Origin of the sequence: Pseudoalteromonas rubra, from assembly GCF_005887095.1 — a bacterium.
GTDB lineage: Bacteria > Pseudomonadota > Gammaproteobacteria > Enterobacterales > Alteromonadaceae > Pseudoalteromonas > Pseudoalteromonas rubra_E.
The window spans coordinates 57,672-115,342 of record NZ_PNCI01000004.1 but is presented as its reverse complement, the minus strand read 5'-3'; the positions used below and the strand labels follow the sequence as shown (position 1 = coordinate 115,342).

The following is a 57,671-nucleotide window of genomic DNA, read 5'->3' as shown; positions in this document are numbered from 1 at the left end:
ACCGGTAATGCGTATGTCCTTCAATTACGCGACCAGCATGGTGCTCCATTGCCAGATGCAGTAGTCGAGGTTATCGCTCCTCTGCGTGCAGGCTCTGTGCAGCAGGTGGCGGTAATGGATCAGATTGATAAACAGTTTCAGCCTCGGCTGCTCACCATTATGCAAGGCCAGGCGGTCAGCTTTCCAAACAGCGATGATATTCGCCATCATGTATATTCCTTCTCTGATACTAAACGGTTTGAACTCAAATTATATGCCGGCACCCCCATTCAACCGATACGATTTGAACAATCAGGTGTCGTTGTTTTAGGATGTAATATCCATGATTCAATGGTGGGCTATATCTATGTTTCTAAATCAAAAGATGTGCTTACAACAGATCAGCAGGGGACTGTGCAAATACCAGCTTACGCCCAGCAAGTGGCCATCTGGCACGCACTGCAAATACAGGATATCGACACTCGCAGGATAGTGGCGGTGACAGAATTACAACAATCCGGGTCTGTTATTGTAGAGACACAGGCACCGGCACCCAGAAACACATTCTCGGAGATGTTTAAGGAGCATCATGGGCACTAGTTTTAAAAATCGCATTATCGCACTGTGCGTCGGGTTGGTGCTGTTAACAGCCATAGCCAGTTTAGCCAGCTTTTGGTGGTCTACCAGCCAGTTTAATGAACGCAAAGTGCAGCAGGATATTCAGGTAGCACAAAATGTCTATCAGCAGTATCTGAGTGCAAAAGAACGCTTACTGGTCACAGCCGCGACTGTGCTGACGCAGGATTTCGGCTTTAAACAGGCCGTTGCAACCCGGGATGCACCCACCATAGAAAGTGTGCTGTTTAATCACAGTCAGCGAATTGATGCTGACTTGATGCTGTTGCTGGATGTCAGAGGGCAGCTGATTTCCGCTAATCAGGCAGAAATCGAGTTGGCCGAAGACTTGCGCCCGCTGCTCAGAGAGCTGCTGAATCACACCGAACAGTCGGCCTTTGTGAGCCTCGACAAACAGTTGTATCAAGCCATTATTCTCCCAGTTAAGGCGCCCAGGACCATTGCCTTCGCCATCGTTGGCTTTGCGGTAGATACAGAGGTCGCAAGACAGCTGCGCGAACTGACCGGCATGGAGATGAGTTTTATCGGCCATGGTGAGCAGATCAAGGCCAGTTCTTTGAGTTTACCGGACTCTCAGGATCTGTTTGCGTATTTACATGAGCAAAAAATAACACGATGGTTGAGTGAGTTCCCGATTTATATCAATGCCGAAGTGGCCTTGCCAGCGCTCAGCTCTTCGCCGGTGAGCCTGGTACTGAGTGCCGATATGACCAAAGACTATCAGGAATTTGATCAACTTGTGCTGACCATCATACTGTCGTCGTGTGTGACTATGCTGTTTGGCTTTGTTGCCAGTGGCTTTTTGGCCCGTAACCTGGCAACCCCCTTGCAGCAGTTAACTGTGATGGCGCGCCGTTTTGCCCTGGGAGATTATGAAGCGACTGTACACGAGTCTCGGCCCACTAAAGAGATTTGCCAGCTGGTGGATGCCTTTCATGAAATGGGCGACGATATTCAGGCGCGGGAAAAGCAAATTCGTTATCAGGCCAGTCACGATGGCCTGACGCGTTTTTATAACCGGGCTGCGGCCATGGAGAAACTCACTCGGTTGTTACGGGATGGCAGAGTGTATTACCTGTTGGTAGTGGATATTAAAGGGCTCAGGCACATTAACGATAAACTGGGGCCACGCGTTGGTGATAGCTGTATTCAGGCCGTCGCACAACGCATTGAGCAGATAGGTGCCAGCTTTGAAGGGCTCAATGCCCGCCTGGGAGGCGATGAGTTTTTAACTGTGCTGGCAGCCAAAGAGGACAGCTCCATGGAAGGCTGTGTTGCGGGGTTTTTGAGTGCGCTGAACCAGCCATATCAGGTACAAAAACTGGAGATCAACCTGCGATTTAGCGTGGGCGTAGTGCATTACCCTGAGCAGGCAGACGATCCGGAAGATCTCGTGCGACGGGCACTGATAGCAGCCGATAATGCCGCACAGCAGGGCAATAACTCGGTCTATTTCTATCAGACAGGCGAAGACGAAGCGTATCTGGAGCGTCTGCTGATCATTGATGAACTAAAAGCCGCGTTGCAAAGTGATGACGGTCAGCTGTTTATGACTTATCAGCCCAAGCTGAACATGCACAGTCAACAGGTTGATAAGGTTGAATCACTGATCCGCTGGCAACGGCGCAACGGAGAATGGGTCTCGCCCGAATTCTTTATTGATCTGGCTGAGCAGTCCGGCTTGATTGTTGAGCTGACTCAGTGGGTGCTTAAAACCGTAGTGGCTCAGGTGGCCAACTGGGTTGAACAAGGGATCACCATGAAAGCGGCCATCAATGTGTCGGCGCAGGATATTGCCGATCCTGACTTTGTGCCGCACCTGGAAGCCATGCTAGATCGCTATCAGATATCTCCGTCATTGATCACCATAGAGCTGACGGAGCGGGACATGATAGAGAATGAGGAAAAAGGCATAGCGGCGCTTAAAGTTCTTAAAGAAATCGGTGTACATATATCTCTAGACGATTACGGGGTCGGACAAACTTCGCTGGGCCGATTAAAAATGCTGCCCATTGATGAGCTTAAGCTGGATAAAGTGTTTATTCTGAAACTTGCTGAAACCCATCAGGATCAATGTATTGTGCGCTCCACCATCAGTCTGGGTCATCAGCTGGGTTTCTCCGTGGTGGCCGAAGGCGTAGAAGACAAAGCCTCTTTGGAGCTGCTTAAAGAAATGGGCTGTGACTACGCGCAGGGTTACTATCTGAGTAAGCCATTAAAAGCGGATCTACTGACTCAATGGCTTGGCCAATATCATGAAGCGGGCTGAGTCTTGGCGGCTTTTGCTGACCAGTTGTGTGCTGTGTGTGAGTACACACAGTATCGCGGGATCAGGTAAGTTACTGGCCACACCGGGTGTTTCTCAGGTAGAAGGAAGCGCTGGGGGTGGGATCGTGCCCTGGGCACAACTTGCAGGTTATGCCAGCGAAGATCAGTGGAGTCTTGGGGGATTTTGCAGCCGTGCCAGCGTCGACGACTATCGCCTCGATGTGTGCGGTATTCAGGCTAACCTGTTTGATAGAGTCGAGCTGAGTTATGCCGAGCAAACCTTTGCGGTGCCAGCACTCAATACCGATATTGAACAGTCGGTAAGTGGTGTTAAAGTGCGCCTGTATGGGGATATCGTTTACAGTACCTGGCCACAATTGAGCCTGGGCCTGCAACACAAGTCGTTAAAAGACGATGCGGTTGCCGCTTTACTGGGCGCGGAAGATGACAGCGGCACTGACATCTATTTAGCTGCCAGCAAGCTGCATCTGGGGGCGCTTGGCGGCTATAACGCATTTTGGAATATCACGGCGCGCCATACCGAGGCCAATCAACTTGGTCTGCTGGGGTATGGTGGTCAGCAGGGCCGTGAACGCATTTATCTCGAAGCCAGTACGGCCATTTTTCTTAGCCAGCACCTGGCTTTGGGCTACGAATATCGTGAAAAGCCTGACAACCTCGGATTGGGCGAGCAACAGTGGCAGGATGTGTTTGTTGCCTGGTTTATCAATAAGCAGGTCAATCTTACTGCGGCCTGGCTGGAATTGGGCAGCATTGCCGGTCAGTCAGGTCAGAGCGGCTGGTATGTTTCCGTCACCGGATACTTTTAAGGAAGCGTGATGTTGAATGGAGTAAAGTGCTACGCTCGTCACTCTCTGTCTGGACTTGTTATCATATTGGCCAGCCTGTCTCTGGTGGGCTGTCAGACCAGTGTTAAGCCCACCCTGTATCAGCAGGTTGGCGGTCAAGCCGGGCTTGAACGCCTGGTAGATTTGTTCATTCAGCAGATAGGGCGTGATAAAGCCATTCTGCCCTATTTTGCCAAAGCCAATGTCAGTCATTTTCGCCAGGGTTTTATCACGCATTTGTGCGACACCCTCGATGGGCCCTGTGACTATCGGGGCGACTCTATGGTACAGATCCATACTGGCATGCAGATCACAGAAGCTGACTTTAACCGTGTGGTTGAGTTGTTGATCAACGCCATGAACGAAGCTGGGATCAGCCATACCACGCAAAACCAAATCCTGGCCAGGCTGGCGCCACTGCGTGGTGAAGTGATTAAGATCTGAGTGTACCTCTATTTGTGCTTACCATGATCTGGGGTCTCCGTAAAATTGCGCTAACAGTGCTATGTCAAACTTGTCTTAATTCGTTGCTATAACACGCACAGCGTAGATAAAAGCTGTTCATCATCCATCTAAGCACTTTAGCCATGAGTATGTTGTGAATTTTAGCTTTTACACTGCATCTTTCTCTATCTTGGTTTCGACGTTTAAACTGACTTTTTAATTGTTGTTATTTTTGATTTTCTATTCAAAAACAATATTATAATCCGGTTTTTTGGGGTTGTTTGGGAAGTCTAGCCCCTCTACCGGGTAGCTGTGTTGAGAAGGCGCAGGATCTGACATCAGGGTTTTATTGATAAAGGTGATTTCCACCGTTTCAGGAAAATCAATAGAGTCGACGTATTTTCCATAGTTGTTACCATGAATATGTACCACATGGAAATAGTCAGACATCGCTGTAATAAAATCATTGAACTGCGTTGTTTTTGTATCCAGATGATGAAATTCTGCCGCCACCACATTGATCCTGTTGGCATGTTTACACAGATCATCGATAACCTGATATTCTGCCCCCTCAATATCCATTTTAAGAAAAATAGTGTCATCCTGAGCCCCACAATACTCCCGGACCAGTTCATCCAGACTGATATCCAACTGGCCTGAATTCTTGCTAACGCGGCGTTGTAAATGGCAGTTTTTGCCACGGAAAAAGCTGTAAAAGAACACACAGTTTAATAAACGGATCCAGTATTTTTGGCGTTTATCATGGCGAAAAAGCAAGGTGTTGAGCAAAGACTTGATGCTATTTTGCAGGGTTTTACGAACAATAAAGCCAAGTCCGACGGTATAGTCTACCCCCACCACCCGGCAATCCGGGTTGAGTGCCTGAAACTCTTTATCAAACCGCCAGTCATCATTGATACCTAATGAGAGTAAAACCTGACTATTTTTAATATGTGATTGGGGAATAATATACCCACCGTCGAATTTATTCCCCATACGGATCAGGTCGGGGCAGTGATGAGGGCGAAGCGCGCGCTTGTTGATTGACATGTATGTGTTTCAGCCATTTCCTTGAATGTAGCCAGATAATAACGTTGCTCAATCTTGATTACAAGCGTTGGCCTGCCTACAGGTTTTCTTGTTTGTATTTCAAATTTTGTTGACAAATTTCATCAATGAGAACATTAAGTTTTTGCGATCGGTAAGAATTTTGTGAATTGTTTTAATTAAAATATTAATAAAGTGGTTTTGGGTTGTTTTTTTTCTGTGTTTTTGGTGTTATTTTTTTGTGCTTTATACAGAAAAGGAAATAGACATGAAAAAGCAAATTTTGGCATTGGTAGTGTCCTTAGCATCTGCGCAGAGCTTTGCAGGAGCGACAATATATGAACACAGTTACATGAAAGGTGAGCGTTCTTATATAAATGATGGAGAGCTAATTGATGCAATTGAAAAAAGAGGTGTTTTTAGAAATGACAGCATCTCATCGCTCAAGGTTGACTATGGCTCATGTGCTGTGCTTTATCGCGATGCAGGTTACAGCTCAACTGCAAAGTACTTCCAAGGCGGAACTTATGTTGATCTAGTTAATTATGGAATTAACGATACGACTAGCTCAATTCAGGTATTTAAAAGCAACCGCTGTGATAGCAGTATCATGACGCATTTTAGAGTTCACCGGGATTATAGAACCGGAGGTGGAGATTTCTCTCTACCACCTAACAGCTACCTCCGAGACCTTGAAGGTGGTAACTGGCATCGTGGCAATCATGCAAATGACAAAATTAGTTCCATTATTGTCGGTGATGGAGTTTGTGTAAAAATGTATGAACATTACCGCTATACCGGTATAAAGAAAGAGTTTAATCGAAATGTTGCGACACTAGATACTTATAGCTTCAATGATAAGGCTTCTTCTGTCAAAGTAACGACTGGTAGTTGTAGTCCCTCGACTCCTACTGGTGGCGGTGGTGTTATTAATCCACCTGATGACTGTGGTGGATTTGGGGAAATCTGTCCTTAGGCGTTATTAGAAAAAGCCTGGTTGCATACTGGGCTTTTCACAATTATCCATGCATTCATTTAAAAGTAACTTTCTTTAAATCTGCAGAACGTGATTGGCGCTGTATATACATTCGTACTCGATGCTTAATATTGCGCAAGAATGTACTCCTATTTGAATGCCGTCCTTGATTAATGTTTTCTATTGCACTTTCAAAACTGATGTCTTCGGATATAGGGTAAGGTTTGATACCAATTATACGTAGCCCGAGTTCCCCATGAAACTGAAAGTCAACATCGATAGGTCTGAAGAAAGGTCTGCGTTGTATCAATTTCTTGGCCCCACCTAGGCTGATTAAGTAGCCTTGAGTTCCATTTGGAACCTTCTTATAGTTTCCCATCGTGAATTTTTGATTTAAGACGGTTTGCTCAATAAAAGGGTTTGCTCGATTATCCGACAGTTTCACCATATCCCAGCCTTCTATATCTGAAAACAGTGACAACAATGGTGCCAAACTATCTTCTATATGAAGATCATCTTCCAGTACCAATGCATATGGAATATTCTCATTGACGACTTTTTCGTAGATACGATAGTGGCTTATATAACAGCCAATCTCACCCGGTGTTAAGTGCCTGTGATAGCGCTTGTGATTCTCAGAGGGGTTATACCAAGCTGTCACTTCGGATTCGGATAGCAGCTTGCCGTTGGTGGCGGGAAAACGGGTTGCATCAAGACCCACCTCTCTTAAACGAGTGTAAGTGGACTGCCATCTGTCTTCACAGCCATCCATATTGATTATAAAAATTGGAGGTTGTGTCATAGTATTCGCTACTTTATTTTTGGAGATGTTTTACATTATTCTTACATACTCAGCTAAACAAATCTAGGTATTGCTTAGCGACTTCTTGTGGAGCAATAGCGCAGATAATTTCCGCCTCATTAAGGCTTGTCGAGTGGCTGGTGATGGTATGGCACAGCGGTGTTAATGGCGTAACCAATGAAAAAGGCGAGGTGCCCAGGCCTGCCAGCGCCAGCGTGGGCACTTTGCATGCGGCAGCAATATGCATTGGACCGGAATCTATGGTGATCATGGCATCCATGGCTGCAATGGTGTCGACTAACTCGCCCACAGATGTTTTGCCCGCCAGGTTGGTTACCTGAACTCCCTCTGCGTCTAGCAGCTGTTTGAGTTCTTCCATATCTTGCCGCTCGGATGGATCCCCAAGCAAATAAAACCGGGTGCTGCTTTGCTGATGTATTCTTAGCAGTGCTTGTGCAGCTAATTCTGCGGGATAGTGGCGCGTGCCTTTGTTTTTACCACCAATATAAACCCCCGTTGCGCGCGATTGAGACTGTTTGAGCGGCAATGTTTTTGCTGTGAGCCGGGGCAGCGCAAATTTTTCGAATGGTTTGCCATGAATGTCGTTCACCAGACGGCAATAGCGAAATAGATAGTGGTGGCAGTGATTTACTTTGAGCGAATGTGACAACAGCGAGGTACGGCCGTTTTGGGCATATCCGGCTACATAGCGGATCCTGGCCAGTTTACAGAGTACAGCGTCCGTGAGCGAGCCGCGAAACAACACCGCCATGGAACAGCGAAGTGCCCTGAGTGTTTTGGCAAAACCAAGCAAACTTGCCTTTTCTTCTGCCTGATGCCTGGCATCATCCAGCAATTCAAAGTCATATCCGTGCGCCCTTTGCAGCACGTCTCGCATATAAGGACGCACCAGCAGATAGATCTTTTTCCCCGGGTACAATTCATTGAGCAGCGCGATGGCTGGCAATGTATTAATGGCGTCGCCAATATAGCGGGGCAAAACCACTAAGATGGGGCCGCTCAAATGGTGAGGATCTATGGCTTGTAAGGACATGGATATTCTTGTTATAGGCACTAAAGCAGCCTAGTATAACCAAAGCTTGTGAACAAAATCACCTTTGTACCTCAATTTCAGCAAAAGTTAACATTATGAAAAACATCAAAAGTTGTCACTGGTTACTGAACAACCTCGATCGTGTGGTCATACTCGATTGTGGCATGCTCAAAGCCGGGACAAAAGGACATTACGAGCCGCCGGGGATCATTGCCGGGGCAAAACGATTTAATATCAGCAAAACGTTTAGTGACCCCGATGGCAGGTTTCCCAGTACTATGTGCAGTGCCGAGCAGTTTCAGCAAGGTGTCAGAGAGTTGGGGATCAGCCAACAAGATACCGTGATTGTTTACGACAACTTTGGCTTGTTCAGTGCCGCCCGTGGCTGGTGGATGTTTAAGTCCATGGGGTTTGAGCAGGTTTATGTGCTGGATGGGGGCCTGGTCAAATGGCTAGAGCTGGGTTTACCCCTGGCGTCGCAATATGCCCAGAGCGCCCAGCCTGGAGATTTTATTGCTCGGCCCCGGGCAGGCTATTTTATCGATAAACAGGCGGTACTGGCAGCAATAGACGACCCCAGTGTTTTATTGCTCGATGCCCGCAGCCCGGCCAGATTTAGCGGTCAGGAAAGTGAACCCAGAGAGGGGATGCGTAGCGGGCATATTCCAGGCAGTGCCAATGTGCATTATGCCAGCGTACTTGATGACAGCGGTCTGTTAAAGCCTAAGGCGCAGTTACGGGCGCTATTGAGCGATGCGGGTGTCACCAATCAGGCCTTGCAGTTTAGTTGTGGCTCCGGGATCACTGCCTGTATTTTGGCCATGATTGCCGATGAATGCGGGTTCTATCCTTTGTCTGTTTATGACGCGTCCTGGAGCGAATGGGGGCAAGACTCGGAGGTACCGGTTGCGACACTTGCCCCTGAGAGTTAGTAAACCAGTTCCTGAAGCTCACTGGGTGGGCACAGGGCTGGAAAATACAAGGTTTGCATATTTTTGGCGCTGAGTGCGCTGTGTAGTGGCAGGGTCGCTACCCCTTTAAGCGCAATATTTGCCACATCTGGGGTTTTGACCAAGCGTACTACCTGCCGCTCACCAAACTGCGCAATGGATGGAATAAACGGGCGCAGTTCTGACGTCAGTTTATCCAGCAGCCAGTCATTAATGTCACCCCCTAAAATAATAGTCTGAGTATTCAGTAACGACTCTATGCTGTGAATGGCGATCCGCATCGGCTCCGCAGCTTGCTCAAGCCAGCGGTCGATCACCGGGTGCTCCTGTAGCTGGTGATGCAGCTCTTCGGTAGAGCAACCCGGGCGTCCAAGGTGCTGTTTCAGTGCATTCAGTGACGCAAAATCGTTCAGCCGGCCTAATTCTGCGGTATCATCATCGGTTTCGGGTGTCACAAACAAGTCACCTAAGGCGCCTGTAAGGCCATTTTGTCCGAGCAGTATCCGACGGTCATAGACCACCGCAGATTCAACCTGATTACCCAAATGTACGTATACAAAGCTATCGAGCAGCCGGGCTTCGCCAAACAGCATCTGAAAGCTGGCACAGGCGGATGCGGTGGTTTCGAGCGCAACCGGGACCGCCAGTGTATCGGCAAGCTGTTGCTGCAATTGTCGATTGTGAGCAAAGATCTCGACGCCTTTAAGGTGGCTCAGTTGTACCGACAGTCCGCAACCCAGCACCTGAGACACGGTCAGGTTGGCCACCGTCAGCAGGGTATCAATCAGATATTTGACTTTGTCGAGTGGTGTATCGTTTGTGTCTAGTCGGGTATGCAGCCGGTTTAGCAATTCACCGTTGAGGTAAAACAAGCCAACTTCCAGCTCGCTATCGACAATCCTTACGGCCAGGGTATACGCCGCCCTCTTATTCAGAACCAGCATTTTTGAGGGTTTACCAGCCCCTTCTGATTTTTTTATGCCGGTTTCTTCAACAAGCTGAACGCTCAGTAATTCTTCGACCATATTGGTAATGGTTTGTTTGGTCAATTGTGTATTGCGGGCAATCTCTACACGGGAGATCGGCCCCTGCGTGACAATCTGAGCGAGTACAAGACGCAAATTTATCGATTTATTCTGTTTTGCGTTGGAGCCTTTCAATGTGTTCGCCTTACTATTTGAATCTGATTACGGGGTTCTAAACATCATACAACCCCTGTTAATGCGTCGTATGTACCTGCTTATACAACACATTCTCCTTGAACTAAGCCGATCATCTTACTCGATCATGATGCTAAACCGAATAAAAAATAATTAGTCAAACTATTTGACATAAGCGATTTGTTGGCTGAATATGACTATAAATACAACAAAACAGATCCTAAATGCCAGTATTAAAAAGGCAGTTAGGGTGTTCGCGAGTGCGAATTTTAATAATCAACAGCAGGATCTACCTATGTCTACAGGAACTCAGATAAAGGGCCATCGTAGCCGGGCGTGGTTGAGCGGAATGTTTGCCGCTGCTGCACTGTGCGCAACGTCGATGAGCTGGGCAACGCAAAACATCGACTGGAGCAAAGCGGCAAAATCCAGTGATATTCACCTCACTGAACAGCAGAGCCAGGCAATTAAATCAAAAGATTTGACTGCTGCACTAGTATGGCATGGCGCCAGCCCCTGGGTGGCTGCGGTATCACGTGGTGCACGTGCTGAATTTGAAAAGTTAGGCATTAAAGTGGTGGCAGCAACCGACGCCCAGTTTGATCCCGCCAAGCAAGTGGCCGATTTGGAAAATATTGCGGCATTAAACCCCGACATCATTTTGTCACTAAGTGTAGATGGCGTAAGTACGAAACAAAGCTATGCGAAAGCCATTGAGCGGGGCGCCAAACTGGTATTGCTCAGCAACCCCATCCCCGGATTTGAGCAGGGCAAAGATTTTGTCGGTATTGTAACTGATGACATGTTTGGTATGGGTAAGGCGGCAGCTGACCTGACGGCCAGTGCGCTGAATAACAAAGGTAAAATTGGCATGATCTATCATGATGCCAGCTATTTTATCACCAACAACCGCGATAATGCCTACCGTACCGGGCTCAAAGCCTACCCTGAACTCGATGTGATCATCGAGAAGGGGTTTATCAAAGAGCATGAGACAAGCAATGTGGCTGCGGCCATGGTGTTACAACATCCTGAACTGGAAGCGATTTATGTTTCCTGGGATGCTGCCGCTGAAGGCGTTGTCGAAGCACTGCGCTCTTTGGGTCGGCGCGATATAAAAGTGATCACCCATGACTTGGGGGTCAATAATCTGCTGGATATGGCTATGAATGGCAACGTGCACGGCACCATTTCGGATCGCCCATTTGATATCGGCCAGACCATGGCCAGACTGGGTGCGGCTGCAACGCTGGGTTTACCGGCACCGCACTTTACTCTGGTGCCGTTTGATACGGTTAAGCGAGACAATATTGCTGAGATCTGGCAGCGCGCGTTCCAGTCGCCTCTGCCCAGACTCCTGAATTTAGCGTTAAAACAATAAGGAATACCATGAGCGTTAATCAACTACCTTTGCAGCAGCTGAAGTTGCTGGCAGTAAAACGAGAGTTTTTTATCTACTATATATTCCTTGCAGTGATGCTGATTTTTGCAGTTGCACTGCATGATACGGGCTTTTTTAGCCTGACCAATTTTATGAACATTGTTCGCCAGACTGCGCCCATTACTGTGATGGCGGTGGGCTTGACCTTTGCACTGGCGGTGGGTCATATCGATCTGTCCATAGGCTCGGTTGTAGCCTTATCAGCCCTGGTTGGCGCTCTGTTATTACAACATGTGGGAATTCCGCTTGCGGTCCTTGGGGCGCTCAGTGTGGGCCTGATCGTGGGCCTGATCAACGGATTGTTGATTGAGCGGTTACAGGTATCTTCTTTGTTGATCACCCTGGGCACTATGGGCGTGATTACGGGCCTGTCGCGTCAACTGACCAATCTTGAATCGGTACCTATCATAGATCAGACGTTCTCTGCGTTTTTTGGTGCTGGTGAGCTGTTTGGTATTCCATCGCTATTTATCTGGACACTGGTGATCGCGGCTCTGGGTTATGTGGTGCTCACTAAATTAGCCTTTGGTAAGCACTTACTTGCAGTAGGTGGTAGCCCTAAAGCGGCACTGGCGATGGGTATCAAGGTGACTCAGGTGCGTATTTATGCTCTGGTTATCTCATCTATGGCCGCTGCGCTGGCGGGGCTCTTGTATGCCGGCCGCCTGCATGGTGCCCGTTACACTTTAGGTGAGGCAGATCTGTTGACCGTTATCGCCGCGGTGGCGATTGGCGGGACCAGCCTGTTTGGTGGCCGGGCCTGTATTATCGGTGCCATTCTGGGCTCCTGGTTGATGGGCATGATCAACAACGGCCTGATCTTGTCTGGCTTTTCTACAAATGAACAAATGATAGCCCGCGGCGCTATCCTGATTGTGGCAGTGGCAATTGGTGTCAAGGAGTTGAAAAATGGTTAGAAGTGCATTGGATCAAATCGCCCTCGAAGTCAGGGATGTACATAAGCGCTTTGGCGGCGTTCACGCCCTTAAAGGGGTCAGCTTTACCATCAATAAAGGCGAAGTAGTTGGCTTGCTGGGTGACAATGGTGCCGGTAAATCGACTCTGGTGCGCTGTATCTCCGGGATCCACCCACCAGATGAAGGTGCGATTTTGGTCAACGGCCAGCCGGTACATATCGACTCTCCTCTGGCTGCGCGTGAGGCAGGGATAGAAACGGTATTTCAGGATCTGGCCATGGTGCCCGAGTTCGATATCACAGAGAATCTTTTTCTTAATCGCGAGATCCTGCACAAGAACCCGATCCTGCGCCGATTGGGCTGGCTGGACAAAAAAGCCATGGAAAAACGGGCGAAAAAAGCCCTGAATCGATTGAACAGCCGCATTCCAAGTTATCAGGAGCAGATCCACCGCTTGTCTGGTGGTCAACGTCAGGCTGTGGCCATTGCCCGTGCCGTGAACTGGGGCGCTGACATCGTGATTATGGATGAGCCAACTGCCGCGCTGGGTGTTGAGCAAAGTGCCCAGGTCAATGAGCTGATCAATGTGATCAGCTCGCAGGGCGTGGCGGTGTTGCTGATCAGCCACAACATGCAGCATGTTGTAGAAACCTGCGACCGTGCAGTTGTGCTTTATCAGGGTCAATCGGTGGCGGATGTGTCTGTCAGTGATGTGACCAAAGAAGATCTGGTCGGGTTGATCACAGGTGCCAAATCTGCGGCTTAACTTTTATCGGTCCTGGACAAGTTTTATCAATTAAATGGCAGTGACAGCCGCTTTGTGCGCACTGAAAAATTGATGAATTAATAACCGGATTGATACAACCTCGGGGTGCGACTATGCACTCCTTTACCTGAACATTTTTTAAATCGGCGCGCTAGCGCTGAGGGCTTTGCTTTGCCGAAAATCAGAGGGCAGTATGGATATTGAAAAGAAAGTTGCACAACTCATAGACACGCTTTGCATCGAAGAAAAAGTCGGACAGTTGTTTGTACTGGCATTTTCCGGAGAGGACCGGGACTACGCAAAGGCGCTGGTCAAGGAGCGTCATATCGGCGGGTTTTATATTACCGACGACAATGCAGCCAACCCCACAAGTGCAGCGCAGTTGGCGCAGGACTTACAACACGAGGCATCACTGAGAGCCTGCGATGCGCCTTTGTTGTTAGCCGTCGATCAGGAGGGCTCCTGGGGGATCCTCACTCAGTACACCGATCTGGGACCCGGTAATCTGGGTCTGGGTAAGGCCGACAACACAGCACTCACCGCAGATATGTATCAGGTCTTTGCGGAGCAAATGCGGGAAGTGGGATACAACACACTGCTTTCACCTTGTGCGGATGTGAATGCGGATCCCGACAATCCCATCATCGGGCTGCGTGCCTTTGGTGAGCAAAGTCATCATGTAGCCCGGCATGTTGCCGCTGCTGTGCGCGGTGTAGAGCGTAGCGGCAGTCTGAGTTGCGCTAAGCATTTTCCGGGACACGGAGATACTCACAGCGATTCACATCAGACGTTACCTGTGGTGGATAAATCATTGCAGCAGCTGATGCGCGAAGATCTCTTGCCTTTTAAGGCGGCCATTGAATCGGGCGTGCCGCTGATCATGACCAGTCATATCAGTTATCCGCAAATTGATGCCGACCACCCTGCAACCTTATCATCGACGATTTTGCAAGGGGTGTTACGTCAGCAATTAGGCTTTGAAGGCCTGATCATTACGGACAGCATGAATATGTGGTCGATGCGCAAAAACTATGCCCCGGAAGAAGCAGCCATTCAAGCCTTGCAGGCTGGTGCCAATCTGGTGATGCTGAGTGAAGAGCACTACGAGAACAGCACCACACCGTATAAAGCAATTCAGGCGCAAACCATTGATGGCGTCATTGCGGCTGTTAAGCAAGGTCGCTTGCCAGAATCTGTCGTCGATGCACGTTTGCAGCAGGTACTGGCATTTAAGTATCAACATTTTGCGGCATCACCTAAGCCGACCGCCAGTGTTCTGGAAGGGGCCAATCAACTCGCTCGTGAAGCGGCTGAGGCCGCCATTCGGGTCGTTCGTAATTGTCATCAGCAGTGGCCGCTGGCTGGCCGCCCGTTTACCCTGGCATTTGCCGCAGATCCCAAAGGCTATGACAGCATAGTGAATAGCCGGGGAATAGGGCCGAACGATTCTAATTCAGCACGGGATGTGATCCTCGAAACATTAGCTGAGCGGGGGCGTGAGTACCGACTCTGGCAGCACGATCAGCTGCTGGCTGCACTTCAGGCACCGACTGAACCAATGGCTGAACCTTTGGTGCTCATCACAGAAGACTACCCGCTGCCGGGGGAGAGTTTTGACGTAGCTGCGCAACAACAGCGTGTAAAACAGGCGCTGCAAAAATGGTCTGATAACGTCATTGTGATTGCTATGCGATCTGATTATGAGATGACGCAATATACTGATTTATCGACTTATGTTTGTGCATATTCGAGCCGAGCCGTCAGTGCCCGGGCAATGGCTGAGCTGCTTTAAAAAGAACTGCAAAACGAAATAATAAGTGCTTGACAATTAGTCAAAATGATTTAATAAATACTTAGTATATCAATTTTACTAATAAAAAATGACAGTTTGATAATAATACAAGCCCGTCGACTCACTGGGAATGAACGGCTTGGGAAAAAGGCAAAGGGGAGAAGAGCATGAAAAATCAGGGCTCAAAGGTAAATACCAGTTATCTGAAATCTAGTTATCTGGCGGTATGTGTAGCAACGGCGTTGTCAGGTATGTCGTTTGGTGCAATGGCTGAACAACAGGAAGGCGCGAATAAGGAAATTGAAACAATTGAAGTCAGAGGGATCCGACGCAGTCTGACCGAGGCGCTGAATACTAAGCGTTTTGCGAATTCTGTCGTTGACTCGATTTCGGCTGAAGACATAGGAAAGTTTCCGGATAAAAACATCGGTGATGCAATGCAGCGGATCCCGGGTGTGACTGTGGTCAGAACCTTTGGTGAAGTGAGCGGTGTAACGGTTCGTGGTACTGCGCCGGAGCACAGTATGGTACTGCTTAATGGTCAGAACGTAGCCAGTGTTGGCTGGTTTGACTTAGGCGGAATGAACCGTAGCTTTAACTTTGAGATGCTCGCATCGGAGCAGATCTCGGGAATGGATGTCTACAAATCCGTTGAGTCAGATATCAACGAAGGGGCGATGGGGGGAACGGTTAACCTGAAGACCCGTAAGCCGCTTGATATGGACTCAGGGACTGTTTTTGCTTCGGTAGAAAATGCCTATCATAGCAATGCTGAAGACTGGTCTCCTGCCTACTCAGGTCTGGCGAGCTGGAAAAATGAGCAAGAAAACTTTGGTATTCTGGTAGCTTACTCAAATGAAGAATCGAAAGTATACCGTGAAACCTTGTCGACATTCGGGCCTCCTGGTGCATCTGAGCTGGAAGACAGCGCAGGTATTTTAAGAAAAACCTCATGCTGTGCTTCGTCGATTATCTTTGACGAAGACAGGGAGCGTAGCAGCAGCCAGATCAGTGTTCAGTACGCGCCCAGCGAGACATTGACATTAGGCCTGGACTACAATTTATTTGAACTGGAAAACGACCACATTAACTCGGCCATGTTTGCCATCATGAGTTCGGGTACGTTGCAAAGTGACACTGTCAGCGTCAATGAGCAGGGCATAGTGACCGGTGCGACGGTGACGGCCTCAGGCCCGGGTGGTGCGCCATTATTTAATAACAGCGTATTGCGCACGCCCAAGATGCAATCGGATGTGCTCAACTTTACCGCCAATTATCAGGCTGAAGCCTGGTCGGCAGACTTTGTACTGGGTAAGTCAACCGCTGAAGGTCGTATCGGCCAGACAAGTACCTGGTGGGGTGACATTACCGAGCGTGCTAACTCAGGCTTTTCTTACAATGTGGATGGGCCGCTGGAATTACAACCGGTTAACTCAGACTACCTGAGCAGCCACGATAATTTGGAGCTGTTCCATGAATACACTTACATCAACTATGAACGCGACAATGAAATAGATTATATTCAGGCCGACTTCACTTTTGAGCTGGACTCGCCGGTGATTACCTCTATTCAGGCGGGGATTAAGTTTCAGGAGCAGGTTTTCTCTTATCAGGAAAACAACCAGGACCTGAGTGTTGATGCTATTCGTGCGGGTGGCGAGCGATTGACGTTGGGCGACTTTAACGGCGGGTTTGTCTCTGGCCTGCACAGTGCGCAAGGACGTGCTGGCAGTTTGTCCTCTTTCCCGATTGCGACACGTGCCCTGTGGGATTACGCACGTAGCAATGCGCCTGGTACTGTCACGGTCAAAGATGCTTTCTCCATTGAAGAAGACATTGCCGCCGCTTATGTGAAGGCCAATTTCTCGGGCGAAGGCTTCCGCGGTAACTTGGGCCTGCGTGTAGTGGACACCGACATTCTCTCTAAAGGCGCAATCAATGGCGTGAAAGGTGAAGTGGATAAAACCTACACCAACTATCTGCCAAGCCTGAACTTAGCCATCGACCTGAGTGAGGACATGATATTCCGTTTTGCCGCCGGTTCAACGGTATCGCGCCCTGATTATGATGACATGAAAGTGGCAGACATCATCTCCGAGAGCTTTAAAACGGCGAATGTCGGTAGCCCGGACTTGGACCCGTATAAGTCAGATCAATACGACATGGGCGTTGAATGGTACTTTAATCCGTCATCCGTCCTTGGGGCGACTTTATTTGTGAAGAACATCAGCGACTATATTGAGCAAACAACTGCCGCTGAGTTTTATCCGGGATGTGGTGAAGGCTGTCTGGTAACGCGTTCACGTAACGTTGGCACGGCCGATGTACGCGGTATTGAGTTGCAATATCAGCATGCATTTGAAAATGGTTTTGGGGTGCAGGCAAACTACACCTATACCGACAGCAGCCGCACTGACTCGACGGGTAAGGAAACGCCGATTGAGGAAGTATCGAGAAACTCCTACAACCTGTCTGGTTACTACGAAAATGACCTGTTCAGCGTGCGCCTGGCGTATAACTACCGCGATAACTGGGTCAGACAGCTCAACGGCAGTGGCCTGGACAGCTCGAACGATGCTTATGATCAGCTTGATGCTTCTGTAGTCTGGCATGTAACAGACAACATAGACGTGTCACTGGAAGCGGTTAACCTGCTCAATGAAGCCCTGGTACTAAGGCAGCCTACAGCAGGCAATATCGTTCATGCTGTGGATGAATTTGGTACCCGTTACTTTGTCGGTGCCAGCATTCGCTTCTAATACCGACAGCCCGCATGGTCGCCCGTGCCGTGCGGCAACCTAATAAAGGAAGCGCCCGCTTCCTTTAGGCCAGTTTGGTTTTAACTGGTCAACCCGCGCGTGGCCTGGCAAGGAAGATTGCAAAGGTGCGCGGATAAGGGTGCAAACCTGATATTTCCGGCATCTTTGCCGAACAGGTTCTGTGGACCCACACTTCTACTCGGTTAAGGCAGGTTTGCCCGGCTTGCCTTATTTCTCGCCTTTTTATAATTGATTTTATACGTGAAACTTTATTGCAATAAATTTTGTAAAAACAATTGACTTATTATTTTGTGAGCGCTAGCTTGTATATTAGTTGAGCAAATAGAAATGCCCATTTTGCATATTAAGCAAGATAGGCTTGCTCACTGCCTCAGTGATATTAGCCCATAATAGATAATTAATGCGGGTTTATTGGTAGGCGGCTTGGGTTGGGTCGCGGTTGTTCATTAAAATTGTTGCTCTAAACGGGTTGGTATTGCTGGGTTTGTTTCGATTAAAAAAATAATGAGGAAACACCTAATGAAATTGAAAATGACAGGATGTGCAGCCGCCGTGCTCTTAAGTTGTTCCGCGTCAGCGGGAACGGGCGTACAGGATTTTTTGGACAGCTTAAGAAACTTCGAATCGGGTATTAACCCTGCGCTTGCAGATTTTTACCTGGAGAACCTGAATAACCCAGTTTACAAGTATGCCAAAGTCTCTGCACCCGGTCGTATGGTGCGTGACTGCTCGACCGGGAGCATGATCCCAGAAGATACCACCATCAATCAGTTTTTTAACAAGCTGGGTATTGACGGAATCTATAATTCACAAACCCCGTATAGTGCCGAGATGTTTAAAACTATGCAGTATAACTCCATGAACGCCTGGGGATTCGTGGGTTATCAGCTGGGTGAAGCCGTTCTGATTGATGCTGGTTACTATAGCCCGAAAGTGGTGACGATTGATGGCAAAGAGTACGACAGCTTCTATGTGTTTGTGGAAGACAGCACCTGGATTGGCTGTAAAACCGAGGCCCTGGTTGAGATTGTCGGCTCTGGTGGTAACCAGATCCAGGCAACAGATGTGAACCGCTGGGAAGGCACCTTTGTCGGTAAGAATGGCGTCAACTCATTCGCTGATCTGCTGATCCCAGATAATCAGGAACTGGTGATGCGCGATGCCATGCGGTTTAACTATGGCGTGATGACGCAGTTGCTGACTGATGCCAACATGACCTGGGAGCAGGCACTGGCGAAGAGCTGGCCGGGCACAGACGACAATGGTAATCCAATCACAGTGCAGGCGACTATGTCTGGCTTGTTGGCTGCGGCTCACTTACGTGGCGCGTGGGGCACAGCACGACTGCTGACCAAGGACGAAATCACCTGTGATGAGCTGGGCACCTGTATCACTAAGTATGTACACAAGTTTGGTGGCTACAATACTATCTTTGACACGCCAGCAGATGATGTGATTGAAGGGTCAAAATACGATGAAAAGCTGTCTGCGGGCTGGGGTAACGACTTAGTGCTACCCGGTGGCGGTGTGGATGTTATCGAGCTGCATGAGCAAAGCGGCTCTGTGACCACTGTGCGCGATTTCACCGTGGGCGAAGACCGTATTATTCTGCGCGACTGGCAAACCGCTGCACCACTGAGTAACCTGTCAGTCTCTGATGTGGCTGCCGGTGCTGAGCTGGCATTTGCTGGTCAGCGTGTGGTACTCGAAGGCGTGTCGGCTGCGGCTGTGAACGTCAATACCGAAGCGGTGATTGCCCAGTCGGATATCTATGAAATTGCCTGGTCAGGCAAGCAAACTGTGACCGGCTTTAATCCTCAGTTGGATAAGATCCGTGGCACGGCGGGCATTGGCTTTAAGCATCTAAAAGCGTATGAAACCGATACGGCGTTGGTTATTGGCGTTCAGGCCAAAGATGGTGGTATTTACAGCTCGGTTGAGCTGGTCGGTCTGACGATTGCTGACCTGACACCAGACATGTTCGATAACGTCACCGGTGGTTACGACCGTCTGGGCTTCATCGTGCCGCTGAACAGCCAGAACTGGGGCTGGAATATGGCACTGACCGTGAACAGTTTTGACCCGGCCAAAACCGTGATCAGCATGCCGCTGTTCAACTACAGCTTCTCAATGCTTATCCTGACGCAGGAAGGGGCGGATACGGTGATCACACTGGATGAGACGGCATCAAAAGGCGACCAGAAACGCCTGGTACTGAAAAACACCGATGTGAACAGCCTCAGCGCGGCCAACTTTGATTTTGTCTCGGGTAACTTTACCGATGCAACCATTGATGTACCGGTATTCTATGACATCACGGCCACAGTGGTGGGTACGGGCGGCAGCATTTCGCCGACACCAGATGCAAACGGGGTGATCAGCGCTAAAGGCAACACCGACTTTACGCTGACCTTTGTGCCAGACAGCGGCTACCGTGTTGCCACACTGAAAATTGATGGCGTGAGCGTGACAGCGCAGTCAAGCTACACCTTCCCGGCACTTGCTGCGGCACACAGTGTACAGGTGACCTTTGAGCCAGGCAATGCCTGCCCGGCTCCCTGGAATGCAGCAGACGTCTATACGACGGGCGATCAGGTAACCTTTGAAGGTAAAACCTATGAAGCCAAATGGTGGACGCAGGGCAACAACCCGGCCTCACTGGGCCCTTGGAAAGAAATTGCCAACTGTCAGTAATGACACGATTTGATTAAATTCAAGCCATGGTCTGCGCAAGCGGCCATGGCTTTTTTGATCTGTGTGGTGTCAGATTACAGCGAATCTGGTTGGGATGGTAATGCCATTTCGTGAAGCACTGCGGTGATCCTCCACTTCTGCAAGCGGCAATATAAGAGGGTGGTGAGATAAAAAAGAGGGAGATAAAAACGCCATGGCGAACTCACCATGGCGTATATAGCGTGCGGCTAAATCAGGGTATTACTTATGATACCCAAGACACGCTTCGACTTCGTTTTTCGAGCCCAAGATCACCGCTACGCGCTGGTGGATATGTTCCGGGTCGATATCCAGAATGCGTTGCTCTCCGGTGTGAGCCAGGCCGCCGGCTTGTTCTACCAGCATGGCCATCGGGTTGGCTTCGTACATCAGGCGCAGTTTGTATGGCTTTTCCGGGTTTTTGGTGTCTGCCGGGTAAGTAAACAGGCCACCGCGACATAGTACGCGGTGTACGTCACCTACCATGGCGGCAATCCAGCGCATGTTGAAGTTTTTACCGCGCGGGCCGGTGTCCCCTGCCAGCAGGTCGTTGATGTAGTTTTGCATAGCCGGTTGCCAGTGACGCTGATTTGAGGCGTTGATGGCAAACTCTTTGGTGTCGGCCGGGATTTTGGCAAATTCTTCCGTCAGCAGGAAACTGCCGTGGGTTTTGTCCAGCGTGAAGATACGGGTGCCTTTACCTGTGGTCAGTGCCAGCGTGGTGCAAGGGCCGTACAGTACGTAGCCTGCGGCAACTTGCTTGTGGCCGGGTTGCATAAAGATAGTCGGATCGGCCGGATCGCCGTCTTCCGGTGCTTCCATAATAGAGAAGATGGTGCCAACCAGTGAATTGATATCGGTATTCGATGAGCCGTCCAGCGGGTCGAATGCCACAATAAACTTGGCATCCGGGCTACCTGCTACCGTGCCTTCTTCTTCTTCCGAGGCAATGGCTTTCACATAGCCAGATTCCAGCAGAATGTCTTTAAGTAGCTGATTAGACAGTACGTCGAGTTTCTTCTGAGTTTCGCCCTGAATGTTTTCATCCAGCGTTGAACCCAGTACGCCTGACAGTGCGCCCTGACCGACGCGGAAAGAGATTTCTTTACAGGCAGCCAGAATGGTTCTGATCAGTGAAACCAGTTCACGGGAACAGCCGTCTTCAATTAACACCGGTGGAAGTCTACGCATAAATATTTGTCCTGATAACGGTTATGTTGCAGCCCTGACAGAGTGAGAGAGCAGGCCACAAACAGCGCTGAATTTTGTCCTAAATAACTGTATTTTGTATACGATTTAATATACAAAAGAGGTACCAGTCATCTAACCTCAAACAACAAAGATAAGAAAATGCGAAAAACACGCTTTGCACCTCACATGTTCTCGGCTTTGCTATTGGCTATGATACCCCAAGCGCACGCCGCAATTAAGTCTATTGATGAATTTACTGACAACTTCAACCATTTTCCCGGGTTCTATGCGTTTTACAGTGACCCATCCAGTGGCAAGATTTATCTCGATGTCGACAAGCTCTCACAGCCATTTTTGTTGCAGCACAGCTTGCCGTATGGCGTCGGCTCTAACGACATTGGCCTGGACCGTGGTCAGCTGGGTAGTACTTATCTGGTGCAGTTCGAGCGCTTTGGTGACAAGGTGATGCTACGTGCGCTGAACACTTACTTTCGTGCCAGTGCCGACAATCCTGCGGAGCAGCAAAGCGTGAAAGAGGCCTTTGCCTCGAGCATTTTAAACGGCTTTAAGGTGGTGGCTGAAGATGACGACAGCGTACTGATTGACTACACGCCTTATCTGTTATCGGATGTGCATGGCGTATCTCGAACCCTGGCGGCGCGCAAGCAGGGCAGTTACAGCCTGGACGCCAGCCGCAGCGCGACCTATATGCCGCGCTCCAAAGCTTTTATGAAAAATACCGAACTGGAAGCAGTCCTGACTTTTAAGGGCAGCAAGCCCGGTGAGTATGTGAAGCAGGCGACGGCGAACCCTTATGCGGTCACTGTCCACCAGCACCACTCGTTGATCGAACTGCCGGATGATAACTATCAGCCCCGCGCATTTCATCCTCAGTCGGGCTACTGGAGCATAGAGCATAAAGACTACTCGGCACCGCTGAGCGAGTCTATGTATGTACGCTATATCCCGCGCCACCGTTTAAACAAAAAAGACCCGACGGCAAAAGTATCTGAGCCGGTTGAGCCGATTGTATATTACCTGGATCCGGGCGTACCTGAGCCGGTGAAAACCGCGTTGCTCGATGGCGCGCGCTGGTGGGATCAGGCTTTTGAAGCGGCGGGTTACAAAAATGCTTTCCAGGTCAAAGTACTGCCGGAAAATGCTGACCCTATGGATATTCGGTACAACGTGATCCAGTGGGTTCACCGTGCTACCCGCGGCTGGTCGTATGGTGCATCGGTGATCGATCCGCGCACCGGTGAGATCATCAAAGGTCATGTGACGCTTGGCTCATTGCGGGTACGCCAGGATATTCTGATTGCCGAAGCCTTAGCCGCGCCATTTGTTAAAGGCGATGAAGTGACGGAGCGTCTGCATGCCATGGCGCTGGACCGCATTCGCCAGCTCAGTGCCCATGAAATTGGTCATACTCTGGGGATTGCCCATAATTTCTCGGCGTCGGTAAAAGATCGCGCCTCGGTAATGGATTATCCGCATCCGCTGGTGGGCATGAACGATCAGGGTGAGCTGGATATCAGTAAAGGCTATGCCACCGGCATGGGCGAATGGGATACCCAAGTGATCAAATACGGATACAGTGACTTTACCGCACAAGACGAAGCCCAGGCACTGGCCGCCATTCTTGCTGAGAACAAGAGCAAGGGCCTGGAGTTTATCTCGGATGCCGATGCCCGTCCGAAAGGTGGCGCCCACCCGACCGCCCACCTGTGGGATAATGGTAACGACCCGGCTGCTGAGCTGACTCGGGTACTGGATATTCGTCAAAAGGCGCTGGCCCGTTTTGGCCTGAATAACATCAAAACCGGCGAGGCCCTGTCCCAGCTGGAAGAAAAGCTGGTGCCGCTGTACTTGTTCCATCGCTATCAGGTGGAGTCGGCAGTAAAGCTGATTGGTGGTGTAGACTATGACTACGAAGTACGAGGGGCGAACACGCCAAAAGGGGCACAGGTGGTTGGCAAAGCCAAGCAGCAGGCTGCTCTGGCCGCTTTACTGGATACCTTGACACCTGAACAGTTGATGGTCCCTGAGTCGGTGTTGGCACTGATCCCGCCCAAAGCCTATGGCGAGTATAAGACCCGGGAGAGCGTGAAAGGTCGCACGGGTCTGACGCTGGATGCCATGGCGTTACCGGAAGTGGCGGCGCAGCATACTTTGAGCTTATTGCTGAACCCGGAGCGACTGAATCGCCTGGCACAACAGGGGGCGCGCAATGATGGCAACCTCAGTAGTGACGATCTGCTGAACACGGTGTATCAGCATGTTTTTCAGCCGAAAGCGGAGTCGGGTATGGCAACTAAGCTTGCGCAGCGAGTGCAGTTTCTAACGGCTTATCACCTGGCAACGCTTAGCAGCAGCGATAAGCTGGCACCAGAAGTTCAGGCGAAGTCGCGTTTTTACCTTAACCAGCTGGTGGAGCAATACAGCAACGACTCTTTGTTTGGTGGCGCCAGTAAAGCGGATGCGTTTGAAACCTATCTGGCTGATCAGGTGGCACAGTATCTGAAAAGCGGCAAATGGCCAGCGGGCTTTAAAGCCTTGCCGATGCCGCCGGGCTCGCCCATCTAAGCGAGTTTAGAGAAAAACCGGACTGAGTGCAGTCCGGTTTTTTTATGCCTGCTTAGTTTAGACTTTTTTAACTAAGGTATTGGTAGTGATGTGCGGGAAGGTGACAGTCTGCCCCTGAATGGGGATCTCCATGGTGATATTTTGCGAGTACTGCAACTGGGTAAAGTTATCACTGCCATCGAGTGATTCCAGCCAGTAGCTGATGGCGTAACGGCTGACGTTGGCGTGCTGTTGTTCAAAGCCAATGTTGGTGACCGGAATGCCTGAGTGGGCGGTATCGACTTCCAGCAGAATGAACTTCTTCGGCGGCGAAACTTCCAGTGCATTGGTCAGCGGCTGATTGGGGTTCAGGGTAAAGTCCGGATTCAGATTACCGACACTTTTGGTGCTGTATTGATCTGTGCTGACATCATGGGGCAGACCCATAGGGAGTACGTCGCTCTTGCTCAGCACAGGAATGGTCGGCACACCTGTGCCAGATTGGAAATGGCCGCTGGCAAGAATGGAGTTACCATGAGGCACCGACATTTGCTTGATAAAGTCATAGGCTTGTGTGGGCGGCACACTGTTAGGTACGGTTTCAGTTCCGATCCCCGGCTTGTCGCCATTGCCATAAGGCCCCAGCAGTTGTTTTCGATCGGTCAGGAACAGTAATGAGCCATTTTCGGCATGCACCAGCTGATCTTTAGCCGGGCCATCGGCAAAGTACACGCGCTGCTCGTAAAACAGGGTGTTGGCAACCTGCGTGCCTAAGCCTCCGCGGTTGGGTGCCGTACCATGAATGGCTGAAAAGGTCAGCTCCTCATAATACGAAAAGTTTTTCAGAATATAGCTGGCTTCCTGGGGCAGTGGCATCAGGCAGTAAGAAAATGGCTTGTCTGTGCCACCCATGCCAGAGTTACCTAAAGGCTGATTGGTCCATGTGCCTATCAAATATTGCAGCGGACCAAGCTCAGTGGTCGGCGCCGGTGGGTTATCCTGTGCCGGATCGATCAGTAAGGGCTTAGAAAGATCCGGGGGCGTTACATCAGTCATGGTGGTCTCCTCATTGATTGCTACTGGCATCTGGGGGCTTGTCCCGAGTGCCATAGGCTGATCCCTTCAGTGACTGCACGAAGGCAACGGGATCCCTGGCCGCCTTCGCCTGTACTCAGTAATTCATCGTGTTCATGCTTTGTCGTATGTTAGCCTCACTCCACCGTTGTGTGTCTTTGCGTCGACCGGTAAGTTGCCATATGCGCTCGCAGCCGCTGGTCTCGGCTGCTTTGATAAAAGCACCACAGCTGGTCGCGATAACGCGTGGCGCACAGTGGCGTGTCCGGTTGTCTGTGGACATTGTTGAGCGGCTGCTGTTCACTCCAGCCCGCTTCGGCCATGGTGCCATAGCCGTTGCTGGTGGTATCGGCTTTGGCCGGGTCGTAAGACACGGGCAACTGGCTGGTGAGTACACCGGGAATAGAGAAGTTGGCGCTCAAAAGTTGCTGACTGTTCGGCGCGTTGTGGAACAAGTGCAGCACACCATCGAGCGTGGCGGCGGCCAGCTGACCGTCACTTTGGTAACTGTGCTCTTGTGGCTCCGGCTCATCGGGCGTGAGTTTACTCGGTGCTTGCGAAAAATGGCCAATACCAAAGCCGTTGGCCGACCACTGATGGCTTACGGCATTGTCCTGAGGACCGGCATAGGCGCTGTTACTGACATCGGTGACATTAAACTCGGCACTGTTGTAGCTCAGGCAAGCCAGTGCATTGGCGTTGCCTTCACGGTAAATCAGCAAAGTATTGCTGCCCAGTGAGGCCAGAGTAAAAGTTCCTTCAGGCCTGCACACCAGCGTTTGTGGCTGGCTTTGCCACTGTTGCTGAGCATAGCGTTGTGCCAGCATAGAGCCTTGCTGGTCGCGATAAACCAAAAGCAGCTCCTGACTTTGCGGCAACACCTGAAGTGCAAGAGCAGATACACAGCTATCGCTGGGTGCAGCCAGGGATTGCCAGCCTTGGTTAGCCCTCAGCGTTTGCAAAGTGACCCGCAGGTCCTGGTCGCGATAGCCCAGCACCAGGGTATCGTCCTGCGCACTCAGTTGTAGCTGGTCTTTGCAATCTTCCTGCATCAGTAAAGGTTCAGACCAGACATGGCCATCAAAGCTGGTGCAATACAGATGGCCGGGTCTGTCGTCCCGAGTGTAAAATAGATAGAGTAGCTCACCGAGGCTGGCGGCTTGCAGCTCACTGGTATGCTCAATGTGGGGCACACCAGCAGCGGGTTGCCAGTGCAGTGCCTCATCCCACAAAAAGCGGAAATAGTTGGCATGCTCGTCGTTTTTACCCAGCGTGCCGAGCGAGAAATTTTCCTCTATGGTACGCAGCAAGGAGTAATGATTGTAGCCCTCGTGTTGCTGCGACGGCGTCAGGGTATCGCCCAGCAACACCGTATAAATCTGATTGGGGCCGTCGTAGTAATATTTGTACTTCTGGCTGGTATCGTAGTCCGATTCAAAATCGGCTTCGTCATAGGTGACGACCACCAGCGTATTGTCGGGCAGCTTGCTGTTGGGGCCGGGGAAGTTAATCGACGCAAAAAACGCCTTCAGCCAGTCGGCCTGCTGGTCCACCAATACCGGTGCGCGCTCACCCTTGAGGTCATTGTCTTTGCTGCCAAGTAAATAATGCCCGTCGTGCCACATATTGGGGGTAAACCAGGCAAACTCGGGCAGGGTATCATTGAGCAGGTCCTGATAAAACTGTGCTTCGTTGCCAATTTTTTGCCAGCGGGTTTCGCTGTCGAGAATGCGGGAAAACGATGAAAAAGGGTCGTGCTTAAGCACATAGGGATAACTGTTCACGGGCTTGAAATTGGTTGCTGTCCAGGGCGTCCAGCCCGCCACATAGCTTTCCATGTAAGCACGCCAGTCCAGGTTTTGAGCCGAATCTTCAATCAGGTCAACCAGAGTGCGCTGGGGCAAACGTGGCGGCACTTCATCGTCGGTTACATTGCACAGCTCGCCTGCCAGAGACGCAATATAGTTGGTCTGCGACGGGTGCATTACGCCAAAACTGTTGGTCAGCTCAATCCCCTGCGCAGCCAGGTTGCGCATGTACGGATTATTCATCACATAGCCGCGATACTGGTTTTCAAACATGATCACAATAATATGATCGAAGCGTCTTGTGGCCATATCAGCACCCTCCCGGACGGTCTTCTGCAGGGATATAACGCCAGGTTGGCGTAGCGTAATGTCCGCTGTCATCGGGCAGGGGGACCCGCATCATGCTTTGGGCCTTTTCTTTGAGTCCGAACATAGTGCCAACGGCGGCAACCAGTAAGTCTGGCTGGCCATTAAAAGCCAGGTGAAGCTGATCCAGCAGCAGGCTCAGGGTCAGGTTAAACTCAGTGTCCAGCCGGGCAATGGCGGGATAAGGCTGGTAGTGTTGTGGTTGAGGGTTTTTCACCACGTTATAAACCTGATGATAATCAATCGGAATAGCCGGTCCAGTCGGTCCTGAGTTGGGCGTGTCACCCTGGACATAGCGATAACCCAGCAGCAGTTCGTTAAAGCGGTAGTAATGGGACAATTCTCTGGGTTGCATAAACAACTGGTGGTCGCCGCTGTCTATGCCCGTGGTATCACCCAATGGAAATGGCTGATCCGGGTTCCAGCACGCATCCGGAACCCCTTCGCCCTGCGCTATGATGGCATTGAGGGTAAAGTTGGCGGAGGCCAAGTCTGTTACTGGGGTGATCTCTCCGCCGCCGCCATAATAATACTTATGCGCGATTTGCTTGTCATGGCAGTCGGCGGGGAACAGCGCGGGGCCATAGCGGTTATGCAGGGTTTGCAAGCCGTTTTCAATGCCGACATAGAACTCGCCTATGGTGATATCCCCCTTTTTTGCCAAAGCGGCGGGCATTTCAATGTTGAGGAAGTTTTGCAGTGCCTCAGGGCTGAACTTTTGCAGATCTGCTTCAAACCAGGTTTCGCCGTCAGGCAGCTTAGTCGGAAAGGCAGGTAGAAACTCCGGACTGTTAATGGCCGGACTGCCTCCGGTGGCAATCAGCAGATTCGCAGCATTGGTTAGATGGAACATCTCCTCCATCACAACTGAGCGGATCACTGTGTAGGCACACTGGTTGGTGCCTTCCTCAATGGAATACAAGGCGGTGAGATAGACTGGTAATGTCGAGAACTCCAGTTCAATGGCCAGTTGCAGGTCATGGTGCAGCTGTTCAAGTGTTTCTATCGGACGTTTTTGCAGTTTGTGGTACATGGCAGGTCCCTCATTCATACTGGTCGAGTGCGTTTAACACGTTGTCAGCAGCCCAGAAGGTCAGTGCTGCCATGGTTAAAGTCGGATTACTGGTCGCAATGGTGGGCATATTGCCGCAGCCAACCAGGTAGAGGTTGGGGTGATCCCAGCTGCGTTGCTCACGGTTTACCACCGAGGTTTTAGGATCATCGCCCATCAGATGCGTGCCGACCAGGTGTCCGGCGCCATTGTAGACATAGCCTTTGCCCTGATACTGTACATAGCCCGGATCGTTGGCTTTGTATTTGGTAAAAGGCTCTACACCCAGGCGCTGGAAAATAGCATCCGACACTTCTTTAGCCTGTGCCATACCGGCACGGGTATAGACGGTGACCTTGTAGTGGATCACCGGTCGGTAGTTGCCCAGCTGGTCCCGGTATTGATCGTCTATGGTGACGCGATTATCGGGGTCGGGGAGTTGCTCTACTAAAAAGCCAAAGCGGAACATGCGCGGGTACTCTTCGGCGATTTTGTGACGCAGGGCCGGGCCAAATAAGTTTTGCTCATCGATAAGCTCTGGCACAGTGGCGATAGGTGCGCCTTCTGGCCAGCTCCAGCCCCAGTTACCTATCTCAATACGAAAAGCGGCTTGCTCGGCGCGAAATGCCCCGCCGCGCAGTGAGGGGATCCCCGAGGTGGAACCCGGACCACGGAATGCGCCGATTTTGCAGGGCATCAGGCCCCAGGTCAGCATAGTCGGGTGGTCCATTAGATTGCGACCGACCTGATCGCTGGAATTCGCCACATTAGAAGCCAGCATTAGCTTGGCGTTTTCGACGGCATGGGCGGCCAGCACCACGACTTTACCTTTGACCGCTTTATCGTCATAAGCCGCGGATTGGGTAGAGTGGTAGCGTTTGTAGTGGACCTTAGAGATATTCTGCGTTTTGTGGTCCACTTCGAGGTTGTAGGCCACCGCCTGAGTCTCTATGGTCACGTTACCCGTGTTTTTGGCTTGCTCCAGCGTTTTTAAAGCTGAGTACTTAGCCTGGATAGGACAGATAGGCACACAGTTAGAATTACCCGCACAGCGTTGACCCAGATCCGGGTTTCCTACTGCCCCCACAGGGCGATAATCACCCCGCGGCATGCCGTTGCGCCCTTGTGGGGTTGCCACCACATCAATGGGGTAGGGCTGGTTGTCAATTTCAACTTGCATGCCCTGAAGCCCTTTGGCCAGATACTGATCCAAAAAGCTCTGCGGAATTTGCTCCATCGGATAATCGTAATTTTCTTCAAACGGTAGCTGTACGCTGGGGTTATCAATCTGCTGATAGCTCTGCACATCGGCATTGGCCGAGACCCCAATATGTTGTTCCGCGATTTCGTACCAGGGTTGCAAATCCTGATAGCTGATGGGCCAGTCCCGGCCACGGCCAAAGCGCGTTTTGAGCTCAAAGTCTTCGGGCAGCATACGCAGGCAGGTGCCCAGCCAGTGTAAAGTGGTGCCGCCTTCACTACGAGTGTAGGTACTGGCAAACGGATCCGGGCCATACTGAACAAAATAGCCGTGATCACTGACGGGCTTATCCAGCGGTGGCTTTTGAATATCGGTGACCAAAGGTTGCGGGGCATTGGGGTTGTTGGGATACGGGGCGTTGGGGATCTTGGCCATGGCAGTGAAAAAACGCGCCATGTAAGACTCATAGCCTTTCTCTTTACCCTGGTCGAAGAAACGTCCGTCGGTGCCCGTGCCCGCTTCCAGGATCAGCACTTTCTTGCCTTGCTCACCCAGCTGTTTAGCCATAATGGCGCCTGCAATGCCGGCCCCGACGATGACCACGTCGTATTCTGTATGATGATGTGTCATGCTGCTTTCCTAATCCAGGTTAAGAGGTTTCACTGATTGGCCGGGAAAGGCCCAGGTGCCATACCCAGGTTGTTTTGCTCCCATGGGGTGACTGCCCAGGGCATTCCACACCAGGCCCTGGATATAGGCATTGCTGGAGATGACATAGTCTTCAACAGGCTTCTTATCGGCGCTGAAATCATCCACCCCATAGAGGGCATTCCAGTCGGCAGGCAGCTGATACCAAATGGAGAGATACCACATCTTGATGATGTTTCTGGCAACCGGGCCAAGTTTGGCGCAGTTCCAGATTCGGTCGTAAAATTGTACCTGATTGGAATCACACTCGAGCGAACCAATCTCCTCAGCCCGGTGATAAAGTTCCTGTATCACGTCCTGACGAACCCATTGACTGAGTGTTTTGCAGTAAGTGGGACCCACGCCCGTGCCTTGTAACTCGACTAGATCGTAGCCAGTCAGAGTGGCACTGACGCGATAAAAATCGGTCAGTCTGTACATAAGTTTGCCCCTGATTAAGTGATAAGAGAAATGTACGAGCGGCACACATCAGAGGAAGGAAAACAGCACAGCAAGCGACAGTCCGCATGCTGTGTGACCAGCGGCTTAGATCATGACAGCACAAGCCATGGTAACTGGTATGACAGAGTGGTCTGTACATCTTTTGCCCCTTCCTTGCCAGTAGACAGATACTGCGGCGTCCTATGCTGACAGTCGATGGCCCCGAACGGCCAGAATGCACCGCAGCTATAAAGCAACGGCACATCTTTAACAGGTAAAAACCTGCTCTGCGCTGTGATTGACGGATCGCATGCTGGCAGGTTGATACCGACTATGTGTTACATCTGTTCAGGTATAGTTGCTGAGGGGGCGTCTTGCAATTACATGTTATTACACTGCGCTAAGCAAAACATTGTTGCCTGATCAACTCAGTCAGGATCTGCTGGCTGGGTTTGATTTTTTCCATTGCCAGGTATTCATCTGGTTGATGTGCCTGCGCAATGGAGCCGGGTCCCATTACGATCGTCTCGCAACCAAGCTGCTGTAAAAAGGGCGCTTCTGTACAATAATTCACGGCCACAGCCTGCTGACCTGAAATTTTTTCAGCCAGTTTAACTAAGGAGCAATCTCGTGTGCCATGAAAGGCGGGAATGGGGTCGTGCAAGTCAATCACTGACACGCTGTCGGGATAACGCGCATTGATCGGAGCAACGGCCTGTAATAACAAGGCCTGGAGCTCTGCGATGCTGAGTCCGGGCAGGGGGCGAAGGTCAATATGTAGCTCGCAGCAGCCACAAATTCGGTTGGCATTGTCGCCTCCGTGAATATGACCTAAATTCAAGGTCGGGTAAGGAATTGCAAAATCCTCAAGTGAATATTTATTCTTTAAATCTTCTTTTAGCTGTAACAGATTGGTCATTACTTGCTGCATTATCTCGATGGCATTTAAGCCTCGATCCGGATCGGAACTGTGCCCCGAACGACCCGTTACCCGAATCGCCGAAGACATGTGTCCCTTGTGAGTGTACACAGGAACCATGTCGGTCGGCTCACCAATGATACAGCGCTCAGGCTTGAGGTTGCTGTGGCGTGCAATCTCCTGCGCGCCTGCCATGGTGATCTCCTCATCTGCGGTGGCCAGGATCATAATCGGGGCGCTTTGTGGCATGTCTTGAAGATCTTCCAGCGCTTTCAATACAAAGGCAAAAAAGCCTTTCATGTCAATGCTCCCTAAGCCATACAGACGATTGTCCCGCTCGCTGAGGGTGAAGGGGTCAAAGTTCCAGCGGCTGTCATCAAAGGGCACAGTGTCTGTGTGTCCGGCGAGCATCAGGCCACCGGTTTGGTCTGCCTGTCCCGGCGGACATTTTCTGGCGAGTAAGTTGAACTTGCCCGGCGCGGCGTAGAGCTCGGTAATTTCGGTACTGAAACCCAGTTTTTCACACCACTGAGCAAGCAGTTCAATGACCGCCCGGTTGCTTTGGTTGAGCGTCTGATCGAGTGCACTGATAGAGGGCCGGGCAATTAGCTCGCGGTACATAGTTTTAAAGTCGGGTAATGACATTGCAGTATCCTAAAAATATTTATTCAAACCTGTTGCATAAAAATCTATATGTATGTAAGGTGAATATCAATTCATTTTTTTAGCATAAATATAGAGGGTGCAACAATGCGACGATAACATCATCAATAGCAGATATATGGTTTTTGTGTTTACTAATTTATAAGAGTTATCGATGTTTAACGTAGCAATTGTTGGCGCCAGTGGATATAGCGGCGCAGAGCTGGCCAGTTTGGTGGCCCGCCACCCGGGTTTGAAACTGAGTGGCTGTTATGTGTCAGCAAATAGCCTGGATAAAGGGAAATATCTGAGTGAGCTATATCCTGAACACACAGGTTTACTTGATGTCTCCCTGCTCCCTTTGACGGATGAGACGTTTGCAGACATAGCCGACAGTGATGTCGACTATGTCTGCCTTTGTACTGACCATAAAGTCAGCGTAGAGCTGGCTCAAACCTTTCTAAAGATGGGCAAGAAAGTCTTTGATTTGTCAGGGGCTTACCGGCTCAAAAGCAGCAAAGATTATGAACAATACTATGGCTTCAGCCACCCTTACTCACAATGGCTGGACAAAGCGCGTTACGGCCTGGTGGAGTGGTATGGCGGATCACTGAGCGAAGCTCAGCTGGTGGCGGTGCCCGGCTGTTATCCAACCGCTGCGCTGAACGCACTTAAACCGCTTAAGCATGCTGATTTACTTAGTGACAGCACCATTATTATCAATGCCGTATCGGGTGTGACCGGCGCGGGCCGCAAAGCCAGCCTCACTACCCATTTTTGTGAGGTATCTTTGGCGCCTTATGGTCTGTTTAATCATCGGCATACTCCGGAAATTGAGCGTTACCTTGATCACCCCGTGTTGTTTACACCGCATTTGGGGAATTTCCCACGGGGTATTCTGGAAACCATTTATGTCTCACTTAAGCCGGGCGTTTCAGAGCGTCAGGTTGCACAAGCCTATCAGGTGCTGGCAGACGAGCCGCTGATCCGCCTCAAAGGTGCAAACATGCCTTCAATCAAAGGGGTGGCAAACCGTGCATTTGTCGATATTGGCTGGCAGCAGCAGGGGCAGCAACTGATTGTCACAGTGGCCATAGATAATCTATTGAAAGGCGCGGCAGGACAGGCACTGCAGTGTATGAATCTGGCCAGTCAGTATCCGCATGAACAAGGGTTGATGGGGTAACTTATGACAGATAAAAAAACCTGGGTGATTAAACTGGGTGGCGCAGTGCTTAACTCAGAACACGCCGCCCATGACTTATTCAAAGCACTTCATTTATTAGCGCAACAAGACAGTACGCAAGACTTTGTGGTGGTCCACGGTGGTGGTGCTTTGGTAGACAGCTGGTTGAGTGATGCCGGGTTTGCCACTGCTAAACATCAGGGGTTACGGATCAGCCCCAAAGAGCAAATGCCGTATATTGTTGGTGCGCTTGCCGGGTGTGCAAACAAGCAGTTAATGGCCCAGGCAATCACGGCGGGTTTAAATCCCGTTGGGATCAGCTTATATGAAGCGGGCCTGATGACTTCGCAAAAGCTTAAGGCGTTGGGACAAGTTGGCACGTGTGAGCCGCATCATGACAGCTTGGTCCCCGAGCTGCTGGCAACCGGCAGAGTGCCGTTGGTGAGTTCAATTGGCATAGGTGCAGATGGTGCGCTGTTTAATGTAAACGCGGATGAAGCGGCGGCTGCGCTGGCACATCAGCTGGGTGGCGAACTGATCTTTATGACCGATGTAGAAGCGGTACTGGACGGGGCTGGCCAACCTCTGGCGCAGCTAAATAGTGAGCAGATAGAACAACTGATAGCACAGAAGGTGATTGTGGGCGGGATGGAGGTCAAAGTTAAGACCAGTCTTCACGCTGCCCGACATTTACGACGTGGGGTGTACATCTCCAGCTGGCAAAAGCCAGATAACTTGGTTGCCCTGATAGCCGGGCAGCACGTCGGTACTCACATTTTACCTTAGGAAGCCTTATGTCGACTCACTTTATTACCGGTCTGGAATTTGATAAAAGCCAGGCTCTGAAACTCCTTGCGCTGGCAAGTGATATCAAACAGCAGCCACAGGAATTTGCGCATGCTTTGGCAGGCAAATCTGTGGTCACTTTATTCGAAAAACCCAGTCTCAGAACCCGCTTGTCGTTCGACATTGGTATCAACAAGCTGGGCGGCCATGCGGTCTATCTGGATCAACAAAACGGCGCAATGGGCAGCCGTGAATCCGTGCAGGACTTTGCGCTGAACATTGCCACCTGGGCCGATGCATTGGTGGCGCGTGTTTCTTCCCATCATACCCTTGAGGTGCTGGCTGAGCATTCTGATATTCCGGTGGTGAACAGCTTGTGTGACTTATACCACCCATGTCAGGCGCTTGCAGACTTTCTGACTTTGCAGGAAGTATTTGGCGATGTCAGCCAGATCAAACTGGCATATCTGGGTGAGGGAAACAATGTTTGCCAATCTTTATTGCTGCTGGGGGCAACGCTGGGGGCAGATTTTGTCGCTGTGTGCCCCAAAGGACATTCGCCTGATGCGCAAATAGTAAAACAGGCAGAGCAAATTGCTGCGGTAAATGGCGCGTCTGTGATGATCAGTGATCGTATTGAAGCCGCAGCCGGTGCCAACGCTTTGTACACAGATACCTGGGTCTCAATGGGTAGCGACACGTCACTGGAGCAGGCAAAAACCACCTTTATGCCGTATCAGCTTAATCAAACACTACTCGAACAAACCGGGGCCAGTACAGTGCTGCATTGCCAGCCTGCGCACCGGGGCTATGAGATCACCTCAGAGGTGATGGACGGTCCTAAAGCGCGGATCCTGCAACAGGCAGAAAACCGCATGCATGCACAAAATGCTCTGTTACTGGCGCTGATGAATAAGCAGCTCGTCTGAGCCAATAAGATTCAAGAATTAAGGTAAAAATATCATGAAAAATATCAAAAAAGTCGTTCTGGCATACTCAGGTGGTCTGGATACGTCGGCCATTGTGCCCTGGTTAAAAGAAAACTACGGCTGCGACGTTGTCGCGTTTGTGGCCGATGTCGGCCAGGGGGATGAAGAGCTTCAGGGCGTTGAAGAAAAAGCGCTTGCATCTGGTGCCAGTGAGTGTCACATCGTCGATTTGAAGGCCGAGCTGGTCAGTGAGTACATTTACCCGACTTTGCAAAGCGGTGCGGTATACGAAGGCACTTATCTGCTGGGCACTTCCATGGCGCGGCCAATTATCGCCAAAGCACAGGTTGAGATCGCTCGCAAAGTGGGTGCGGATGCGCTGTCTCATGGCTGTACCGGCAAAGGCAATGATCAGGTGCGTTTTGAATCTTGCTTTGCCGCGCTTGCGCCTGATCTGGAGGTGATCGCGCCATGGCGTGAGTGGTCACTAGCTAGTCGGGAGTCCTTGCTGGATTATCTGGCCGAGCGCAATATCCCCTGTGCAGCATCCGCAACCAAAATCTACAGCCGTGATGCCAACGCCTGGCATATTTCTCATGAAGGTGGCGAACTGGAAGATCCATGGAATCAGCCCAGCGATCAGGTCTGGACCTGGACGGCTTCGCCTGAGCAGGCACCCGATGAGGCTGAACTGGTCAGTGTACAGATTGAGGCCGGTCAGGTAACGGCGGTCAATGGCCAGCCGCTGACACCTTATCAATGTTTGCTGACGCTCAACGAAATTGCCGCCAAACATGGTGTGGGCCGCATTGATATTGTTGAAAATCGCCTGGTGGGTATGAAGTCACGGGGCTGTTACGAAACCCCGGGAGGCACGGTGATGGTGGCGGCGCTTCAGGCCATTGATGAGTTGGTTTTGGACAAAGCCTGTCGTAAATGGAAAGAAACGGTGGCCAGTGAGTTTGCTCACTTAGTGTATGACGGACGTTGGTTTACACCGTTAAAAGACTCTTTACTGGCGGCGGCTCAGTCACTGGCTCAGGTGGCTACCGGTGAGGTGGTTCTGAAGCTGTATAAAGGTCAGGTCAGCGCGGTACAAAAGCGCTCGCAAAACAGCCTGTACAGCGAAGATTTTGCGACTTTCGGTGAAGACGATGTGTATGACCAGTCTCATGCCGAAGGCTTTATCCGCTTGTTCTCGTTGTCGAGTCGCATTGCGGCATTGAACAAGCAAAAGTCGGTTAAATAACGGTGATCAGAGGAGTAAAGTAACATGGCACTGTGGGGTGGACGCTTTTCGTCTGGGCCGGATGCGGCCTTTAAACAATTTAATGATTCCTTACCGTTTGACTATCAGCTGGCGGAGCAGGATATTGTTGGTTCGATTGCCTGGGCGGGCGCGCTCAAACAGGTTCAGGTCCTGACTGGCGATGAGCATGCTCTACTGGTCGCGGCATTGCAAGCGTTACTGGAAGAAGCCAATGCGGATCCGCACGCCATAGCGACGGCTGGGTATGAAGACATTCACTCTTACGTTGAGGCGCGCCTGATTAACAAAGTTGGCGATCTGGGCAAAAAGCTGCACACAGGTCGTAGTCGTAATGATCAGGTGGCCACCGATTTTCGTTTATGGTGTCGTGACAGCGCTTACAAAATCCTCGAAGCACTGGACATGTTAAAAGCGGCATTTGTTGCGCTGGCAGAGCGGGAGCTTGGCACGGTTTTACCTGGCTATACCCACTTGCAACGGGCGCAACCTGTGTTATTTAGTCACTGGTGCATGGCGTATGTGGAAATGCTGGAGCGTGATACATCGCGTCTTCAGGATGCCGTAACACGCCTGAACGAATGCCCGCTTGGCAGCGGCGCACTGGCCGGTACCGCCTATGATATCGACAGAGAGCAGCTGGCGGCTGAGCTGAAGTTTAGCTGTGCTACGCGCAATAGTCTGGATGCGGTATCTGACAGAGATTTTGTGCTGGAGTTACTCAGTTGTGCGTCTATTTCTATGTTGCATTTATCACGACTTGCCGAGGACATGATTTTTTATAACTCTGGTGAGGCAGGCTTTATTGAGCTGGGAGATAATGTGACATCTGGCTCCTCTTTGATGCCGCAAAAGAAAAACCCCGATGCCCTGGAGTTGCTCCGGGGTAAAACCGGCCGTGTGTTTGGGGCCTTCAGCGCCATGATGATGACGCTAAAAGCACTGCCGCTGGCCTACAACAAAGACATGCAGGAAGACAAAGAAGGCGTCTTTGATGCCATGCCAACCTGGCTGGCCGCTTTACACATGGCACAGTCCTGTATTGAAAGCGTGAAGGTCAATGGAGACAAGACCAAACAGGCTGCGCAGGGCGGACATGCAAATGCCACAGAGCTGGCTGATTACCTAGTGGCAAAAGGGATCCCGTTCCGTGAGGGACACCATATTGTTGGTCAGCTGGTACAACTGGCGCTGAGCGAACGTAAAAACCTCGAAGATTTGAGTCTGGCTCAATTTCAGTCTGTGTGCGTGCAGATCGATCAGGATGTCTACCCGGTACTGCAACTGGATGCCTGTATTGCGGCACGCAACGCCAAAGGGGGAACCTCTTTACAGCAAGTGTCAGCAGCCATCAGTGCAGTGAAAAAAAAACAGCAAATCACGGTTCGTGATGCCACGTTAAACGATGTAGAAGCCATTGCCGGACTGATCCAATACTGGGCTAAGGTAGGTGAAAACCTGCCCCGGGCCAAAAGCGATATGATCCACAGTATCAATGAGTTTGCTGTGACCGAGGTCGATGGCAAAGTGACCGGCTGTGCATCGCTGTATATTTATGACACGGGTCTGGCCGAGATCCGTTCACTCGGGGTCGACCCGTCGGTGCAGGTGAAAGGTCAGGGGCAGTTGCTGGTATCGCATTTGCTGGATAAGGCCAGGCGTCTGGCGCTGAAGCGCGTTATTGTGTTGACTCGGGTCCCAGGCTTTTTCGATAAACAAGGCTTTAGTGGGTGCAATAAGGACAGCCTTCCTGAAAAAGTAATGAAAGACTGTGAGCTGTGTTTGCGTAAAAACAATTGTGATGAAGTGGCGATGGAGTTTATGTTGCAGGTTGCAGAGCCTGCGCGTATTCCCTGCCAGTTTGTGGCCTGAACCCACTGTTATTAGCGAAAGCGCCCGTTCGGGCGCTTTAGCGGATTTTAGAAGCGGTATTCCCAGCTAACTGAGGCAGATGTTTCGTTATTTGAGTCAGTTGTTCCTTTATCGCGCCAGTACGCTAAGTCGACTTTCAATAAACCATTAAACAGCCCCTGCTGATAACCCACCTGTAATAAATCTCTGTCTACATCAAGTGCACTAAACTCAAGCCGCTTCAGTTTGGCATAACCGCCATAGCCACCCACACCGTAATAATCAGCGCCCAGACTGACTGATTTGGCCTGTGGACCCATATGAGCACCCAACCAGCGGTCTCGTTCAAAATAATCACTCCCTTTACCTGCAGTCGCAAAATGACACTGGAAGCTGGCTTGCTGCGGTTGGCAATCGGTCTCAGTATCGCTGTACTCAAGGTAAGACTTAATACGGTATTCCTGTGTGCCCCAGAATGCTTCTGCGCCTAAGGTAAACAAGCGATGTTCAGGTAAGACACCTCTGTCGTTGTCTCCGCTCATCTCGCCATATGCGGCCACAGGCAACCCTGCTATGCGCGACGAGTATTTAAAATCTACACTGCTCAGGCGCTGCTGATTTTCAGACTCATCATCTGGGGTCGTCTGATAGACAAAATCACTGGCGGTGGTTGAATACGCAATTTCAAGCCCGGGTAATGGGTAAGCTGACACGCGAACCCCCCAGAAATCTTTTTCTTCATCCACCGCTAAACGGGGGTGTTGTTTGGCTGCAATGGCTGTGATCTGCCAGGGACCGACAAAGGATAAAAAGCTTGGCCCACTGTAATTGGTGTTTGCTCTGCTAATGCGCAGCGCTTTCATGGGCGCGGCATTGTTAGACAGCTGCAGCGCATTTTCATTGCCCGGACCCCACCAGTAATCTAGCCGTTCGGCACTGAATGCCCAGTCCCCCAGTAAGACAGCCAGGTGACTGCCATGATGGTTAAACTGCTTACCATCCTGCGCATTGTCCGCATAGTTCACCTGTACCCGCGCACTGACATTATTTCCCTTGATTTGCCCATAACTGCTCACGCCGCTGCGTGAACGAGTTTGTCGTCCAAATCCCGCTGGCATTGACTGCTCATCGCTGTAATGGGTTAAAAAGCCAGAGCTTTTGCTTTGTTTTGCCAGACGCAATGCATGATTGAGATGTTGCAGGGCAAACTGTGCGTCCGCCGGTAATTGTTCGCTGTCTACGCCCGAGAGATCATCCACCAGACCATTCCACATCAGTGGGTACTGATTGACCGGTCGTTGAATCACACCTGCACTGACCAGCAGGTCGATGGAGTGCTTGAGGTGACTCTGCTGTGCATCAATCCAGGGGGAAGATACGGCCTGTGCTGAAGCCAGTGCAAGGCCACTGATGACTAAATAGTTGAGTTTCATCCGTGTAATTTTTCCTCAAGGGCTTTGGCCACCAGTGGGCTGACAAATTCACTGACATTACCATGATGCAAGGCCACTTCTTTAACTAAAGTGGAGGAGATAAACGAGTTTTTCTCGGATGGAGTCAAAAACACGCTTTCCAGCTCAGGGAACAGGCGGCGATTCATGTTGGCCAGCTGGAACTCATAATCAAAATCGGAAACAGCCCGGATCCCACGGATCAGCACATTGGCCTGTTGTTGTTTAGCCAAATCGACCAGCAACCCGGTGAAGCCAATGACTTGAACATTGTTATGTGCCGCCAGGACCTCTTTGGCCAAAGCGACACGTTCTTCCAAAGTAAAGCAGGGTTTTTTGTTGGGGTTGTGTGCGATGGCTAAAATGACAGTATCGAACATTTTGGCCGCGCGTTTGATTAAATCGGCATGTCCATTAGTGAGTGGATCAAAGGTGCCCGGATATAAAGCGGTAACTTGCATGTTTAGGTCATAACAATTCAAATTTGGTTTATATTATCAAGCTTGCGGCACAATATCACTGGTCTGATTTCAAAATGAAAATTTAATGTTATTCCCATTTAGTGCTATTTTCACTGTGCGTTATAACCGAACGGTCATTATTGCCTCATTAATTACGTGTTATCAGAGAACCGAATATGAACACCAAGGAAAAAATTATACGTACCAGTATCGCCTTATTTAACTTACATGGCGAGCGAACAATCACTACTAATCACATCGCTTCTAACATGGGGATCAGTCCTGGTAATCTGTATTACCATTTTAAAAACAAAGAAGACATTATTCGCAATATTTTTGCCTTGTACAGTGAACACCTGAGTACCCATTTTAAGCCGTTGGCAGCCCATGACGAGCCGGTTGAGCAGCTGACTCAGTATCTGGATTCGCTGTTTGAACTGATGTGGCGTTACCATTTTTTCTACGACAACCTGAACGATATCCTGGCGCGTGATGATGTGCTGAAAAAAGACTATATCGCCTTTCAGGCACGGCTATTCGAGCAAGTGAAAGCGGTCGTTCTGGGTTTGCGCGAGGTGGATGTGATTGCCATCAGTAACGAAGATGCCAATGAGTTAGCACATATGCTAAAAATGGTAGTGAGCTTTTGGACGCCCTATGTGAAAGCGCGCAGAATGACTGGCGTGTTAGAACAACAGGATATCTATAACGGCATTGTGAAGGTATTAATGTTGTTTAAACCTTATGCCACTGCGCTCAGCCGGGACAAAATAGAACATCTACAACAGCACTACCAGGCAATGGCAGATGCCGCGCTCCCCAGTATTGCCTGAGCCCGTACCAGAAAAAGCTGGTTATCCTCTGTATATTTCCTAGTCTTTAATAAGTCTGCTATAATCGCGCGCCCGTTGTCGGCGCGCCAATTGCGCATTCATGTCCAAACCAAGAGTGACTTCTATGTTTAAATTTATCGTCAAACTGCACCCCGAAATCGTGATCAAAAGTAAATCGGTTCGCAAACGTTTTACTATGGTACTCGAGCGAAACATCAAACTGGTGCTATGCCGCTTTGATGAAAAAGTGACGGTAAAGAACAACTGGGACAATATTACGGTGGTGACGCAGAGTGAAGACCCTGCAATCCGCAAAGCCTTCATCAGTGGCCTTGGTCGTATCCCCGGCATTGTTCAGTTTCTGGAAGTACAGGAAACCACTTTTGAAACCCTGGACGACATTTATCAAAAAGCCTTACCTCTGGTTGGCCCGCAGATCGAAAACAAGACCTTTTGTGTGCGAGTTAAGCGTCAGGGCGATCATGACTTTACCTCCAGTGATGTTGAAAGATATGTTGGCGGCGGTCTGAACCAGCATGTGCCGGGTGCACGCGTGCAGCTACGCAAACCGGATGTGACGGTTAAAATTGAGGTAAAAGGCGACCGTGCTTATATCGTAACGACTAAACATCTGGGCATGGGTGGTTTCCCATTGCCAACGCAGGAAGATGTCTTATCCCTGATGTCAGGTGGCTTTGATTCGGGTGTGGCCAGCTACCAGATGATCCGCAAAGGTGCGAGAACCCACTTCCTGTTTTTTAACTTAGGGGGCGCGGCGCACGAGATTGGGGTGAAACAGGTCAGCCACTATCTGTGGAAGCAATACAGCTCAACCCATAAAGTACGCTTTATTACCGTGGACTTCGAGCCCGTGGTTGCCGAGATCCTGGAAAACATTGAAAGTAGTCAGATGGGCGTGGTGCTCAAGCGCATGATGATGCGAGCGGGGTCGGCTGTGGCGGAGCGTTTTGGTATTCAGGCTTTGGTAACCGGTGAGTGTATTGGTCAGGTGTCCAGTCAGACACTGGCAAACCTGAATGTGATTGACCGCGTCACCGAGACACTGATTTTACGTCCGCTTATCCAATATGATAAAGAAGAGATCATTCGTATTGCGCGCCAGATTGGGACTTGTGAAATGGCTGAGTCGATGCCGGAGTACTGTGGTGTAATCTCGAAAAAGCCAACAGTAAAAGCCAAGCTGGAAAAAATCGAGGCCGAAGAAAGCAAGTTTGATTTTGATGTGCTGGACACTGTGGTAGAAAATGCCGTTGTGAAAGACATTCGTGAGATTGAAGCCGAAGCGAAAGAAGAAGTTAAAGAAGCTGAGAATGTCAGCGAGTTACCGGCAGGTGCCGTGGTGGTGGATATCCGCTCACCGGAAGAAGAAGATGCCGAGCCGCTTGAGCTCGATGGGATTGAAGTGATCCATTTGCCGTTTTTCCGCCTGGCCACTAAGTTTGGTGACCTGCCTCAGGACAAAGACTACTACCTGTACTGTAATAAGGGCGTGATGAGCCAGTTACAGGCCTTGATCCTGCACGAAAACGGCTTTGCAAACGTCAGAGTGTATCGCCCATAGCCCAACTCTCACTTCTACCCTGGCTGAGCAAAGCCTTGATGCTCAGCCTGACTCTGTTTTATTTTCAGCCGGATGCAACGCTCGCACTCTGTTTAATAACGTCATATTGTGTGGCACCGATAGTCCATATTGCTTTGCCAGCTCAACAATATAGCCACACATCGCGTCTATCTCAGTACGTCTTTGATGTTTCACATCCTGTGCCATCGACGAAAAGTTGTCAGCGGTGAGCGTCATAACCTGATATGCCCGTTGCAGCTCTTCATGTAATTTCAGAGGCACACCAATATGGTTGGCAACGGCACACGCTTCACTGAGTACTCCCAAAACGTCCGACGCATAACAGGGCGCGCGCAGGCGACCATTTCTCTGTCCGGCGAGGGCACTGAGTGGGTTAATGGCCAGGTTAACGCACAGCTTTTGCCAGCGTAGTAGCTGAATATTGTCGGACAACTGTGCGGGGGTAAAGTGAGGCTTTATCAAGGTATCAAACAGCGACGAAACTCGCTGTTGAGCCACCGGATTACAGGGACCAAAGACACTTAAACCCGGGCCGGTGAACGCGACGGTGTTAGCGTTAGGTTTCCAGCCCCCCATACTGGTGGACAGAAAAAACAGCCCCTGCTGCGCTGATAATTCAGCGGTAACTGGCTCAAGTGCCTGTATCCCGTTATGACTGAAAATGACGTTGGCATCCGGGCTCAGGTGCGGTTTGAGCGTCGCAAACGCCGCGCTGAGTTGATACGATTTGACGGGCACGATACACAAAGCAATGCGAACATTCCGCTTTGCCAGCTCCTGCCAGCTCAAGCAGTTGACTGCGAGAGGACGAGTGCATTCGGCATGTTGAGCAAAAACGGTCTGTGTTGGCGACCTTGTGATCAGGGTAACGGAATGGGTTTTTGCCAGTCGCTCGGCCAGTAGTAAACCGACTGCCCCTTTGCCGACAATGAATACTTCAGGCATAGGGCTTTCCGGTTTTGCGGCAGTAAACCCAGTAAGCAAAGAAGTAACTTATGGCACCTGCAACATCAGCGATAAAATCCCCCCACGAAGCTTGCCGGTAGGGCAAGGAATCTTGCATCCACTCGATCCCTGCTCCGTAAAATGTAAGAAGCATCAGGTGAAACCAGATCCGAAAACGAAACGCATGATGAGAGAAAAACGCCAGGACAAAAAACACGCCAAAGTGTGCCACCTTATCTGCATGAGCGAATCTCACAATTTGAGTGGCCTGAATTTCTTTAGCGAACAGAAACGTGCATACAGCCAGAGAGAGTAATAACAGGCATTGGTAGAGTCGGCGTGCCACAAATACTTCCAAATCATCAGGGGTTAAAACGCCAGTATATCATCGAAATCTGAAAATAGGATGAAGCTGGGGCTGTCAGTTCCAAATTTGAAAACGAGCGATGAGAGTGTGGTCGCGTCGCAGCCTTTGGGTTGCTATAATCCGGAAAAACATTATCCAGGAGCTAGATATGCCTTCTTTTGACATTGTGTCTGAAATTGATATGACTGAAGCGAGAAACACGGTTGATAACGCGGATCGTGAACTGAGCACGCGTTTTGACTTTCGTGGTGTAGAAGCGTCGTTTGACCTGAAAGACGAAGTGATCACGTTAAAAAGTGAATCTGAGCAGCAAGTGATGCAATTATTCGACATGCTGGTAGGCAAAGCCGCAAAGCGTGGCCTGGACGTGGCCAGCTTTGAGCTGAAAGACGTTGAAAAGTCGGGTAAATATGTGTCACGTAAAGTGATGCTGAAACAGGGGATCGACAAAGAGATGGCGAAGAAAGTGGTTAAGGCCATCAAAGATTCTAAGATTAAGGTACAGGCTTCTATACAGGGTGAAACTGTTCGTGTGACCGGCAAGAAGCGTGATGATCTACAGGAAACCATGCAGCTGATCCGCGGTGCTGATCTTGGTCAGCCTTTCCAGTTTAAAAACTTCCGAGACTAATCTCTGCGCTTACCTTCTTATATCTGGCATGCTAAACGTCATCTGCACTTTGGCATGCTAGACGTCCATTGATTTTTGTTCTCAAATCTCCGACAATAGCGCCAACTTTTCAGGGTGTCAGATCAGGAGCCTGGAGTCTCTCTAAGATCTGAATAATCGGGAAGCTGGTGACTGCCTATGGAGCAGGTTTTAGTCCAGCACTGCCCCCGCAACGGTGAGCCCAAAGCAACCCTTTCGGTTGTTACGGGTAAGTCCGGAAACCGGCCCTGAAACACACTCAATAGTTGTAGTTCACGCGGTGGGCGTGGATCAGGGGAACTCATGTTTAAAAAATCTGCTTTAACCACAGCCCTGCTGGCTGTGCTACCTTTTTCTGCGCTTTGCGCACAAGACATTGAACATATTACGATTACGGCGAACAAGTTCGAGCAAGCCAGCGTAGATACGCTGACGTCGGTGGCAGTGGTTGAGCGTGCTGAAATTGAACGAGCCAATGTGCGAGATCTGCCGACGCTGTTAAACAACCTCGCGGGTATCGATGTTGTACGCAGTGGCGGTTACGGTCAGAAAGCGAGCGTGTTTGTGCGCGGCGCTGCTACTAAGTACACTTTGGTGCTGGTTGATGGCGTACGTATTAGTGATGCAAATTCGGGTGACGTGTCTTTTACCAATATTCCGGTCAACAGCATTGAACGTGTCGAAGTCCTCAAGGGCGCGCGTGCCGCTATTCATGGTTCAGATGCGGTTGCTGGGGTGATTAACATTATTACCCGGGAGCAGAAGGGACATCAACTGGCATTGACCTCTGGCAGCCGCAACTATGGTGGCGCTCAATTGGCTGGCCAGTTTGAGGCAGATAAACTGACGGTCAATTATCATTTTGGCTATGAAACCACAGATGGTTACGACGTGACGGCCAAAGATCCGGCACTGCCGCGTACCAAAGAGCATGACCGAGATGGGTATGAAAATACCAATATGGGGTTAAAGCTGAGCTATGATCTGGCACAGTATGGCCAGCTTGCTTTGCATGCTCAGCGCAGTAAAGGGGAAGCAGATTATGACTCCTCATATGGCAACGATGCCTACGAGTTTGACAATTACACCACGAAACTTGTTTGGCAAAAGCAATCTGATGTATTGAGTCAGGAAGCCTCGGTTAGTTTGGCACAGGAGGAAAATACACAGTTCCTGTCTGTATTGCCTGATGACGGTACACCGCCCCCGCCAAATGACATTTACAGCACTAAGCGCGATGAAATTGAGTATCGCGCCCGGTATAAAATGACACCATCTCTGCAGCTGATGGGGGGCGTGAGCCGTCTGAATGAAGACTTGTCTTCATCGAGCGCTCAGTTCTCGATTGCTGAGCGTGATAACACGGCTGTGTTTGCGGCTGCGTTTTACGATCAAAATCGCTGGTTGCTGAACGCCGTAGTACGCAGTGATGATTATGAGCACCATGGTCGCGCAAACACGTATACTGCTGACCTTGGCTTCAGAGCGTCCGACATCGTCACCTTTCGGGTTAATCATGGTACGGCATTTCGTGCGCCAAGCCTGACCAATGCGTTTGTCAAAGACAGTCCCTGGTATTTGCCCAATACCGAAATCAAACCCGAAGAAGGGACCTACAATGAGCTCGGCGTAACGGTAGATACGGCTAATGTACGGTATGATGTTGCTATTTTCGACAATCGCATCGATAACCTGATCAGCAATGAGTTTGATCCCCAGACCAGTAAGTATATTCCAGCCAATGTAGGGCGTGCGCAAATGAAAGGGGTTGAGCTGAGTGCTCAGTTCTCGGCTTTAGGCCTGGAGCATGCTGCAAACCTGACATTGCTGGATGCCAAAGACAAAGAAAAGCGCGTAGAATTGCCACGTCGCCCAAGCAAAGCGTTCAACTATGTGGTGTCTAAGCAGTGGGACAAGCTAGACGTGAGACTGGCCATGCAATATCGTGATAAACGCCCGTCTATTAGCTTCTTTGATACGGATCTACCGTCTTATACTGTTTTTAATCTGAGTGCGAATTATCAGTTGCTGGAACCGGTTGCCCTGACAATGAGGGTGGAAAATCTAACCGATAAAGACTATTTCAACTCAGTAGCCAGTAAAACGCCAGAGGGAACCTTGCTGCCTTATCAGCCGCCGGGCCGCCAGGTTTACGTGGGTGCTCGCGTGACTTTCTAAAGGTCAGTCAAAAGGAGGCATTAGCCTCCTTTTTTGATCTAAAGGGCGGGTTTCATTCGTCCAGGTATGTGGCAAACTTCTCAGCGAATGCGGCTAATTTGGGCGCTATCATCACGCTACAGTACCCCTGGTTAGGGTTGTTGGTATAGTAATCCTGATGATACTGTTCAGCAGGATAGAAGTGCGTTTGGGGCGATACTTCGGTCACTATGGGTGCGCTCAGTGTGGGCGCTAACCCATCAATATACTGCTGAGTTAACGCTTGCTGCTCTTGAGAGTGATAAAACACTACGCTGCGGTATTGAGTACCTATGTCATTGCCCTGGCGATTTAGCTGGGTGGGATCATGCAACGCAAAGAACATTTCCAGCAGCACAGAAAAGTCTACCTGCTGGGGATCAAAGGTGAGCTGAACGACTTCAGCATGGCCGCTTTGACCGGTACAGATCTGCTCATAAGTCGGGTTGTCGGTATGACCGCCGGCATAACCAGACGCCACTTGCGTGACCCCCCGGACTCTGCGAAAGGCGGCATCAATACACCAAAAACAGCCGCCACCAAAGGTGGCAATTTGCTGGCTCATCATTAAATCTCCCGTTCCTGTTGTGTTTGCGGGTGGGCGTCATGCTGCTCTAACAGCTTGTCGCTGGTTGCCTGTGGTGACTGAGTGCGGCGTGCCAGCATGCTGTACGCACAGGGGATCACAAACAGCGTTAAGATGGTCGCAACGCTCACCCCGGCAAATACCACCACCCCGATCACCATACGGCTTTCAGAGCCCGGGCCTGAAGCCAGCACCAGCGGAATGGCACTCATCACTGTGGTCAGTGAGGTCATGATAATGGGTCTGAGTCGTTGCACCGCCGCATCGATAATCGCCTGCTCAAAGGCCACACCTTTGTCTCTGAGCTGGTTGGCAAACTCAACGATCAGAATACCATTTTTAGCACTGAGTCCAATCAGCATCACGATCCCGATTTGGCTATAGATGTTCAGCGAGCTGTCGGTGGCGTACAGGCCAAACATGGCACCGACCAGGCCCAGAGGCACCGTCAGCATGATCACCAGTGGGTGAACAAAGCTTTCAAATTGTGCGGCCAGTACCAAGAAGGTCACGGTCAGAGCCAAAATAAAGACGTAGGTCATGGCCGACGCGCCTTCATAAAACAGCTGAGATTCGCCTTTGTAGTCGACGGCCCCGTCAATGTCATTTTCTTCCGCTGCAACCTGGTTCAGGAAATCCAGTGCCTGCTCCAGTGTATAACCTGGCGCCAGGTTTGCAGTAATTGTAATGGCTCGCATTCGATTGTAGCGATTTAACCGTGAAGCCGTGGCCTCTTCGCGAATGGTGATCAGGCTGTCCAGCGGCACCAGTTGATCGCTGCGCGAGGTGACATAAATGTCGGCGATATCGTTTGGTGCACTGAAATCGGCCTTGGTGCCTTTGAGGATCACGTCGTACTCTTCACCCCGGTCAATGAAGGTCGTAACACGACGCTGGCCCAGCATGGTTTCAAGTGTACGGCCAATATCACTGACCGAGACGCCCAGATCGGCTGCCTTGAGTTTGTCTATGCTGATTAAAAACTGTGGGAAAGTTTCTTTATAGTCGTGGTCGAGTCTCACCAGCCCCTGATTGGTGCGGGCACGGTTGAGAATACGATCACGCCAGTCTACCAGTTCGTCATAGTCATTCCCCTGCAGGACGAACTCGATAGGGCGGGACTGACCCCCACCACCTATGCCTCGACGCATAATGGCAAAGGCACGCACATCGGTGACTTCACGCATCTGGCCACTGATCTCACCCATCACTTCCCAGGTTGAGCGTTTACGTTCGTCCCAGTCTGGCATGCCGACAATGGCCACACCACCGCGGCCTCCCCAGCCAGGTACACGCACCAGAACGCGGCTCAGTTCTTCTTTTTCGACATACGGCAGCAGACGTTGTTCAATCTCGGCCATATTGGCGGCGTTATTTTCATAGCTGGCGCCTTCAGGGCCATTCATCATGATGAAAAAAGTTCCCCGGTCTTCTTTGGGGGTCAGTTCTGACGGGATCTGCTGGAACAAGGCGTAGCTTGCAAAGCCAGCCAGTGCGAGCGTCAGCAGCAAGCTGTAACGTCGAGTGATGTTGTCGCTGATCACATTACGGTAGGCAGACTCCAGACGACCAAATTGGCTGTCCATCCACTGAGAAAACTTACTTTCTTTATTGCTGGCTTTGAGTACTTTAGAGCACAAAGCGGGCGACAGGGTAAGTGCCGTAATGCTGGAGAAGATCACGGCCGCACTGACTGCCAAAGCAAACTCGGTAAATAAGGCACCGATGCGTCCTTCCATAAACACCAGAGGGACGAAAACGGCAACCAGCACTAAGGTGGTGGCGATGATGGCAAACCCCACTTCTCGTGCTCCGCGATAGGCCGCAAGCAACCTGGGTTCACCCAGTTCGATACGACGATGGATATTTTCCAGCATCACAATGGCGTCATCCACTACCAAGCCGATGGCGAGCACCAGCGCCAGTAACGTCAGGAGGTTGATGGAGTAACCCATAGCAAATAAGAAGGTAAAAGTGGCAATTAGCGCGATGGGTACCGTGATTGCGGGTATCAAGGTGGCACGGATGTTACCTAAAAACAGGAATATCACTAAAACCACCAGTCCCATGGCGATAGCGAGTGTGCGATACACCTCGATAATAGACTCGCGAATAAACACGGACGAATCGTAACTGTCCTGAATGGTGGTGCCCTCAGGCAGGTTACGCTTGATTTTTTCTAGTTCTTTGCGGGCATTGTCGACGACATCCAGTGTATTGGCTTTGGCTTGCTTAACAATCCCCAGGCCTATCATGTTTTTACCGTTACCGCGGAAAGTACTTTCAACATCTGCTGCTTCCAGGCGAACATCAGCCACTTCGCCAAGCCGCACCAGATAACCCTGAGCACCGCGTTTGATCACCAGGTTATTAAAGTCTTCCTGGGTTTTGTAGCTTCGGGCAATACGCACCGCAAAGTCTCTGTCGATAGACTCGATTTCTCCGGCAGGCAGTTCGACATTCTCGTTACGTAACACTCGCTCTATGTCGCTGGCGGTAATATCTCGGGCTGCCATTGCGCGACGATCCAGCCAGATCTTCATGGCGTATTTGCGCTCTCCGCCAATCCGGACATTAGAAACACCATCCACCACAGCCAGTCTGTCGACAATAAATCGTTGGGCATAGTCGGATAGTTGCAGCGTATCCATGGTTTCGCTGTTAAGCACGAACCAGGCGATAGGGCTTTCATCACTGTTAGACTTGGAGACCTCGGGAGGACGAACCTGCTCGGGTAAACGGTCCAGTGCCCGGGATACACGCTCCCTTACATCATTGGCGGCAGCATCGATATTACGGTCTATGTTGAACTCAATGGTGATGTTTGAACGACCATTGCGGCTGGATGAGGTGATGCTTTTGATCCCCTCAATACCCGAGATACGGTTTTCCAGCACCTGAGTTATCTTGGTTTCGACTACCTCTGCTGATGCACCGGTATAATCGGTGCTGACACTGACAATCGGTGTTTCGATGTCTGGGTACTCGCGCAGTGGCAGCATGGTGAAAGCAACCAAACCAAAGGTCAGCAGTAATAAGTTAATGACGATGGCAAAAACCGGCCGTTTTACGGCTGTATCTGTGATCCGCACGTTTTACCCCTTAACCACAACGGTGCTGCCATTACGAATCTTGGTGGTGCCTTCAGTGATGATCTGCTGACCAGCAGATAATCCATCAACAGCAACCCAGCCCTGGAAGCGAGACAGGACATTAACCTGTTGTTGTTTTGCCTTACCCTCGTTGATGGTGAAGACAAAGTGTTTATCCTGTCTCGGGATCAGGCTTTTTTCCGGCACCATCAGGGCGTTTAACTCGCCCAAAAAGAGTGAAACATGCAATAACATACCGGGTCTGAGTAAATCTTTTGGATTATCGAAGCTGGCCGTCACGCGAATACTGCGGGTTGCATCATCAATGCGTGGGTCGATATGCGTAATGATGCCCTCGAATGTGCTCTCTGGGTAGGCATCACTGGATACAGCTGCGCGCATGTTAAGTTGAAGCTGAGCAAGGTACTTTTCTGGCACCTGGAAGTCAACTTTGATGATGCTGATATCGTCAAGTGTGGTCAGCACACTGTTATTATTGACGAAGCTGCCGACTGATACCTGACGCTTGCCCAGTATGCCGTCAAAGGGCGCATAGATAGCCATTTCTGCCAGCTTTGTTCGGGCCGTTTGTAATTGAATTTCCAGTGCATCAACAACCGCATGCTGACTGTCCAGCTGAGAACGTGCTGCGGACTGAGTTTTTGATAATTCGGTTAGGCGTTTCAGCTGACGGAGTTCTTCTTTAAGGTTGACCTCTAACTCTTGCACTGCTAATTGTTCTTTTAAATCTTGCAGCTGGGCAAGTTTATCACCCTGTTTTACCCGGTTCCCATCATCGAAGTACAGCGCACTGATGTAATCGCTTTGTGCACTGGTGATGTTCAGCGCATGATTGGCACGAGCTGAGCCAATCGCGTTAATGGTAATGTCTCGGCTTTGCTGATCGACCGTCACCGCAGCAACCTGAGTCGGAGCGCCGGAAAAGGATTTGCTTTTACCATTGCTGGCAGGCAAATAGAGATAGCCGCAAAGTGCAATAAGCACTAAAATTATAAAAGGAAAGAGGGCTTTACCCGATTGACTGGCGCGCATAATTGATTCTCGTTGACTGCGGGGCTTTAGTGTACAAAAATTCCAAATAGAGCATATTGTCGAACGTCCTGTATATTTGTGCGTTAAACGAAAAGCGAGCAAAATGGCTCACACCGTGTTGAATTTTGTACCCAAAAATTAAGGCATTATGAAAAAATCGAAACCATGCCCAAGGTGTTTGAAAATACGTAAAATGGTGTTCTGGGGGATCATTATGTACGGTTTTTATTTGTGGTTTTATAGTTATGGTTGAACCAGTTAAATTACGCGCGCTGGCTAATCGCCACAGCATTGAGTTTATGCTGGTTGGTGCAATAGCACTGGTTATTATCATGGTCTTTGTCACCTTACGGGCAACGCCAATCAGTTTACTTGAAATTGCACTGGCAAGTGCCGCGATAGTTGCGATTATGCTTGGCTTTTTAAAAAGCCAGCAGCCTTATTATAGTATTGAAATGAGTCCACAGCGGCTTGTCTATTATCATAAGTTTGGTGAATTCTTGCTTGAGCATCATAATTTTCACTCGTGTGGCGTGCCAAGTGTCACTCAAGGAGTTGAAACGCTTGAGTTAAATGTTGTAGGTATTAAACTAAAAGATATCGACGTATTTTTATCCGACCTGACACCCAGGTTGGCTGGAAAATTGCTGATAGAACAGCGGAATATTTTTTTACAAGCTGTTAAAATACATTGCAGTAATGGCAATTGCCCATCAGAATGGCTGATTGAAGAGGCGAATTATACCTCCCCCAGTGGTCAAGCATATTCTGGATTAATGGCGATGTTCGCAAATCGGATGCAGAACTTTAAAACGCTGACAGGCTACGACTTGATGTTGCCTGCTAACGTACTCGACAGGGATATCTGGCAATTTGCCACTGTCATGAATCGTTGGAAGTTATCACCCGAAGAGGTGGTCAAAAACTTGCATAGTGAGTTGGCTACCTCAGCAATGAAGTAACAGGATAAATACATGAGCTTTGATAAAGCTTTTATTAAAAGTGGTCGCAACACCATTATCCACAAAGAGAAAAAGCTCGATTTAGTTGTCGTGAATGGAGAAAATCACCCAAAAATCAAGGTGACTCCGACCGGATTAGTGCCGTTCAAAGAAGAACTGCCAAGAAACCGTCGCGAAGCCAAAGAGCGTTACTTAGAGGTAGTTCACGTGGCCAGCGTGGATGTGTTTGGTGAAGTAAAGAGACTGTTGTTTATTCAGGCGCTTGACGGGCGTGAGTATAAGGTAGATTACAGCAAAGTAGGCACTAAGTTATTTGTTCGGATCCACCAGGATAGTTACCTCTAAGCTTTTCAATGTACACCACACTTGCGTGCAGAGCAGGGGATAACCTTGCCTGCGGTGCACTATTCCATGGTTTAGGTACAATCGTCCGTTGGCAGTAATAGCATGCTGTGCAATGGAACAGTCACGTTTTAGGGAGTTACCATGCTGAAGAAGTCAGTATTGGCTCTGGGGTTGGCGAGTATGTTAAGCGCATGCGGTGGCGGCTCCGGTGGTGATGAAAGTCCGAATATCAGCGTCAGTGTGAACGCGGGTTCAGATGTCACCGTCAATGAAAAAATCGAATTTACACTCAAAGCCCTAGGGTCACCTTCTGGTGGTGTGTTTAGCTGGCAGGTAATTTCAGGCCCCGACATGGAGGGCTTTCCTCAAGAAGGTGAGGAACTGACAGTAACCGCGCCGGATGTAAAGGGAAACAGCCCGGTTGAGCTAGAAGTCAGTTACACGGCTCCCGATGGCACCTCAGCCCGTGATACTTTGATAGTCAATGTCGTGTCAGTCAATTTGTTTCCGCAGGCTAAAATAACGCAAACCGCGCCAGAAAGCGGGACCTCCAAATACGCCGATACCATCACCCTGTCAGGTGTGGACTCTAGCGACCGGGATGAAAATGGTAGCATAGTGGCTTACCAGTGGAAGATGCTGGACGGACCCAGTACCATTACCACCGAGCGTACAGATCAGGCTACCCTGAGTTTTGTCCATCCCTTACTGGCCTCACCGAGCTCGGTTGTATGGCAGCTCACCGTGACCGACGACGAAGGGGGAACTGGTACAACTACGGAGCGGCTATCTTTGTTGGCGAACGATCAATTGGTACTGGCCAATGCCGGGAACGATCAACAAGTTCAGGAGCTGGACACGGTTACTCTGGATGCCAGCAGCAGTGTCACGGTTGATGGTCAGTTTTCCTGTATGTGGGAGCAGGTGAGTAATGGCAGTTCCGTCACGCTGGCAGATGAGCGGGCATGTAAAACCACCTTTATGGCGCCGCTCAAAAGCGGTAATCAGGCCACCTCGATAGACTTTAAAGTCACCTTGACCGACAGCGCGCAACGCACCGGTACGGACACAGTAAACATAGAGATCCTGCCTAAGCCGCTTGGCAACCTAAATGATACCGGCACCACTTTGTGCTACAACAACACAGCGCAGATCAGCTGTGGCAATAGTGATTTTCCGGGACAAGATGCTGAACTTGGGCGGGATGCCGTGGTGCAGTTTATTCCTAAAAGTGGTCAGGGAAACCAGGCTTTTGACTTTACGAAGTTTAGTGAGGAGTTTGAACCACTACCAAATAGTGAAGATAACTTTGCTTGTGTATTGGACAATGTCACGGGGTTAATCTGGGAGGTCAAAGAAGCGACCGCGGGCGTATTACCTAACACCAGCACACGCAACGCACAAAATCACTACACCTGGTTCCTGGCAGGCAAAGCGAATGTCACACCAGGCGCGCCTAACTCGACTTGCCCACAGGATGATTATTGTGGTGTACAAGCCCTGATCGACGCGGTGAATGAAGCCAGTTTCTGTGGGGGGAATAACTGGCGTCTGCCGACCTATATGGAGCTGGCGAATCTACTCGATCACAATAGCAGTGGCGACTACTTGCTTGACCCCACTTACTTCCCCCATGTGCCGGATCAGGCATTGCTGGGGCACCAGTACTACTGGACCACGCAGACGAGTGTGGACGGGACTGACGGAAAAGATGCAAACCTGGTTCGGGCTTTGGTTATCGACATGAAAACCGGCAACGATGTGACACGCAATAAGTCGCAAACCGCTTATGTCAGACTAGTGCGTCGCTACGGGGAGGAAGACTAATGAGAGCATTGATCTTAACTGCAATCGCGTCTGCCAGCTTTAGCTACAGCGCGTTTGCTTCACAAATTTGTGCGTCAGCATCTTTGGTACCTGACACCACGCCAAAGGCGCAGTTTGAAATAAAAGATGATGGTACTGTCTGTGATAAGCAAACTAACCTGATGTGGCAGCGCTGTTCATTTGGTCAGATTTATAATAATGATAGTGGCAGCTGCGATAATGTTGCACAAGAGCTGAGCTGGCAACAGGCACTACAAACCGCCAACGCCCAGGAATTTGCTGGTTACAGCGATTGGCACCTGCCCAATGTGAAGGAGTTGGCCAGCATTGTTGAGCATCGCTGCGTCAAGCCCGCCATTAACGAGGAAGTCTTTCTCGCAACCCTGGAGAAAAACTACTGGTCCAGTACCACAGTGGAAGGTACGCCAAGCAATGCCTGGCTGTTCTCTTTTGGCGATGGCAAAGTGAGCAATGTGTTTAGTAAGAACTCCACCGCTTATGTCAGGCTGGTTCGCTATGCATTTTGCGAGTAGCCTCAGACGCTCATTAAGGCACATGTGTTGCCATTAGGCGCAAAAATTGGCCAGTCCCGCCGCAAACGGGTGGGTTGGCCCCACTAAATTTGCTACGCTCACATTATCTTAAGGTGGAGGTAGCACGTGTTCTGTGTACGCATTTTACAATTCTTATTTATATCCGCTTTATGGCTAATGCCGGCGCTTTCTCAGGCGGCGGGTAAATGTGATGTTGAACTGGGCCATGGCTTGATCATCACAGATTCGGTCATCCGCATCGTCGATAAAAATCAGACCCGGGTGCAGATCAACAATGATAATCAGCTGCTGATCAAAGGAAAATGGATCCAGCTTAGCGATCAGGACACACTGTTACTGAATGAATATGCGCTTGGGATCCGCGACACTGTCCCTGAGCTGGTGAATCTGGCAACTGATGGCGTAAACCTGGGCCTGAGTGCCATAGAGCAGGTCGTCGAGGGCATGTCTGATAACGATCCGGAAGTGCTGAAAACCCAACTGCAATATGTTGAGCGCGCACTGATGGACAAGTTTAAGCGTGGTGAAGACTTCTATTTTATCGCGCCGCAGTCACTCTCTAAAATTGATGACTTTTTTACCAAGGAGATCAGCGAGCGGATCCATTCCGCTGTACATGGCTCTTTGGGGGCGATACTGGTGTCTGTCGGGGACGCGTTTAAAGCCAGAGAAGGCAATATTGAAGATCGTTTCAGCGACATGGGCCAGCGCATGGAAATTATATCCAGTGAAATCGACAAGTCACTTAAGAAGAAGGCCTATCAACTGGAAGAAAAGGCAGATGAATACTGTGAATGCCTTAACGCTTTGGACAAAACAGAGACCCGGCTACAAAGCATAGTTCCGAGTCTGGCCGAATACGATCTCGTTAAGATCCGTTAAACCCATACCAATTTTTGGCATTGGCGTAGCTGAGTCGATGCCAGAGCGCATTGTCTTGCTGGCACAAGGCCAAATATTGATGCCAGACACCCAGGTAATCATGTCGGATCAGGCACACCGGATGGTTAGAGGCAAACATGACTCGCTCAGTGCCAAATAAGTCCAGTAAGCGGGTGAGTTGGTCCTGTAAAGGCAAAGGGGTTGCCAGCAATTCATGCCCTGAAAACTTGATAGCGCAATGCGGGAGTGCTGCCAGTAAGGCCGCATTTTCCAGCCAGCTGTCTGCTTGACCCACCAGCCCGCTATGATTGAGCATAATACGTAAATTTGGCACCTGGCGTGCAATGTTACACAGCTGCGTCACCACATTATGCTGATTGAGCTCAAACTGGGCCTCAAAGTGCAAGCCATTTTCACTCAGGCAGGCAAGATTATCGGCAACCTGGGGAGTGAGCAGGCGTGTTGCATCCTGGCCCTCAGTGATGTCGCGTATGGCAACCAGACTGGGATGTTTTAGTGCTTCCAGCTGGCGACGAAACTGTGCCGCTGGGGCGTCGATCTGTGCATAGCTAACCGCTTTATAACGCGAGGCTGGTAGTAGCTGTGCCAGCCAGTCCAGCTCGCGCCGGGGTTGCTCGTTGTCAAAGCCCGCCTCAATGTGGACACACCCTTCAAGAGAAAAGTCGCTCAGACTGAAGAGCGCATCGGGCAGGTGGTCCTGCCTGATCCGGTCGAGATTAGGCCAGCCAGGCGGGTTATGTTTCAGCCAGTGATATTGACCCTGCTGCAGTGAGAAAAAGTGAAGGTGAGGGTCAATAATTTTGTTCATCGTGCTGTATATCCGCCGTCTATGGTTTGCAAACTGCCGGTAATAAAGCTGGCATCGGGACTCAGTAAAAATACCACCAATGCTGCTACTTCATCCGCCTGACCTAATCGGCCCAGAGGCTGGAGTGCCGCTTCTTCAGCGACAATGGCCTGCTTATCGGCACCGCTTTTTTCACAGTATCGATCGATAGCCTGATGAAACAGAGGTGTTTCTATGGTGCCGGGGCACACCGCATTTGCGCGAATATTATAGCCCGCATAATCCAGTGCTGTGGTCTTGGCCATTGAGGCCAGTGCAGCCTTGGTCAGGTTATAAGCAAACGAGTTAGGCTTGCCTACTAAAGCCTGATCAGAGGAGATCAGGACAATACTACCATCATTTTGCGCTTTCATGGTTGGCAGCACAGCCTGAATGGCGCTATAGGCACCTTTGACATTGAGGGCAAAAAGCTGATCCAGGGTGTGTTCATCGGTGTCTTCTATGGTGGCGCTGAGGTGTTT

The 57,671-nt window shown here is 50.2% G+C and carries 47 protein-coding genes and 1 riboswitch (2 of these 48 cut by a window edge); of the genes, 27 read left to right on the top strand and 20 right to left on the bottom strand.

All coding sequences use genetic code 11. The annotated features are described in order from the left end of the window. The 4 genes in view from CWB99_RS02290 to CWB99_RS02275 are tightly spaced (at most 52 nt apart) and all read left to right on the top strand, a layout consistent with a single transcriptional unit that may run on beyond the window. Positions 1-579 carry the 3' portion of a methylamine utilization protein gene (locus CWB99_RS02290; protein WP_249331627.1) on the top strand. Its footprint begins 159 nt before the window's first position, so the window shows 579 of its 738 coding nt (coding positions 160-738); its start codon lies beyond the left edge, outside the window; it ends in the stop codon at positions 577-579. After that, positions 569-2,884: a putative bifunctional diguanylate cyclase/phosphodiesterase gene (locus tag CWB99_RS02285; protein WP_138549908.1), complete on the top strand. Its 2,316-nt coding sequence runs from the start codon at positions 569-571 to the stop codon at positions 2,882-2,884. Before CWB99_RS02290 ends, CWB99_RS02285 begins: the two co-directional genes overlap by 11 nt. A 52-nt stretch (positions 2,885-2,936) precedes the next feature. Continuing rightward, complete coding sequence (locus CWB99_RS02280) at positions 2,937-3,713, top strand: DUF3034 family protein (RefSeq protein ID WP_171045239.1); 777 nt, start codon at positions 2,937-2,939, stop codon at positions 3,711-3,713. 9 nt (positions 3,714-3,722) lie between these two features. Then, the gene (locus tag CWB99_RS02275; protein WP_249331624.1) at positions 3,723-4,175 is read left to right on the top strand and encodes a group I truncated hemoglobin; all 453 of its coding nucleotides are present in this window, start codon (positions 3,723-3,725) and stop codon (positions 4,173-4,175) included. A 240-nt stretch (positions 4,176-4,415) separates the two neighbouring features. Here CWB99_RS02275 and CWB99_RS02270 read toward each other — a convergent pair whose 3' ends face one another. Beyond that, positions 4,416-5,225 carry an FkbM family methyltransferase gene (locus CWB99_RS02270; protein ID WP_138549906.1) on the bottom strand — a complete coding sequence of 270 codons (810 nt, stop codon included), beginning with the start codon at positions 5,223-5,225 and terminating at the stop codon, positions 4,416-4,418. Between the two features lie 265 nt (positions 5,226-5,490). Here CWB99_RS02270 and CWB99_RS02265 point away from each other — a divergent pair, with 265 nt between their 5' ends. Continuing rightward, entirely contained in the window at positions 5,491-6,198 is a 708-nt protein-coding gene (locus CWB99_RS02265; protein WP_138549905.1) for a beta/gamma crystallin-related protein, read from the top strand. A 55-nt stretch (positions 6,199-6,253) separates the two neighbouring features. Here CWB99_RS02265 and CWB99_RS02260 read toward each other — a convergent pair whose 3' ends face one another. Next, positions 6,254-7,000, bottom strand: a complete 747-nt coding sequence (locus tag CWB99_RS02260) for a glycosyltransferase family 25 protein (RefSeq protein ID WP_138549904.1) — start codon at positions 6,998-7,000, stop codon at positions 6,254-6,256. A 49-nt stretch (positions 7,001-7,049) separates the two neighbouring features. After that, positions 7,050-8,054 (bottom strand): glycosyltransferase family 9 protein, encoded by a 1,005-nt coding sequence (locus tag CWB99_RS02255; protein WP_138549903.1) that lies wholly within the window; start codon positions 8,052-8,054, stop codon positions 7,050-7,052. A gap of 95 nt (positions 8,055-8,149) precedes the next feature. On the opposite strand from CWB99_RS02255, the gene CWB99_RS02250 reads away from it, so the two are divergent. Further along, positions 8,150-8,986, top strand: coding sequence for a sulfurtransferase (locus CWB99_RS02250; RefSeq protein WP_138549902.1), 837 nt, complete (start codon positions 8,150-8,152; stop codon positions 8,984-8,986). Here CWB99_RS02250 and CWB99_RS02245 read toward each other — a convergent pair. After that, positions 8,983-10,164 (bottom strand): ROK family transcriptional regulator, encoded by a 1,182-nt coding sequence (locus CWB99_RS02245; protein WP_138549901.1) that lies wholly within the window; start codon positions 10,162-10,164, stop codon positions 8,983-8,985. The genes CWB99_RS02250 and CWB99_RS02245 overlap by 4 nt on opposite strands. Before the next feature lie 295 nt (positions 10,165-10,459). Here CWB99_RS02245 and CWB99_RS02240 point away from each other — a divergent pair, with 295 nt between their 5' ends. From CWB99_RS02240 to CWB99_RS02215, 6 genes are all read left to right on the top strand, one after another. After that, positions 10,460-11,545, top strand: a complete 1,086-nt coding sequence (locus tag CWB99_RS02240; RefSeq protein WP_249331621.1) for a substrate-binding domain-containing protein — start codon at positions 10,460-10,462, stop codon at positions 11,543-11,545. An 8-nt stretch (positions 11,546-11,553) separates the two neighbouring features. Next, on the top strand, positions 11,554-12,522 hold the full coding sequence (locus tag CWB99_RS02235) for an ABC transporter permease (protein WP_138549900.1): 969 nt from the start codon (positions 11,554-11,556) through the stop codon (positions 12,520-12,522). Next, positions 12,515-13,288, top strand: coding sequence for an ATP-binding cassette domain-containing protein (locus CWB99_RS02230; RefSeq protein WP_046005382.1), 774 nt, complete (start codon positions 12,515-12,517; stop codon positions 13,286-13,288). Before CWB99_RS02235 ends, CWB99_RS02230 begins: the two co-directional genes overlap by 8 nt. Before the next feature lie 193 nt (positions 13,289-13,481). After that, positions 13,482-15,080 carry a glycoside hydrolase family 3 protein gene (locus CWB99_RS02225; protein ID WP_138549899.1) on the top strand — a complete coding sequence of 533 codons (1,599 nt, stop codon included), beginning with the start codon at positions 13,482-13,484 and terminating at the stop codon, positions 15,078-15,080. Between the two features lie 167 nt (positions 15,081-15,247). Beyond that, the gene (locus CWB99_RS02220) at positions 15,248-17,839 is read left to right on the top strand and encodes a TonB-dependent receptor (protein WP_138549898.1); all 2,592 of its coding nucleotides are present in this window, start codon (positions 15,248-15,250) and stop codon (positions 17,837-17,839) included. Between the two features lie 540 nt (positions 17,840-18,379). Next, entirely contained in the window at positions 18,380-20,554 is a 2,175-nt protein-coding gene (locus CWB99_RS02215) for a carbohydrate-binding protein (RefSeq protein ID WP_138549897.1), read from the top strand. A 240-nt stretch (positions 20,555-20,794) separates the two neighbouring features. Here the strand turns inward: CWB99_RS02215 and CWB99_RS02210 are convergent, their stop codons facing one another. Next, positions 20,795-21,763 (bottom strand): class 1 fructose-bisphosphatase, encoded by a 969-nt coding sequence (locus tag CWB99_RS02210; protein ID WP_138549896.1) that lies wholly within the window; start codon positions 21,761-21,763, stop codon positions 20,795-20,797. A gap of 159 nt (positions 21,764-21,922) precedes the next feature. Between CWB99_RS02210 and CWB99_RS02205 the strand changes: the two genes are divergently transcribed. Next, entirely contained in the window at positions 21,923-24,349 is a 2,427-nt protein-coding gene (locus CWB99_RS02205) for a zinc-dependent metalloprotease (protein ID WP_138549895.1), read from the top strand. A gap of 57 nt (positions 24,350-24,406) precedes the next feature. Here CWB99_RS02205 and CWB99_RS02200 read toward each other — a convergent pair whose 3' ends face one another. From CWB99_RS02200 to argE, 6 genes are all read right to left on the bottom strand, one after another. Then, positions 24,407-25,384, bottom strand: coding sequence for a heme-binding protein (locus CWB99_RS02200; RefSeq protein ID WP_138549894.1), 978 nt, complete (start codon positions 25,382-25,384; stop codon positions 24,407-24,409). Positions 25,385-25,539: 155 nt separating this feature from the next. Continuing rightward, positions 25,540-27,519 carry an alkaline phosphatase family protein gene (locus tag CWB99_RS02195; protein WP_138549893.1) on the bottom strand — a complete coding sequence of 660 codons (1,980 nt, stop codon included), beginning with the start codon at positions 27,517-27,519 and terminating at the stop codon, positions 25,540-25,542. Between the two features lies 1 nt (position 27,520). Further along, the gene (locus CWB99_RS02190; RefSeq protein WP_138549892.1) at positions 27,521-28,609 is read right to left on the bottom strand and encodes a ferritin-like domain-containing protein; all 1,089 of its coding nucleotides are present in this window, start codon (positions 28,607-28,609) and stop codon (positions 27,521-27,523) included. A 10-nt stretch (positions 28,610-28,619) separates the two neighbouring features. After that, on the bottom strand, positions 28,620-30,458 hold the full coding sequence (locus tag CWB99_RS02185) for a GMC family oxidoreductase (protein ID WP_138549891.1): 1,839 nt from the start codon (positions 30,456-30,458) through the stop codon (positions 28,620-28,622). A 9-nt stretch (positions 30,459-30,467) separates the two neighbouring features. Further along, positions 30,468-30,956, bottom strand: a complete 489-nt coding sequence (locus tag CWB99_RS02180) for a hypothetical protein (RefSeq protein WP_138549890.1) — start codon at positions 30,954-30,956, stop codon at positions 30,468-30,470. 400 nt (positions 30,957-31,356) lie between these two features. Continuing rightward, positions 31,357-32,520, bottom strand: coding sequence for an acetylornithine deacetylase (gene argE / locus CWB99_RS02175; RefSeq protein ID WP_138549889.1), 1,164 nt, complete (start codon positions 32,518-32,520; stop codon positions 31,357-31,359). Between the two features lie 172 nt (positions 32,521-32,692). On the opposite strand from argE, the gene argC reads away from it, so the two are divergent. From argC to argH, 5 genes are read left to right on the top strand one after another with little or no spacing between them, the layout of a single operon-like run. Beyond that, the gene (gene argC / locus CWB99_RS02170) at positions 32,693-33,703 is read left to right on the top strand and encodes an N-acetyl-gamma-glutamyl-phosphate reductase (RefSeq protein WP_138549888.1); all 1,011 of its coding nucleotides are present in this window, start codon (positions 32,693-32,695) and stop codon (positions 33,701-33,703) included. A gap of 3 nt (positions 33,704-33,706) precedes the next feature. Further along, on the top strand, positions 33,707-34,489 hold the full coding sequence (gene argB, locus CWB99_RS02165) for an acetylglutamate kinase (protein ID WP_138549887.1): 783 nt from the start codon (positions 33,707-33,709) through the stop codon (positions 34,487-34,489). An 8-nt stretch (positions 34,490-34,497) separates the two neighbouring features. Next, positions 34,498-35,418: an ornithine carbamoyltransferase gene (locus tag CWB99_RS02160; RefSeq protein WP_138549886.1), complete on the top strand. Its 921-nt coding sequence runs from the start codon at positions 34,498-34,500 to the stop codon at positions 35,416-35,418. A gap of 34 nt (positions 35,419-35,452) precedes the next feature. Further along, positions 35,453-36,667, top strand: a complete 1,215-nt coding sequence (locus CWB99_RS02155; RefSeq protein ID WP_138549885.1) for an argininosuccinate synthase — start codon at positions 35,453-35,455, stop codon at positions 36,665-36,667. A 24-nt stretch (positions 36,668-36,691) separates the two neighbouring features. Beyond that, positions 36,692-38,557: an argininosuccinate lyase gene (gene argH, locus CWB99_RS02150; protein ID WP_138549884.1), complete on the top strand. Its 1,866-nt coding sequence runs from the start codon at positions 36,692-36,694 to the stop codon at positions 38,555-38,557. A 47-nt stretch (positions 38,558-38,604) separates the two neighbouring features. On the opposite strand, the gene CWB99_RS02145 is transcribed toward argH, so the two are convergent. Together CWB99_RS02145 and coaD are read right to left on the bottom strand one after the other, a co-directional pair. Then, entirely contained in the window at positions 38,605-39,969 is a 1,365-nt protein-coding gene (locus CWB99_RS02145) for a capsule assembly Wzi family protein (RefSeq protein ID WP_138549883.1), read from the bottom strand. After that, positions 39,966-40,448: a pantetheine-phosphate adenylyltransferase gene (gene coaD, locus CWB99_RS02140; protein WP_138549882.1), complete on the bottom strand. Its 483-nt coding sequence runs from the start codon at positions 40,446-40,448 to the stop codon at positions 39,966-39,968. Before coaD ends, CWB99_RS02145 begins: the two co-directional genes overlap by 4 nt. A gap of 176 nt (positions 40,449-40,624) precedes the next feature. Between coaD and CWB99_RS02135 the strand changes: the two genes are divergently transcribed. Continuing rightward, positions 40,625-41,281, top strand: a complete 657-nt coding sequence (locus CWB99_RS02135; RefSeq protein WP_138549881.1) for a TetR/AcrR family transcriptional regulator — start codon at positions 40,625-40,627, stop codon at positions 41,279-41,281. Between the two features lie 124 nt (positions 41,282-41,405). Continuing rightward, positions 41,406-42,863 carry a tRNA uracil 4-sulfurtransferase ThiI gene (gene thiI, locus CWB99_RS02130; RefSeq protein WP_138549880.1) on the top strand — a complete coding sequence of 486 codons (1,458 nt, stop codon included), beginning with the start codon at positions 41,406-41,408 and terminating at the stop codon, positions 42,861-42,863. A 42-nt stretch (positions 42,864-42,905) separates the two neighbouring features. Here thiI and CWB99_RS02125 read toward each other — a convergent pair whose 3' ends face one another. Together CWB99_RS02125 and CWB99_RS02120 are read right to left on the bottom strand one after the other, a co-directional pair. Continuing rightward, positions 42,906-43,829 (bottom strand): ketopantoate reductase family protein, encoded by a 924-nt coding sequence (locus CWB99_RS02125; protein WP_138549879.1) that lies wholly within the window; start codon positions 43,827-43,829, stop codon positions 42,906-42,908. Beyond that, positions 43,822-44,175 (bottom strand): VanZ family protein, encoded by a 354-nt coding sequence (locus CWB99_RS02120; protein WP_138549878.1) that lies wholly within the window; start codon positions 44,173-44,175, stop codon positions 43,822-43,824. The genes CWB99_RS02125 and CWB99_RS02120 overlap by 8 nt, the downstream gene beginning before the upstream one ends. Positions 44,176-44,344: 169 nt before the next feature. Here CWB99_RS02120 and CWB99_RS02115 point away from each other — a divergent pair, with 169 nt between their 5' ends. Then, entirely contained in the window at positions 44,345-44,827 is a 483-nt protein-coding gene (locus CWB99_RS02115) for a YajQ family cyclic di-GMP-binding protein (RefSeq protein ID WP_138544594.1), read from the top strand. Between the two features lie 107 nt (positions 44,828-44,934). Then, positions 44,935-45,099, top strand: a riboswitch (cobalamin riboswitch). 49 nt (positions 45,100-45,148) lie between these two features. Continuing rightward, the gene (locus tag CWB99_RS02110) at positions 45,149-47,023 is read left to right on the top strand and encodes a TonB-dependent receptor domain-containing protein (protein ID WP_138549877.1); all 1,875 of its coding nucleotides are present in this window, start codon (positions 45,149-45,151) and stop codon (positions 47,021-47,023) included. Between the two features lie 52 nt (positions 47,024-47,075). Here CWB99_RS02110 and msrA read toward each other — a convergent pair whose 3' ends face one another. From msrA to CWB99_RS02095, 3 genes are read right to left on the bottom strand one after another with little or no spacing between them, the layout of a single operon-like run. Then, positions 47,076-47,609 (bottom strand): peptide-methionine (S)-S-oxide reductase MsrA, encoded by a 534-nt coding sequence (msrA, locus tag CWB99_RS02105; protein ID WP_138549876.1) that lies wholly within the window; start codon positions 47,607-47,609, stop codon positions 47,076-47,078. Further along, complete coding sequence (locus tag CWB99_RS02100; protein ID WP_138549875.1) at positions 47,609-50,719, bottom strand: efflux RND transporter permease subunit; 3,111 nt, start codon at positions 50,717-50,719, stop codon at positions 47,609-47,611. Before CWB99_RS02100 ends, msrA begins: the two co-directional genes overlap by 1 nt. Before the next feature lie 3 nt (positions 50,720-50,722). After that, positions 50,723-51,772, bottom strand: coding sequence for an efflux RND transporter periplasmic adaptor subunit (locus CWB99_RS02095; RefSeq protein WP_138549874.1), 1,050 nt, complete (start codon positions 51,770-51,772; stop codon positions 50,723-50,725). A 245-nt stretch (positions 51,773-52,017) separates the two neighbouring features. Between CWB99_RS02095 and CWB99_RS02090 the strand changes: the two genes are divergently transcribed. The 5 genes from CWB99_RS02090 (at position 52,018) to CWB99_RS02070 (ending at position 56,342) form a co-directional block, all read left to right on the top strand. Beyond that, positions 52,018-52,734: a DUF2982 domain-containing protein gene (locus CWB99_RS02090; protein ID WP_138549873.1), complete on the top strand. Its 717-nt coding sequence runs from the start codon at positions 52,018-52,020 to the stop codon at positions 52,732-52,734. Positions 52,735-52,746: 12 nt separating this feature from the next. Then, positions 52,747-53,079, top strand: a complete 333-nt coding sequence (locus CWB99_RS02085; protein ID WP_138549872.1) for a hypothetical protein — start codon at positions 52,747-52,749, stop codon at positions 53,077-53,079. A 141-nt stretch (positions 53,080-53,220) separates the two neighbouring features. Continuing rightward, a complete protein-coding gene (locus tag CWB99_RS02080) occupies positions 53,221-54,906 on the top strand; it encodes a DUF1566 domain-containing protein (protein ID WP_138549871.1) in 1,686 nt (561 codons plus the stop codon). Then, positions 54,906-55,439, top strand: coding sequence for a DUF1566 domain-containing protein (locus CWB99_RS02075; RefSeq protein ID WP_138549870.1), 534 nt, complete (start codon positions 54,906-54,908; stop codon positions 55,437-55,439). Before CWB99_RS02080 ends, CWB99_RS02075 begins: the two co-directional genes overlap by 1 nt. Positions 55,440-55,616: 177 nt before the next feature. Continuing rightward, positions 55,617-56,342 carry a YggN family protein gene (locus CWB99_RS02070; protein WP_138549912.1) on the top strand — a complete coding sequence of 242 codons (726 nt, stop codon included), beginning with the start codon at positions 55,617-55,619 and terminating at the stop codon, positions 56,340-56,342. Here the strand turns inward: CWB99_RS02070 and CWB99_RS02065 are convergent. Both CWB99_RS02065 and CWB99_RS02060 read right to left on the bottom strand, forming a co-directional pair. Beyond that, positions 56,329-57,171, bottom strand: coding sequence for an amidohydrolase family protein (locus CWB99_RS02065; protein ID WP_138549869.1), 843 nt, complete (start codon positions 57,169-57,171; stop codon positions 56,329-56,331). The genes CWB99_RS02070 and CWB99_RS02065 overlap by 14 nt on opposite strands. Continuing rightward, a protein-coding gene (locus CWB99_RS02060; protein WP_138549868.1) for an SDR family NAD(P)-dependent oxidoreductase crosses the window boundary here: on the bottom strand, positions 57,168-57,671 show its 3' portion. 225 nt of this gene lie beyond the right edge of the window; 504 of the gene's 729 nt are visible here — the last part of the coding sequence; its start codon lies off the right edge, out of view; the stop codon is at positions 57,168-57,170. The genes CWB99_RS02065 and CWB99_RS02060 overlap by 4 nt, the downstream gene beginning before the upstream one ends.

Excerpts from the sequence above, each read along its gene's own strand:
- CWB99_RS02185 (WP_138549891.1), bottom strand. The coding sequence starts at position 30,458 with ATGACACATCATCATACAGAATACGACGTGGTCATCGTCGGGGCCGGC.
- argE (WP_138549889.1), bottom strand. The coding sequence starts at position 32,520 with ATGTCATTACCCGACTTTAAAACTATGTACCGCGAGCTAATTGCCCGG.
- CWB99_RS02260 (WP_138549904.1), bottom strand. The coding sequence starts at position 7,000 with ATGACACAACCTCCAATTTTTATAATCAATATGGATGGCTGTGAAGAC.
- CWB99_RS02160 (WP_138549886.1), top strand. The coding sequence starts at position 34,498 with ATGTCGACTCACTTTATTACCGGTCTGGAATTTGATAAAAGCCAGGCT.
- CWB99_RS02125 (WP_138549879.1), bottom strand. The coding sequence starts at position 43,829 with ATGCCTGAAGTATTCATTGTCGGCAAAGGGGCAGTCGGTTTACTACTG.
- CWB99_RS02090 (WP_138549873.1), top strand. The coding sequence starts at position 52,018 with ATGGTTGAACCAGTTAAATTACGCGCGCTGGCTAATCGCCACAGCATT.
- CWB99_RS02075 (WP_138549870.1), top strand. The coding sequence starts at position 54,906 with ATGAGAGCATTGATCTTAACTGCAATCGCGTCTGCCAGCTTTAGCTAC.
- CWB99_RS02180 (WP_138549890.1), bottom strand. The coding sequence starts at position 30,956 with ATGTACAGACTGACCGATTTTTATCGCGTCAGTGCCACTCTGACTGGC.
- CWB99_RS02065 (WP_138549869.1), bottom strand. The coding sequence starts at position 57,171 with ATGAACAAAATTATTGACCCTCACCTTCACTTTTTCTCACTGCAGCAG.
- coaD (WP_138549882.1), bottom strand. The coding sequence starts at position 40,448 with ATGCAAGTTACCGCTTTATATCCGGGCACCTTTGATCCACTCACTAAT.
- CWB99_RS02250 (WP_138549902.1), top strand. The coding sequence starts at position 8,150 with ATGAAAAACATCAAAAGTTGTCACTGGTTACTGAACAACCTCGATCGT.
- CWB99_RS02155 (WP_138549885.1), top strand. The coding sequence starts at position 35,453 with ATGAAAAATATCAAAAAAGTCGTTCTGGCATACTCAGGTGGTCTGGAT.
- CWB99_RS02085 (WP_138549872.1), top strand. The coding sequence starts at position 52,747 with ATGAGCTTTGATAAAGCTTTTATTAAAAGTGGTCGCAACACCATTATC.
- CWB99_RS02275 (WP_249331624.1), top strand. The coding sequence starts at position 3,723 with ATGTTGAATGGAGTAAAGTGCTACGCTCGTCACTCTCTGTCTGGACTT.
- CWB99_RS02265 (WP_138549905.1), top strand. The coding sequence starts at position 5,491 with ATGAAAAAGCAAATTTTGGCATTGGTAGTGTCCTTAGCATCTGCGCAG.
- CWB99_RS02190 (WP_138549892.1), bottom strand. The coding sequence starts at position 28,609 with ATGTACCACAAACTGCAAAAACGTCCGATAGAAACACTTGAACAGCTG.
- CWB99_RS02215 (WP_138549897.1), top strand. The coding sequence starts at position 18,380 with ATGAAATTGAAAATGACAGGATGTGCAGCCGCCGTGCTCTTAAGTTGT.
- CWB99_RS02270 (WP_138549906.1), bottom strand. The coding sequence starts at position 5,225 with ATGTCAATCAACAAGCGCGCGCTTCGCCCTCATCACTGCCCCGACCTG.
- CWB99_RS02225 (WP_138549899.1), top strand. The coding sequence starts at position 13,482 with ATGGATATTGAAAAGAAAGTTGCACAACTCATAGACACGCTTTGCATC.
- CWB99_RS02145 (WP_138549883.1), bottom strand. The coding sequence starts at position 39,969 with ATGAAACTCAACTATTTAGTCATCAGTGGCCTTGCACTGGCTTCAGCA.
- argC (WP_138549888.1), top strand. The coding sequence starts at position 32,693 with ATGTTTAACGTAGCAATTGTTGGCGCCAGTGGATATAGCGGCGCAGAG.
- CWB99_RS02230 (WP_046005382.1), top strand. The coding sequence starts at position 12,515 with ATGGTTAGAAGTGCATTGGATCAAATCGCCCTCGAAGTCAGGGATGTA.
- CWB99_RS02220 (WP_138549898.1), top strand. The coding sequence starts at position 15,248 with ATGAAAAATCAGGGCTCAAAGGTAAATACCAGTTATCTGAAATCTAGT.
- CWB99_RS02080 (WP_138549871.1), top strand. The coding sequence starts at position 53,221 with ATGCTGAAGAAGTCAGTATTGGCTCTGGGGTTGGCGAGTATGTTAAGC.
- CWB99_RS02115 (WP_138544594.1), top strand. The coding sequence starts at position 44,345 with ATGCCTTCTTTTGACATTGTGTCTGAAATTGATATGACTGAAGCGAGA.
- CWB99_RS02135 (WP_138549881.1), top strand. The coding sequence starts at position 40,625 with ATGAACACCAAGGAAAAAATTATACGTACCAGTATCGCCTTATTTAAC.
- CWB99_RS02205 (WP_138549895.1), top strand. The coding sequence starts at position 21,923 with ATGCGAAAAACACGCTTTGCACCTCACATGTTCTCGGCTTTGCTATTG.
- msrA (WP_138549876.1), bottom strand. The coding sequence starts at position 47,609 with ATGATGAGCCAGCAAATTGCCACCTTTGGTGGCGGCTGTTTTTGGTGT.
- CWB99_RS02110 (WP_138549877.1), top strand. The coding sequence starts at position 45,149 with ATGTTTAAAAAATCTGCTTTAACCACAGCCCTGCTGGCTGTGCTACCT.
- CWB99_RS02240 (WP_249331621.1), top strand. The coding sequence starts at position 10,460 with ATGTCTACAGGAACTCAGATAAAGGGCCATCGTAGCCGGGCGTGGTTG.
- argH (WP_138549884.1), top strand. The coding sequence starts at position 36,692 with ATGGCACTGTGGGGTGGACGCTTTTCGTCTGGGCCGGATGCGGCCTTT.
- CWB99_RS02210 (WP_138549896.1), bottom strand. The coding sequence starts at position 21,763 with ATGCGTAGACTTCCACCGGTGTTAATTGAAGACGGCTGTTCCCGTGAA.
- CWB99_RS02285 (WP_138549908.1), top strand. The coding sequence starts at position 569 with ATGGGCACTAGTTTTAAAAATCGCATTATCGCACTGTGCGTCGGGTTG.
- CWB99_RS02255 (WP_138549903.1), bottom strand. The coding sequence starts at position 8,054 with ATGTCCTTACAAGCCATAGATCCTCACCATTTGAGCGGCCCCATCTTA.
- CWB99_RS02070 (WP_138549912.1), top strand. The coding sequence starts at position 55,617 with ATGCCGGCGCTTTCTCAGGCGGCGGGTAAATGTGATGTTGAACTGGGC.
- CWB99_RS02235 (WP_138549900.1), top strand. The coding sequence starts at position 11,554 with ATGAGCGTTAATCAACTACCTTTGCAGCAGCTGAAGTTGCTGGCAGTA.
- CWB99_RS02195 (WP_138549893.1), bottom strand. The coding sequence starts at position 27,519 with ATGGCCACAAGACGCTTCGATCATATTATTGTGATCATGTTTGAAAAC.
- CWB99_RS02095 (WP_138549874.1), bottom strand. The coding sequence starts at position 51,772 with ATGCGCGCCAGTCAATCGGGTAAAGCCCTCTTTCCTTTTATAATTTTA.
- CWB99_RS02200 (WP_138549894.1), bottom strand. The coding sequence starts at position 25,384 with ATGACTGATGTAACGCCCCCGGATCTTTCTAAGCCCTTACTGATCGAT.
- argB (WP_138549887.1), top strand. The coding sequence starts at position 33,707 with ATGACAGATAAAAAAACCTGGGTGATTAAACTGGGTGGCGCAGTGCTT.
- thiI (WP_138549880.1), top strand. The coding sequence starts at position 41,406 with ATGTTTAAATTTATCGTCAAACTGCACCCCGAAATCGTGATCAAAAGT.